Here is a 55,621-nt window from a genome sequence, read left to right as displayed (position 1 = left end):
GATCGACGACCCGCGCGAAGCCGACAGCGCGTTCGACCTCGGGCTGCCGCTGCTCGCGGTCGGCGCGGCCGAGGCCGATGTTCCCGGCGTCCCCACCGTCGCCGGCGCGCATTGCTCGCTCGATTCGCTCGAACTCGCGGTCGGGCTGGCGCGATCGGGCTCGGCGTCGGCGGTGGTCACCGGCCCGGTCAGCAAGCAGCAGCTCTACGCGATCGGGTTCAGCCACGCCGGCCAGACCGAGTTCGTCGCCGAACGCTGCGGGATCGCCGCGTCGAACGTGGCGATGATGCTCGCCGGGCCGAGCCTCCGCGCGGTGCCGGTGACGACCCACATCGCGCTCGCCGAGGTCGCGCCGCGGCTGTCGCCGCAGCTCATCGAAGCGCGCGGGCGGACCGTGCTTCGCGGGCTGCAAAAGAGCTTCGGGATCGCCGAGCCGCGCCTCGCGGTCGCCGGGCTCAACCCCCACGCGGGCGAAGGCGGGGCGCTCGGCCGCGAGGAAATCGAGATCATCGTCCCCGCGATCGAGGCGCTGCGGGCCGACGGCTGGGACGTCACCGGCCCGCATTCGGCCGACACCATGTTCCACGCGGCGGCGCGCGCGCGCTACGACGCGGCGCTGTGCATGTACCATGACCAGGCGCTGATCCCGCTAAAGGCGCTCCACTTCGACGAGGGGGTCAACATAACGCTCGGGCTGCCGATCGTCCGCACCGCCCCCGACCATGGCACCGCGTTCGACATCGCCGGGCTCGACCGCGCCGATCCGCTGGCGATGGCCTCGGCGATCCGGCTCGCCGCGAGCTGCGCCGCGCGCCGCCAGCCCGCCACGGCATGAGCGACACGCCCGAGCCGCTTCGCCAGCTGATCGCCCGCCACGGCCTGTCCGCCAGCAAGGCGCTCGGCCAGAATTTCATCCTCGATCGCCAGCTGCTCGCGCGGATCGCCGCCATCCCCGGCATCGGGCCCGGCGACCGCGTATTCGAAGTCGGCCCCGGCCCCGGCGGGCTGACCCGCGCGCTGCTCGACACCGGCGCCTCGGTGGTCGCGGTCGAACGCGATTCGCGCTGCCTCCCTGCGCTCGCCGAACTCGAGGTCGACCATCCCGGCAAGCTTCGCCTGATCGAGGGCGACGCGCTTGCCATCGACGCGGCGGCCGAGGTCGGCGAAGGCGCGCACATCGTCGCCAACCTGCCCTACAATGTCGGCACCGCGCTGCTGCTCGGCTGGCTCGGCGGCGAGGCGTGGCCGCCGTGGTGGCGCTCGCTCACTTTGATGTTCCAGAAGGAGGTGGCCGAGCGGATCGTGGCGCGGCCCGACACCTCGGCCTACGGCCGGCTCGCGGTCGCCGCCCAGTGGCGCTCGGCTCCCCGGATCGCGATGCCGGTCCACCGCTCGTCGTTCGTTCCCCCGCCCAAGGTCGCCTCGGCGGTAGTCCACATCGTCCCCGCCGATCAACCCGAGGGGGTCGATCCGGCAGTGCTCGAACGGCTCACCGCCGCCGCCTTCGGCCAGCGCCGCAAGATGCTTCGCCAGTCGCTAAAAGGGGTGCCGGGCGCGATCGTGGCGCTCGCGACGCTCGGCATCGATCCGCAGCGCCGCGCCGAGACGCTCAGTGTTGGCGACTATGTCGCGCTGGCGCGGGCGCTCAGTCCTTTTTCGAGGTAGCCGGGGCGGGCATCGCCGCCGGACCGCGCGCGATCGCCGCGTTCAGCGAGGCGACCTGCGGACAGCCCGATACGCACAGTTTCTGCAGCTTGGCGAGCGTCTCGCGCGCCCGCGGAAGCGCGCCCATCGCGACCATCGCCTCGCCCTGCACCCCGAGCGCGTCGCGGTCGGTCGGGTCGATCTCGAGCGCCTTGTTGGTCAGCCGGATGGCGTTGCCGTACAGCCGTTCCTTGACCGACACTCGGGCCAGCGCGACGAACGCCGCGCGGTTCTTCGGGTCGACCGCGAGCGCGGTCTCCAGCTGGTCCTCGGCCGCCTGATACTTCCCCGCCGCCAGCAGCGCATTGCCCGCCGCGGTCAGTTCGACCGATCGGGGCGCGATCTGGTCGTCGGGCTTCTGCCCCGATACCACGCCCGACATCGTCGAGGCGGCCAGTCCGAAAGCAAGCAGAAGCGGCGAAAAACGCATGATTTTCTCCAGATATCGAGCCCGACCTAGCACGGGCTGACGAAGCGCGCGACGAAAAAGCCGTCCGTCCCGTCATGCCCCGGGGTCAGCAGCCGCCCGGGACCGTCGACCCGTCCGACCGCAAGCGCATCCTGCGCCTGCCAAGCTGAATGGCGTCCTAAGAATTCGTCCGCCTGTCCCGCGCCCTCGCGCGCGAGGATCGAACAGGTCGCGTAGACCAGCGCGCCGCCGGGCTTCACCAGCGGCGCGGCGAGGTCGAGCACGTGGCGCTGGAGCTCGACCAGTTTCGCCAGCCGGTCGGGAGTCAGCCGCCAGCGCCCCTCGGGATTGCGCCGCCACGTCCCCGACCCGCTGCACGGCGCGTCGACGAGCACCGTGTCGAACCGGCCTTCGTGATCGGCGAGTTGCCGCGCCTCGCGCCCGCCGTCGAGCAGCAGCGTCTCGATCGCCGCCCCGGCGCGCGTAGCGCGCGGCGCGAGCTTCGAAAGCCGCGCGCGGTTAGTGTCGCTGGCGACGATCGTCGCGCCCGGCGCCGCCGCCGCAAGCGCAAGCGCCTTGCCCCCCGCCCCCGCGCACAGATCGAGGATCGTCTGCCCGTCGGCAGGCGCGCAGGCGAGCGCGATGAGCTGGCTTCCCTCGTCCTGCACCTCGATCCGCCCGTCGAGATAGGCCGGCTCCTGGTCTATCCGCCGGTCGGGCGGCAGGCGCAGGCCCCACGGGCTGAGCCGGGTCGGCGCGGCGTCGAGCTCGCGCGCCAGCGTCTCGCGCTCGCCCCGCGCGGCATTAACCCGCAGGTCGAGCGGCGCGCGTTCGAGCAGCGCCGGCCACTCGTCGCGCCCGATGAGCGGCGAAAGCTCGGGCTCGATCCAGCCGGGCAGCAGCCCCGGCATCGCGCGCGCTTCGCCGTCGGCGATCGGCGCCGGGCCATGCGCCGAGCCGTCGAACAGCGCCTCGACCTCGTCATCGCCTAACGCCAGCATCGCCGCCCGGCCGCTCGCGGGAGTCTCGGCCGCCGCGCGGATCGCGCGATAGACAAGTTCGCGAACGGCGCGCCGGTCCTTCGACCCGGCGTAACGGCGCGCCTTGAAATAGGTGGTGACCAGCCCGTCGGCGGGCGGGCCGTCGTCGCGCGCCGACGCGATGACCGAATCGAGGATTTCGATCGCGGCCTGGACTCGCGCGGCAGGAGTCATGGGGTGGGGTCGGAAGACGAAGGGCCGACGCGGAGCAAATCCGCGCCGTCGGTCCTGTCCGCTTTCGCGGCAGGCCGTCCGGAGCTCGCCGTCTCTCGACTAGCGCTCATTCGCTTTGCTCCATTCGCGCTAGTCTCGGCGGCTCATCTTGTCGGATAATTCGGGGCTTCGCGGGTAATCGACACGTCGTGGACATGGCTTTCGCTAAGCCCCGCGTTGGTGATCCGCACGAACCGCGCGCGCTGCTGGAGCTCGGCGATGGTCGCGCTGCCGGTGTAGCCCATGGCCGCGCGGACTCCGCCGACCAGCTGGTGGATGATGTCCTTGGCCGGTCCCTTGAACGGCACCCGACCCTCGATCCCCTCGGGCACGAGCTTGAGGCTGTCCTTGACCTCCTGCTGGAAGTAGCGGTCGGCCGACCCGCGCGCCATCGCCCCGACGCTGCCCATGCCGCGATACGACTTGTAGGCGCGGCCCTGGTAGAGAAAGGTCTCGCCAGGCGCTTCCTCGGTTCCTGCCAAGAGCGAGCCGACCATCGCGGTCGAGGCCCCGGCGGCGAGTGCCTTGGCCATGTCGCCCGAGGTGCGCAGCCCGCCGTCGGCGATGATCGGCACCCCGCTCGCCGCCGCCGCCTCGGCCGCGGCCATGATCGCCGACAGCTGGGGCACTCCGACCCCGGCGACGATCCGCGTGGTGCAGATCGAGCCCGGCCCGATCCCGACCTTGACCGCGTCGGCCCCGGCATCGATCAGCGCGCGCGTCGCCTCGGCGGTGGCGACGTTGCCCGCGACCACCTGCACCGCGTTCGACAGCGCCTTGACCCGCCCGACCGCCTTGCCGACGTCGCGATTGTGGCCGTGCGCGGTGTCGATCACGATACAGTCGCAGCCCGCCTCGATCAGCGCCTCGGCGCGCTCGAATCCGGCATCGCCGACGGTCGAGGCCGCCGCGACCCGAAGCCGCCCCTGCTCGTCCTTGGTCGCGTGCGGGCTGGCGACCGCCTTCTCGATGTCCTTGACCGTGATCAGCCCGACGCAGCGCCCCTCGCCGTCGACCACCAGCAGCTTCTCGATCCGCCGCTGGTGAAGGATCCGCCGCGCCTCGTCCTGCCCGACGCCCTCGCGCACCGTCGCCAAATTGTCGGCGGTCATCAGCTCGCGCACCGGCTGGCGCGCATGTTCGGCGAAGCGGACGTCGCGGTTGGTGAGGATTCCGGCAAGCTTGCCCGACGCCTCGACCACCGGGATGCCGCTGATCCGGTGGACCCGCATCAGCTCGAGCGCCTCGGCCAGCGTCTGGTCTGGGGTCATGGTGATCGGGTTGACCACCATCCCGCTTTCGAACCGCTTGACCGCGCGCACCGCCGCCGCCTGCTGGTCGGTATCGAGATTGCGGTGAAGCACCCCGATCCCGCCGAGCTGCGCCATCGCGATCGCCATGTCGGCCTCGGTCACCGTGTCCATCGCCGAGGAGAGGATCGGGATCTTGAGCGGAATCGCCCGGGTCAGAAGGGTGGAGGTGTCGGTCCCGGTCGGAAGCACGCTCGATTCGAGCGGCTGGAGCAGGACGTCGTCGAAGGTGAGCCCGAGGGGGATATCGTCGTGGAGATGCGCGGCCATAGCGGCCTTTATGCAGACCGCGCCGATTCGCCAACCCCGGCGCGATCGAGCAGCGCGCGCGCCGCCGCGACGTGCATCGCCTCGACCATCGCGCCCTCGAACCGCTCGGCCCCGCCCTCGAACGCCGCGACCAGCCGCCGCGCGCGCTCGACCTCGGCGGAGCTGGGCGCCCAGGCGACGCGGCACGGCGCGATCTGGGAAGGATGGACCAGCGACTTGCCGTCGAAGCCCAGCGACCGCCCCTCGCCCGCCTCGCGCGCGAACCCCTCGGCATCGTCGATCCGGTTGTAGACCCCGTCCCACGCCGGAATAGCCGCCGCCCGCGCGGCGAGCAGCGTCAACTGCAAGGCGACCTGGAGCGCGCTTCGCCCCGTCCCTTCGGGCACGCCAAGGTCGGCGCGCAGGTCGTTGGTGCCGACGATCAGCCCCGCCGCCGAGGCCGCGAGCTTGCGCGCTTCGAGCACCCCGAGCGCGCTTTCGACCATCGCCAGCAACGGCTTGCCCACCGCCGCGCCGACCGAGGCGAGCGTCGTGGCCCGCTCGGCGACGGGCACGACGACGAAGTTCGCCGCGCTTCGCCCGACCGCCGCGACATCGTCGGCGTGCCACGGCGTCCCTTCCCCGTTGACCCGGATCCCGACCGGGCAGCGCCAGCGCGTCGCGACCGCCGCCACCGCCGCGTCGCGCGCCGCGGCCTTGTCGGCGTCGCGCACCGCGTCCTCTAGGTCGAGGATGACCATGTCGGGATCGAGCGCGCCCTGTGCCTTGTCGATCGCACGGTCGTTGCTGGCGGGCAGGAACAACAGCGCGGGGCGATTGGTGAATGCGCCAGTCACGCCGATTTTCCTTTTGCGGCGGCCCGACCCTTGTCATCATGGCGCCCAATAAGGGGGGATTTCATGCTGCCACTATTCCTGCTCGTGCTGGTCGTGCTCGTCGCCATCTACATCATGATGGGGGTCAAGATCGTCCGCCAGGGCTATCGCTACACGATCGAGCATTTCGGTCGCTACGTCCGCACCGCCGAGCCCGGCTTCCACTTCATCGCGCCCTTCTTTTATCGCGTCGGCCAGAAGGTCAACATGATGGAGCAGGTGCTCGACATCCCGGGGCAGGAGATCATCACCAAGGACAATGCGATGGTCGCGGTCGACGGGGTGGTGTTCTTCCAGACGCTCGACGCGGCCAAGGCGGCCTACGAAGTGTTCGACCTCTATTCTTCGATCATGGCACTCTCGACCACCAACCTGCGCACGGTGATGGGGTCGATGGACCTCGACGAGACGCTGTCGAAGCGCGACGAGATCAACGCCCGGCTGCTCGCGGTGGTCGACCAGGCGACCGAGTCCTGGGGGGTCAAGATCACGCGCGTCGAGTTGAAGGACATTCGTCCGCCGGCCGACATCGTCACCGCCATGACCCGCCAGATGAAGGCCGAACGCGAGAAGCGCGCCGCAATCCTCGAGAGCGAGGGCATGCGGCAGTCGGAAATTCTTCGCGCGGAGGGGGAGAAGCAGGCCAATATCCTCCAGGCCGAAGGCCTCAAGGAAGCCGCCTTCCGCGCCGCGGAGGCGCGCGAGCGCTCGGCCGAGGCCGAGGCCAATGCAACCAAGGCGGTCAGCGACGCGATCGAGGGCGGATCGAGCCAGGCGATCAACTATTTCATCGCGCAGAAATATGTCGAGGCGATCGGCGCCTTCGCCACTTCGCCCAACGCCAAGACGATCCTGTTCCCGGTCGAGGCGACCCAGCTGATCGGGACGCTCGGCGGCATCGGCGAACTGGCCCGCGATGCCCTCGGCCGCGATGGCTCGCCGCCTACGGCACCGGCGCCGACACGCAGCGTTCCGAGGAGATAAGCGATGTTCGGACTTGATTATGGATGGGCTTGGGCGATCGGCGGGCTGGTGCTGCTGATCGCCGAGGTTATCGCGCCGGGCTTTTTCCTGTTCTTCATCGGCGTCGCCGCGGTCGCGACCGGACTCGCCGCGCTGACGATGGGTTTCGGGCTCACCGCGCAGGTCGTGCTCTTCGCGATCCTCGCGGCGCTGGCGGTGCTGGTCGGCAAGCGCTTCTACGCCAGGCCGAACACGCCCAACACGGACCCGTTCCTCAACGAGCGCGCCCAGCGCATGGTCGGCCGCAGCGTGAAAGTGGTCGACCCGGTCGATGCCAATGGCGGCCGGGTCAAGGTCGGCGACGGCGAATGGAGCGCACGCGGCGGACCCGCCGCGGCGGGCGAGACAGTGGTCATCACCGGCGTCGACGGCAACTGCCTGACGGTCGAGGCGCCGCCGCGCGTCTGACCGCTCAGCCCGCCGCGCGCTCGAGCTCGGCGTTGAGCAGGGCGCCCGCCAGCAGCGCGTAGGCGCTGAGGTAGAGCCACATCAGGATGACGACGACCGCGGCGAGCGAGCCGTAGGTCGCGCTGTAATTGCCGACATGCGCGACGTAGAGGCCGAACCCGACCGTCGCGAGCAGCCACACCAGCGTCGCGGCGAGCGCGCCCGGCCAGATGAAGCGCCACGGCGCGGGCGCGCGGTCGGGCCCGTAGCGCATGATCAGCGCGAACCCGCCCGCGCCGAGCGCCACCGCGAGGAGCGGCGATCCGAGCGCGAGCAGCGGCGCGGAGATGCCCCCGAGAATGCGGCTCGCCGCCCCGCCGAGCCATGTCAGGCCGATTCCGCTCAGCACCCCGGTCAGGCCAATGCCGACCCCCGCAAGGGTCAGCAGCACGGCTCGGAATGTAAGCGCGACGAAGCCGCGCCGCTCGATCTGCGAATAGATCCGGTTGAGCGCCGACATCAGGCCGCTGGCGGCGCGCATCGCGCCGTAGACAGCGAAGCCGATCGCCAGCACCAGCCCGAATCCCGTCGCCGTCTTGCTCGCGCTCACCACCTGCAGGAGCTGCTGCTCGATCAGCGACGCGGCCTGCGGCGGGACGACCGTGAGCAGCCCGGCGACGTGCCGCTCGACGGTCGAGACGTCGGCAACCAGCCCGTAGACCAGCACCGTCGCCGCGATCATCGGGGCCAGTGCGAGGAAGCCGAAAAAGGCGACCCCGCCGCTCAGCAGCGGGAGGTCGTGGATGCCCCACTTGCGCCACACCTGCTTGAGCACCGACAGCCATTCGGCGCGGCTCAGGTCGGTCGCGCCGCGACTGGCCTTCGGCGCGCGCTTGCCGCCCTCCTTCGTTTTCGCGCCCTTGCCCGACGCGGCTCGCCTTACGCCGCCCTTCGCGCGATAGGCGGTCTCGGCGCGGCGTGCAGGCGGCGCGGGCGAACGGGGAGAGCGAGCCATCGATCGCCCAACCGTTCAGCCGGGCGAAGGATGCGTCGCCTCAGGCAGCGATCGGCCCCGCCTCGCGAACGCCCTGGTCGACGTGGGTTTCGAACTGGCCGAAGTTGGCGACGAACAGGTCGACCAGCTTCTTCGCCGTCCGGTCGTAGTCGTCCTGGTCGGCCCAGGTCGAGCGCGGGTCGAGGATGGCGGTGTCGACCCCCGGGACCGCGACCGGCACGTCGAACCCGAAATTGGGGTCGCGGCGGAACTCGACGTTGGCGAGGCTCCCGTCGAGCGCGGCGTTGAGCAGCGCGCGGGTCGCCTTTATCGGCATCCGCTTGCCGGTACCGTACTGCCCGCCGGTCCAGCCGGTGTTGACCAACCAGCACTGCGCCCCGCCCTTGGCGATCCGCTCCTTGAGCAAATTGCCGTAGACGCTCGGATGACGCGGCATGAAGGCGGCGCCGAAACAGGTCGAGAAGGTCGCCTCGGGCTCGGTCACGCCGATCTCGGTGCCCGCGACCTTGGCCGTGTAGCCCGACAGGAAATAATACATCGCCTGGTCGGCGGTCAGCCGCGCGATCGGCGGAAGCACGCCGAACGCGTCGGCGGTGAGCATGATGACGTTCGACGGCGCCGGGCCGAGGTTGTCGTCCGAGTGGTTGGGGATGAATTCGATCGGGTAGGCACCGCGGGTATTCTCGGTCTTGCTCGCGTCGGTGAAGTCGAGCTCGCGCGTCGTCTCGTCCATCGCGACATTCTCGAGGATCGTGCCGAACATCCGCGTGGTCGCGTAGATCTCGGGCTCGCCCTCGGCCGACAGGTTGATCATCTTCGCGTAGCAACCGCCCTCGAAGTTGAACACCGCCTGGTCCGACCAGCCATGCTCGTCGTCGCCGATCAGTGTCCGGCTGGCGTCGGCCGACAGGGTCGTCTTGCCGGTCCCCGACAGACCGAAAAAGATCGCGCTCTTGCCGTCGGGACCGATGTTGGCGCTGCAGTGCATCGGCATCACGCCCTTGGCGGGCAGCAGGTAGTTGAGCAGCCCGAACACCCCCTTCTTCATCTCACCCGAATATTCGGTGTTGCCGATGAGGATCAGTTTTTCGGTGAAGTTGACCGCGATCACCGTGTCGCTGCGGCAGCCGTGGCGTTCGGGATCGGCCTTGAAGCTCGGCAGGTTGATGATCGTGTAGTCGGGAACGAAGCCCGCCAGTTCGTCCGCCTCGGGTCGAACCAGCAGCGTGCGGATGAACAGATTGTGCCACGCCATCTGGTTGATGACCCGGACGTTGACCCGATATTCGGGCTGCGACCCACCGTAGAGGTCGGCGACGTAGAGCTCGCCCTGCTCGGCAAGCCCGGCCAGAAAGTCGGCCTTCAGCGCCGCCCAATGATCGGGCGCCATCGGCTGGTTGATCGCGCCCCAATTGATCGTCGCCTCGGTTTCGGCATCGCGGACGATATATTTGTCCTTGACGCTCCGCCCGGTGAATTTGCCGGTGTCGACCAGCAGCGCGCCGTGCGCGGTCAGCTCGCCCTCGCCGCGCGCCACCGCCGCCTCGACCAGCGGCGCGGTCGTGAGGTTCCAGTGCAGTGCCGCGGCGGTGGAAAACCCTTGGCGATCAAGACCATAGGCCGGAACGCGTGCCATAACCATCGACTCCCGTAAGTTTTTGATAACGCTACCAAAAAGCGTCTTCGCATACGTATGCAGCGGCCTATATAGGCGCCATCGTGACGGGTCAAAGGCCACGGCGCGAGCGCATCGCTTGCCACGCCCGCCGCGACTGTTAAACGCGGTTCGCGATGGGACGCAGTCGATGAAGCGCGGGCGATGAACAGCGTGATCGCGCTGGTCGACGACGACCGCAACATCCTGACCTCGGTGTCGATCGCGCTCCAGTCCGAAGGATTCGTCACCCGCGTGTTCACCGACGGGGCGGCGGCGCTCAAGTCTTTCTCCGACAGCGCGCCCGACCTCGGCGTATTCGACATCAAGATGCCGCAGATGGACGGAATGGAGCTGCTTCGCCGGGTGCGCGAGGCGGGCGGCGCGCTCGGGGCGATGCCGGTGATCTTCCTCACCTCGAAGGACGACGAGCTCGACGAGGCGCTCGGGCTGGCGATGGGCGCCGACGACTATATCGCCAAGCCGTTCAGCCAGCGGCTGCTGATCGCGCGGATTCGCGCAATCCTGCGCCGGCAGGAGCTGGCGCGCGGCGGTCCCGCGCAGGCCGAGGCCGCCGCCGCCGACGCCCCGCCGATCGAGCGCGGGCGGCTGATGATGGACCCCGCCCGGCACAAGGTCCGCTGGGACGGCAGGGACGTCGTCCTGACCGTCACCGAATTCCTGCTGCTCGAAGCGCTCGCCCAGCGTCCGGGTGTGGTCAAGAGCCGCAACCAGCTGCTCGACATCGCGTACCAAGACGACGTGTTCGTCGACGACCGCACCATCGACAGCCACATCAAGCGCATCCGCCGCAAGTTCCGCGCGGTCGACGGCGACTTCGAATCGATCGAGACCCTCTATGGCGTCGGCTACCGCTTCGGCGAAGAATGAGGCGCGCACGGCGCTGCCGCCGTTCCGCGCGGGGCGCACGCTCGCCACGCGGCTGCTCGCGACCAACCTCATCACCCTGCTGTTCGTCGCCTTCGGGATCGGCACGCTCGACCAGTTCCGCGACCGGCTTCTCGACGAGCGAATGGCGCGGATCGCCGGGCAGGCCAGCTTCGCCTCGGAAGCGCTGAGCGACGTCGACCGCGCCGCGAAGATCGAGACAATGGCGCGGATCGGGCGGATCACGGGCAACCGGATCAGGCTCTACGCCCCCGACGGCCGACTGCTGATCGACAGCTGGGCCACCACCGGTCCGACCTTCACCCTGCGCGATCCCAAGAGCCAGCCGTGGACCAAGGAGGCCGCACGCCTGCTCGATCGCGGGTTCAACGCGCTCACCCGCGACGGCTATCTCAAGCCCTACGCTCCGGCCGCGACCGATGTCCTCGGCAACTGGAGCGAGGGCGTCGCCGCCGCGCGGACCGGGCAGCCCCAGCACATGGTCCGCGAAGCGCCCGATCTCACGCCGATCCTGACCAGCGCGGCGCGGCTCCAGGACGGGTCGGTAGTGCTGATCATGGCCAACGATCGCGATTTCACCCGCCTGATCCGCGCCGAGCGCGCGTCGCTCGGCTATGTCATGCTGGTCGCCGCCGCGCTGTCGATCGGCCTGTCGCTGTGGCTGGCGCGGACGATCGTCGGCCCGCTGCGGATGATCGCGCGCGCCGCGCACCGGGTCCGGCTCGGCCGGGCGCGCGAGGTGCGGGTTCCCCGGCTCCCCTCGCGCCGCGACGAGATCGGGCTGCTCGCCCGCTCGATCAGCGACATGAGCCAGTCCTTGCGCCAGCGGATCGACAATATCGAGGCGTTCGCCGCCGACGTCACCCACGAGCTAAAGAACCCGCTCGCGTCGCTCCGAAGCGCGGTCGACAGCCTCGAAAAGGTCGACGATCCCGCGCTCCGCCAGCGGCTGCTCGACGTCGTCCGGCAGGACGTGCTCCGGCTCGACCGGCTGATCGGCGACGTCGGCGAGGCTGCGCGGACCGACGCCGAGCTCGCCCGCGCCAGGTTCGAGCCGATCGACGTCGGCGAACTGGTGGAGCGGCTGGTCAAGGCGTGGGAAGCCAATCGCACCACCGGCGACGTCCGCCTCGCCTTCGCCCGTCCGCGCAAGGGCAGCGCCGAAGTGCTCGGCGAACCGTCGCGGCTGGCCCGCGCGATCGACAATATCGTCGACAATGCGATCAGCTTCTCGCCTGCCGGCGGGCTGGTCGAGATCGTCGTCAGCCGGGTCGGCGAGCAGGTCAAGCTGCGCATCGACGACGAGGGCCCCGGGGTCCCGCCCGAGCAACGGGAAGCGATTTTTAACCGGTTTCACTCAGTAAGACCCGAAACGGAGGATTTCGGACGCCACTCGGGGCTTGGCCTTGCCATCGCCCGGGCGATCGTCGAAGGCCATGACGGGGAGATTGACGTGACCGACCGAGACGACGCGCCTTCCGGGGCCCGCTTCACCATCACCCTTCCGGCGGCGGACCCGCGATGAACCTGCGGCTCAGCTCGGAAACGCTCCACGCCTCGTGCGTCGTCGGCGAGGACGGCCGCGCGGTGCTGATCAGCGGGCCGTCGGGGTCGGGCAAGTCCGACCTAGCGCTCCGCCTGCTCGATCGCGGCTTCACCCTCGTCAGCGACGACCAGACGATCGTCCGCAAGACCGGCGAGCGGCTGGTCGCCAGCGCCCCGCCGACGATCAGGGGCAAGCTCGAGATCCGCGGCATTGGCATCGTCGACATGCCGACCGTCGACGAAGCCCCGGTCGCGCTGTTCGTCGAACTGACCAGCGACATCCGCCGCCTGCCCGACGACAGCCGCGAACGCCCGGTGCTCGGGATCGGGGTGCCGCTGATCAGCGTCGACGCGCTGACCGCCTCGGCCCCCTCCAAGGTGGCCTTGGCACTCGACCGTCTTGGCACCAAATCCGGCGGGTGAGCCCGACCCCGCCGCCTCTCCCTCGCCTCCTCGTCGTCACCGGCATGTCGGGGGCGGGAAAATCGACCGTCCTCGACATCCTCGAGGACATGGGCTGGGACTGCGTCGACAATCTCCCCACCGCGCTGCTCGACGGCTTCGTCCATGGCGAGCCCGGGCGCACGGCCCCGGTCGCGGTCGGGATGGACATGCGCAGCCGGGGCTTCGATCCCGCCGCGCTGCCCGCACTGGTCCGCTCGATCGAGGGGGTAACTCCCGAGATCCTCTACCTCGACGCGTCGGGCGCCGAGCTCAGCCGTCGCTATGACGAGACTCGCCGCCGCCACCCGATGGCCGAGGATCGCCCCGCCGAGGATGGGATCGCGCGCGAACGCGGCGCGACCGCTGGCCTCCGGCGGATCGCCGATACCGTGCTTGATACCACCGACCTCAGCCCGGTCGAGCTTCGCGACGAGCTCGTCACCCGCTACGGCGGCGAGCTCGACAAGCCCGTCATCACCATCGCCTCGTTCGGCTTCGCGCGCGGGATCAGTCGCACCGCCGACCTGGTGTTCGACATGCGCTTCCTCGACAATCCGCACTGGGACGAGACGCTCCGCCCGCTGACCGGCGAGGATCCGCGGGTGCGCGCCCATGTCGCCGCCGATCCCGGCTGGGCGCCGACGATCGAGCGGATCGAGGCCCTCGTGCGCGATCTGGTCCCGCGCTACTGGGCGGCGGGCAAGAGCTATCTCACCGTCGCATTCGGCTGCACCGGCGGCCGCCACCGCTCGGTCGCAGCGGCGGTCGAGATCGCGGAACGGTTGCGCCGCGCGGGATTTTCGCCGAATGTCCGCCACCGCGACCTCGCTTCGCCTCCGAGCGATACGGTCGAGAGGCAGTCGGCGGCTCGAAAAACCGCGCGAAAGTGACAAAAGCGAGTGGTTGAATGATCGGATTGGTGCTGGTGACTCACGGCCGACTCGCGGCCGAGTTCATCACGGCGTTGGAACATGTCGTCGGTCCCCAGCAGGCGATCGAGGGGATCTGCATCGGCGCCGACGACGACATGGAAGGCCGCCGCCGCGACATCGCCGAGGCGATCGCCAAGGTCGACCAGGGCAAGGGCGTGATCATCCTCACCGACCTGTTCGGCGGTACCCCGTCGAACCTCGCGATCAGCCTGATGAAGAGCGAGGACATCGAGGTCATCGCCGGGGTCAACCTGCCGATGCTGATCCGGCTCGAGGGCGCGCGCAAGGCGATGGGCGTCCGCGCCGCGGTCGCCGCCGCGCGCGAGGCGGGGCGCAAATATATCTCGGTCGCGTCCGAAATCCTCGGCGAGGCCGCCGCTTGAGCGGCTGTTCGCGCACATTGCTGATCACCAACGCGCGCGGCCTCCATGCCCGCGCCAGCGCGAAGTTCGTCGGCCTCGCGGCGACACTCCCCGCCGAGGTCCATGTCGAAAAGGACGGCCATTCGGTGGTCGGCACCTCGATCATGGGACTGATGATGCTCGGCGCGGCCAAGGGCGATTCGATCGTCATTCGCTGCGCGGGCGAGGGCTGCGAGGATTCGCTCGACCAGCTCGCGGCGATGGTCGAAAACAAGTTCGGCGAAGAGTGATGGGCGAAGGCAGGCCGGGGGCTTGCCGACGCCAACGCCGGCGCCGCAGGGACCCGTAACCGATGCCCCGCCAGATCACCGGCTTTTCCAACGACACCGTCAAGCGGCTGCGCGCGCTGCGCGACAAGAAGGCGCGCCGCGCCGAGGGGCTGTTCCTCGCCGAGGGACTTCGGATCCTCGCCGAGGCGCGCGATGTCGGCCGCCTGCCCGAGATCGTCGCCTATGCCGCGGGCCCCGGTCTCCACCCGCTCGCCGCCGAGATCGCCGCCGAGGCCGAGGCGGCGGGCGCCGACGTGATCGAGACGACCGTCGAGATCCTCGCCAAGATGAGCGGCAAGGACAATCCGCAGGCGATTCTCGGCGCCTATCGCCAGCCCGACACCGCGCTTTCGGCGATCGACCGCGCCGTCGCCCCGCTGTGGCTGGTCGGCGAGCGGCTGCGCGACCCGGGCAACATCGGCACCATGCTGCGCACCGGCGACGCAGTCGCCGCGGGCGGGCTGATCCTGATCGACGACTGCGCCGACCCATTCAGCGTCGAGGCGGTGCGCGCGTCGATGGGCGCGATCTTCACTCAGAAGGTCGCGCTGGCGAGCTGGGACGAATTCATCGCCTGGCTCCGCGCCGGCCCCGGCCAGCTGGTCGGGACCAGCCTTCAGACCGACCACGACTATCTCGACCCGAGCTACGCGGCGCCCTGCTTCCTCCTCGTCGGCAACGAGAGCCAGGGCCTGCCCGAGGCCTATGAGGCGCAATGCGACCTGTTGGTGAAAATGCCGATGCTCGGCCGCGCCGACAGCCTCAACGCCGCTGTCGCCGCCGCGGTGATGGCCTTCCACATCAGGGCAAGCTGGCGGAACCGGTGAAAGCGGCGGCGGGTTGAACCGCCATGCGCCGACTGCTCCTCCTTGCCCCGCTCCTTCTCGGCGCCTGCGCCTACGACAACCAGCCGATCCCGGGCGGCCCCTTCCCCAACGGCCCCTATGGCAACGGCGCCTATCCGGCAGGCAGCGTCACCTATCCGCCCGCGCCGCCGGCGATGCCGCCCTATGACAGCGACGTGTTCGGGCAAGAACCCTATCGCGCGACGCCCTACCCCCCGGTCGCGCCGACCAATCCCTATGTCCCCTACCCGGTCCCCGACGCCGATTCGCCTTACGGTCAGCAGGCGCCGGTCGCGGCGGGCCCGACCATCTATTCGGGTCAGGGCCCGTATCGCGCAGCCGGTACCGAGCCCTTCTGGGATCTGACGATCGGCGGCGATATGACGTTCACCGATCGCGGGCGGAACATCGTGGTGAGCGCGCCAACCCCGGCGCCGCGAACTGGCACCGACAGCGAAATCTGGCAGACCCCGCGGCTCGTCGTCTCGGTCACCCACCAGTCGTGCAGCGACGGCATGAGCGACAAGCGTTATCCCGACACGGTCCGGGTGTCGGCCGACGGTCGTCTCTACAAGGGCTGCGGCGGGGTCCCGGCCACCGGTTACGTCAGCTACTGATCCCGCCCATCACGCGGCGGCATCGTCCTCGTTCGACGCCGAGGGCAGCGCCGGCCGATCGTCGCCGTAGCGCGCGAGGACCTCGACCGGCCCGACTTCTTCGATCTCGCGCGCCCCCGGCTCGATGTTGAGGTCGCGGAACTTGCGCGCGGTGACTAGCGACCGCCCCTCGAAGCTGGCAACGAAGCTGTTGTAATTATTGACCGCGCTGGTCAGCCCGGACCCGACCTTGCGCAGATCGCCCGCCGCTTTCGCCAGCCGTTCGTACAGTTCCTTGCCAAGCTCGCCGATCTGCCGCGCTTCCTTCGCCAGCCGCTCCTGCCGCCACACCGCCGCCACCGTCCGAGCGATCGCGATCAGGTTGGTCGGGGTCGCCAGCAGCACCCGCTGGCGGAAGGCGAAGTCCCACAACGTGCCGTCCTGCTCGAGCGCCGCCGACAGGAAATGTTCGCCCGGGATGAACATCACGACATAGTCGGGGGCGTCGGCGAACTGCGCCCAATAGGCCTTGTTGCCGAGCGCGTTGACGTGTGCCTTGATCGCCGCGGCATGGAGCGCGAGGTGCCGCTCGCGCTCGGCCTCGTCGACCGCGCCGAACGCATCCTGGTAGCTGTTGAGGCTGACCTTGGCGTCGATCACGAGGTTCTGCCCGCCCGGCACCCGTACGATCACGTCGGGGCGGAGCCGCCCGCCCTCGCCGTCGTCGCGGCTGACCTCGGTCTGGAAATCGCAATGCTCGCTGAGCCCGCACGATTCGAGCACGTTGCGAAGCTGCTGCTCGCCCCACCGGCCGCGCGCCTTGGGCGCGTTGCGAAGCGCGTTGACCAGCTTCGCCGCTTCGGCAGACACCCGCTCGGTGCCGCTTTTCATCGCCTCGATATGCCCGGTGAGCAGCCCGAAATCCTTGCGCCGCTCCTCCTCGACCTTGCCGACGGCTTCTTCATATCGTTGCAACCGGTCGTGAACCGGCTGGAGCAACGCCTTGATCTTGTTGCCAGACGTCGCCTCGGACTCGCGAAATCGCTGGTCCGCGCGGTCGAGGAACTGCTTCTGCGCATTTTCGAGCAGCTTGCCGCTGACCTCGGCGAACTGGGCACGAAGCCCGTCCTGGATCGCCACCAGTTGCGCCACCTGCTCGGCATGCTTTTCGGCGCGAACGCCCTCGGCGGCCTTGAGCGCCGCAAGCTCGCCGCCGACCGCCGCCAGCTCGGCGCGCACCGCCCCGGTCTCCGCGCGGGCCGACTCGCGCTCGGAGGTCACCGCGTCGAGCTGCATCCTCAGCGACTCGGCGACCGCCTTGCCCTGCTCGCCCCCGCGCTGCCCGACCAGCCAGCCGATCGCCGCCCCGACGAGGAGCGCGACGAGAACCAGTCCGATCACCGCGACGCTGCTCACCATCATCTCCCTCTGGCTTCTCCCGCCGGAACGAAACGCGAACCTACCCGCGCCGTCGGTCACCCGCAAGCGGAACCTTTGACGCCAGGACGCCGTTCGCCCACCATCGGTGGCAAAAGGAGAGACCATGTCCATTCGCAAGATGATCGCGCTTCACCCGGCGTCGAAAGCCCATACCAACCAGGCGCTCGGCGACGCGGTCCACCACCTGATGTATTGCGCGAAAATGTGCGCGAGCTGCGCCGACGCCTGCCTTGCCGAAGACATGGACATGACCCAGTGCGTCCGGCTCTGCCTCGACTGTTCGGACATTTGCGACGCGACCGCGCGGCTCGGGCTGCGGCGGACCGGCGACGACAACCAGGTGCTCCGCGAGCTGCTCGAGCTGTGCGCGCGGATGTGCGAGCAGTGCGCCGCCGAGTGCGAGAGCCACGACCACGAGCATTGCAAGCTGTGCGCGCAGATCTGCCGCGAGTGCGCCGCCGACTGCCGCAACGCCGCGCAATCGCTCGGCTAAGCGGGGATCGTCGTCCCGTCCCACGCGACATGGTCGCCGCTGCGCTCGGGCCCGGCGGCGGCGATGACGTCGAGCAGCGCCGCCGCGCTATGGTCGGGCGTGAACAGCCGGTCGGGCGCGACCCCGCGCTGGAACGGCGCCGACAGCGCCGAATCGACCGTTCCCGGGTGGAGCAACAGCGCCGTCGCGAGCGGCCGCGTCCGTCGCCACTCGAGGCTCAGCGTCCGCACGAACTGCGCCGCCCCCGCCTTGGCCATCCGATAGCCGACCCAGCCGCCGAGCCGGTTGTCCGAAATCGACCCGACCCGCGCCCCCATCATCGCGAAACAGGCGGGCACATCGCGCGGAATCAGCGGTTCGGCGTGGCGCGCGACCAGCGCCGGCCCGATCGCGTTGACCGCGTAAAGCCGCGCAAGCGCCGCCGCGTCGATCTCGCGCAGCGCCCGTTCGGGGTTTACCTCCGCGTCATGCAGCAGGCCGCCGGTCACCAGCACGAGATGAAGCGGCCCTTCCAGCCGCGCGAACAGCGCCGCGATCGTCTCGGGCCGCTCGAAATCGACGAAGAGCGCCTCGCGCCGTCCGGCGACGATCAGCTCGCCACAACGAGGGTCCCCCGAAATCCCCGCCGCCATCGCCCGCCCTATCGCGCCCGGCGCTACCACCAGCGCGCGATAGCCGTCGGGCAGCGTCACGCCTCGAGCGACGCCTGCATCAGCGCGACGTCGAGCGTCTGCCCGAACTTTTGGCCGACCCCCCTGAACGTCCCGACCGGGACGAAGCCGCACGCCGCGTGGAGCGCGACCGAGGCGGGTGAGCCGCCGCCGATCAGCGCGAGCATCTGGCGAAATCCCGCCGCCCGCGCCGCCTCCATCAACGCCCGCATCAGCGCCTTGCCAATCCCGCGGCCCTCACGTCCCGGGGCGACATAGACGCTGTCCTCGCAAGTCCAGTCGTACGCCCGCCGGTCGCGGAAGAAACTGGCGTAGGCGAAACCGGCCAGCGCGCCGTCCTCCTCGATCGCGAGGAACGGCCAGCCGCGCTGCTGGATCATCGCCATCTTCTCGCCCCACGCGACGACGCTCGGCCCCTCGGTATCGAAGGTCGCGATGCCGTTCCTGGCATGATGATCGTAAATCGCGGCGATCGCGGGCAGATCGTCCGCCGTCGCGGTGCGGATCACGCCGCCAACCCCGTCAAGCCGCCTTGGCCCCGCGCTCGCGCCGAACCTTGGCAAGCTTCTTGAGCACCATGTCGCGCTTCAGTTTCGACAAATGGTCGATGAACAGCACGCCTTCGAGATGGTCCATCTCGTGCTGCAGGCACACCGCCAGCAACCCGTCGAGTTCCTCCTCGTGATGCTCGCCATTCTCGTCGAGCCAGCGCGCGGTCACCCGGTCGGGGCGCATCACCTCGGCATATTGGTCGGGGACCGACAGGCAGCCCTCGCTGTACGGCACCTTGCGGTCCGACGCCCCGACGATCTCGGGATTGATGAACACCCGCGGCTCCTTGACCGGCGGGCTTTCGGGATCGTCGGGGTCGGCCGGCTCCTGCAGGTCCATCACCAGCAGCCGCTTGGGCACCCCGACCTGCACCGCCGCCAGCCCGATCCCCGGCGCGTCGTACATCGTGTCGAACATGTCGCGGATCAGCGTCCGCAACTCGTCGTCGACATTTTCGACCGGGGTCGAAATCTGCCGGAGCATCGGGTCGGGGGTCTCGTAAATCGGAAGCAGCGCCATGACCGGCGATCTAGTCGCTTCCGCCCGCCGCTTCAACTCACCGGGCGATCCGCCTAGCTCACGGGTCGTCGCGCCCGCAGCGCCTGCGCCAGCGTCCCCTCGTCGAGATAGTCGAGCTCGCCCCCGACCGGAAGACCGTGCGCCAACTGGGTGATCCGAATGGGAAACGTCTCGAGCCGCTCGGCGAGGTAGTGCGCCGTCGTCTGCCCCTCGAGAGTCGCGTTCATCGCCAGCACCAGCTCGTCAACCGCGCCGTCCCCGACCCGCGCCATCAGCTTGTCGATGCTCAGATCCTCGGGCCGCACCCCTTCGAGCGCGCTCAGCCGCCCGCCGAGGACATGGTAGCGCCCGGGAAACAGCCGCGCCCGGTCGAGCGCCCACAGGTCGGCGACCTCCTCGACCACGCACAGCATCCGCTCGTCTCGGCGCGGGTCCCGGCAGATCGCGCACGGGTCGCTGGTGTCGACATTGCCGCACACCGAGCAGGTCGAAAGAGTCTCCTCGACTGCCTGCAACGCGGCGAGCAGCGGCACCAGCGCCGCCTCGCGCTTTTTCATCAGGTGAAGCACCGCGCGCCTGGCCGAGCGCGGCCCGAGCCCCGGAAGCCGGGCGAGCGCCTGCGTCAGCGCCTCGATCTGGTGCGATGCCATGCAGCGGAGGTAGGCATTTCCGCCGCTTTCCGCCATAGCGCGCGCATCATGCGGATCATCTTCATGGGGTCGCCGGCCTTCGCGGTGCCGACGCTCGACGCGCTGGTCGATGCCGGGCACGAGATCGCGGCGGTCTATACTCAACCGCCGCGCCCCGCCGGGCGCGGCAAGGCGTTCCAGCCGACCGCGGTCGATCGTCGCGCCCGCGCGCTGGGACTCGAGGTGCGCTCGCCGCGCTCGCTAAAGGGCGACGACGAGCAGGCCGCCTTCGCCGCGCTCGGCGCCGACATCGCGGTCGTCGCCGCCTACGGGCTGATCCTGCCGCAGCCGATCCTCGATGCGCCGGCCCACGGCTGCCTCAACGTGCACGGCTCGCTGCTCCCCCGCTGGCGCGGCGCCGCCCCGGTCCAGCGCGCGATCATGGCCGGGGACGACGAGACCGGAGTCACCATCATGCAAATGGAGGCCGGGCTCGACACCGGTCCGATGCGGCTCGCCCAATCGCTCCCGATCGGCGAGAGCAACGCGGCGCAACTCACGGAAAGACTGGCCGAACTTGGCGCCGAGCTGATGATCCGAGTTCTTGCCGACTTGAGGTCCTATCCCCCCGTGCTGCAGCCCGAAGAAGGCATCACCTACGCCGCCAAGATTTCCAAGGACGAGGCGCGGATCGACTGGACGCGCTCTGCCACCGAGATCCAGCGCCACGTGCAGGGCCTAGCGCCCTTCCCCGGCGCCTGGTTCGAAGCCGGCGGCGAACGGGTCAAGCTGCTCGACGCCGAGGTCGTCGACGGAAGCGGAGCGCCCGGCACCGTCGTCGGCGAACCGCTCGTCATCGCGTGCGGCGAGGATGCGCTCCACGCGCGCACGCTCCAGCGCGCGGGCAAGGGGCCGCTCCCGGTCGCCGATTTCCTCCGTGGTTATCCGCTCGCGCCGGGTACCCGCGTCGAATGACCCGCTGGCGCCTCACGATCGAATATGACGGCGCGCCGTTCATGGGGTGGCAGCGGCAGGACCACGGCCCCTCGGTCCAGCAGGCGCTCGAGGAAGCGATCGAGCAGATGACGGGTGAGCCGGTGCGCCTCCACGCCGCCGGACGCACCGATGCCGGCGTCCACGCGCTCGGAATGGCCGCGCACGTCGATATCGACCGTCCGCTTACCGCGCACCGCCTGCGCGAGGGCGTGAATGCGCTCGCCCGTCCCGCCCCGGTCGCGATCCTCGCCGCCGAGCCGGTCGCCGATGACTGGCACGCGCGGTTCAGCTGCACCGGCCGCCGCTACCTCTACCGCCTGCTCGCCCGGCGCGCCCCGCCAGCGCTCGATCGCGGCCGCGTCTGGCATCTCGCGCTTCCGCTCGACGATGAGGCGATGCGCGAGGCCGCCGCGCACCTCGTCGGCCTCCACGACTTCACCACCTTCCGCTCAGTCAACTGCCAGTCGGCCAGCCCCATCAAGACGCTCGATTCGCTCGACATCACGCGCGAAGGTGACGAGCTTCACGTCCGCGCCGCCGCGCGCAGTTTCCTCCATCACCAGGTCCGCTCGATGGTCGGTTGCCTCGCGCTGGTCGGACAGGGCCGCTGGACGCCCGGCGACATGAAGGCCGCGCTCGACGCGAAGGATCGCCAAGCCCTCGGCTTCAACGCCCCGCCGCATGGCCTCTATTTCGTCGAGGCGGCTTACTAGACCAGCCGCTCGCGCGCCGCCGGCTGGCCGAGGAAGGCCTGCGGGCTCGCACTCAACCCATAGGCCCCCGCGCAAAAGATGGCGACGAGGTCGCCGACCCGCGTTTCGGGCAGCATCACGGCATCGCCGAGCAGATCGATCGGCGTGCAAAGACAACCAGTTACGGTCACTTCCTCACTCGCCACCTGACTGAACCGCGAGGCATTGGCGATCGGGTAATTGCGCCGCAGCGTCTGCCCGAAATTGCCCGTCGCGGCGAGCATGTGGTGTAGGCCGCCGTCGGTCACCGCGAAGGTCGTGCCCCCGCTTTCCTTCACGTCGACCACCCGTGCAAGGTAAACTCCCGCTTCGCCCACCAGCCACCGCCCGAGCTCGATCGCATATGCCGTTTCCGCCAGCACGTCAGGCGCCGCTCGAATCGTCTCATCCAGCCCCGCGCCGACGGCGGCAAGGTCGAGCGGCTCGTCGACGGCCGCATAGGGAATCCCGAACCCGCCGCCCAGGTTCAGATCGCGCACCGGCATTCCGACTGCCGCGGCGACCTCGCCCGCCAGCGCAACGGTCGCGCGCTGCGCCTCGACCAGCACCTCGGCGCGCAGGATCTGGCTTCCCGCGTAGACATGGAGCCCGCGCCAGTCTGCGCCCCGCTCGACCAGCCAGCGGATCAGCGCGGGCACCCGCGCCGCGTCGATCCCGAAGGGCGAGGCACGCCCGCCCATCGTCATCCCCGCGCCTTTCAGCGCGAACGGCGGATTGACCCGCACCGCGACCCGAGGGGTCGTCCCGCACGCTTCGGCAAGCGCGACCAGCCGCGCCGCCTCGCCCTCGCTTTCGAGGTTCACCGTGACCCCCGCCGCCAAGGCGCGCGAAAGGTCGTCGTCGCTCTTGCCCGGCCCCGCCATGCTTACCGGGCGCGCCAGCCCGCCGGCGGCCTCGACTCGCGCCAGTTCGCCCGCCGAGGCAAGGTCGAAGCCGTCGACGCGGTTTTCTAGCCATGACAGCAAGTCGTCATAAGGATTTGCCTTCACGGCATAATGTAGCGCGACGCGGTCGGGCATGGCGGCGCGGAAGGCGGCGATCTTCGCCGCCATCGCCTCGCGGTCATAGAGGAACAGCGGCGTCCCGCCCGCCTCGGCGACCCACGCCTCGACCGGGCGCCCAGCTATCGCCAGCGACCCGTCATCGGCCGCGACGAAACCTGGCGGGATCGGCCCCATCGGCTTCACGACAGCATCGCCTTCATCGCCACCCGGTCGAGCTTGCCGGTCGCCCCGACCGGCAGCGCGTCGAGCCAGACCACCCGCCTGGGGCGCATATAGGCCGGGGCTTCGCGCGCGAACCACGCCATCAGCTTTGCTTCCGCCTCGTCGCCCACGCCCACCGCGACCAGCGCCACCGCCTGCCCCAGCGCCGTGTCTGCGATGCCGAACGCCGCCGCCTCGCGGACCGCCCCGCTCGCCATCGCGATTTCCTCGATTTCGTTCGGACTCAAACGGTTACCCGACACCTTGATCATCGCGTCGTCGCGCCCACGAAACCGCAGCAAGCCGTCGGCGCCGCGCACCATCCGGTCGCCCGACCAGACTTCGCGCCCGTCGGCACCGGGACGAAACCGCGCCGCCGTTCGCTCCGGATCGCGCCAATAGCCCTGCGCCACCAGCGGCCCCGAGTGGACCAACTCGCCTTCTTCGCCGACACCCGCCTCGCGCCCGTCCGCTCGCACCAGTCGCAGTTCGGCGAACGGAATCGGCCCGCCGACCGCGTCGGGGTGCGTGTCGACCAGCGCCGGATCGAGGCTCGCCGAGCGGAACGCCTCGGTCAGCCCGTACATCAGGTGCAGCCGCGCCGCCGGAAACAGCACACGCAGCCGCCGCACGACCGGCTCGGCGAGATGCCCGCCGCTGTTCGTCAGCGTGCAAAGCGTCGTCCCCTCGCCCTTGCTCCAGTCGAGCGCGACGAGTTGCTGCCACAGCGGCGGCACCCCGGCGAGCACGGTGACGTCATGCCGCCGGACCGCCTTTTTCACATCGTTCGCAAGCAGATAGTCGAACGGCACTACACACCCACCGGCATACCAGGTCGAGAGCAGCTGGTTCTGGCCATAGTCGAACGCCAGCGGCAGCACCGCCAGCGTCCGGTCGCGTCGCTCGAGCTCAAGATAATGCGCGACGCTTATCGCCCCGAGCCAAAGGTTGGCATGGCTCAGCATCACCCCCTTGGGCCGCCCAGTCGATCCCGAGGTGTAGAGCAGCGCGACCAGTTCGTCCGGATCGCAGGGCGACGGCGGCAGCGCCTCGTCCCCGTCGCGCCACTCCTCCAGCGCAACCGCCGGCAACGCGGTCTCAAGCCCGTCGAGCCGCGCCGCGTTTGCGACCAGCAGCCGCGCCCCGCTGTCCTCGAGGATATGCCGCGCCTGCGCTGCCTTGAGCACCGGGTTGATGGGCACGTGAACCAGCCCCGCCCGCGCCGCAGCCAGCGGCATCAGGCAGGCCAGCCGCGTCTTGCCCATCCATGTCGCGACCCGGTCGCCGGGCGACAATCCACGCGCGGCGAGCGCCGCCGCAATTCGCCCGACCGCCTCGTCGAGCGCGGCGTAGGTCATCGCCTCGCCGCCAACCTCGATCGCGACGTCGCCCGCCGCGCCGTGCCGCGCGAGATGGTCGATCGGATAAGGCGTCGGGTCGGGTGTCACGCCCCTTTCCCTAGGCATCCGGCGTCCGCTTATCCAGCTTGCCACCCGCCGCCCCCTCCCCTAGGCCCCCGCGCATGGCTTCAGGGGTTCGCCGCATCGAAGGGGAAAAGATGGTCGACGCGACGCTTCGCGCGATCCTCGCCGACACGCTCGGCCTCGCCCCCGCGACCGTCGCGACCTTCACCGACCAGACCGCGCTGTTCGGCGCGCTGCCCGAACTCGATTCGATGGCGGTCGCGACCCTGCTCACCGCGATCGAGGAACGGTTCGGGGTGCTGATCGAGGACGACGACGTCGAGGCCGACGATTTCGCCACTTACGGAAACCTGCTGTCGTTCGCCGAGCGCCTGACGCTGCGCTGAACTACTCCGCGGCCTCGAGCGCCTCGAACTCGACCTCGGCAAGGAACCGCTCGGCATCGAGCGCGGCCATGCACCCCGTTCCCGCCGCGGTGACCGCCTGGCGGTAGATCTTGTCCATCACGTCGCCGCACGCGAATACGCCGGGCACGCTGGTCCGGGTCGATCCGGTCTCGACCTTCAGATAGCCGTCCTCGTCGAGCGCGAGCTTGCCCGCGAACAGCTCGGTCGCCGGGTGATGGCCGATCGCGACGAACGCGCCCTCGACCTCGAGCCGGCTGACCTCGCCGGTCTTCACGTTGCGGACGTCGAGCCCGACCAGCGCCTCGGGCTGCCCCCCGCCGACAAATTCGACGACCTCGCTGTCCCACATCAGCGTGATGCCGGGATGCGCGAACAGCCGCTCCTGCAGGATCTTCTCGGCGCGCAGCGAGTCGCGGCGGTGGATCAGCGTGACGTCATGGCTGTGGTTGGTGAGGTAGAGCGCTTCCTCGACCGCGGTATTGCCGCCGCCGATCACCGCGACCTTTTTCCCGCGATAGAAGAAGCCGTCGCAGGTCGCGCAGGCCGAAGCGCCGCGCCCCTTCATATGCTCTTCGCTCGGCAAGCCCAGCCACTTCGCCTGCGCCCCGGTCGCGATGACGAGCGCGTCGGCGTGGTATTCACCCGAATCGCCCTTAAGCACGAACGGGCGGCGCGACACGTCGACCTCGTTGATATGGTCCCACACCATCTTGGTGCCGACATGTTCGGCCTGCGCCTGCATTTCCTCAACCAGCCACGGGCCCTGGATGACCTCGCGGAAGCCGGGGTAGTTCTCGACGTCGGTGGTGGTGGTCAGCTGCCCGCCGGGCTGAATACCCTGGATGACGACCGGGCTGAGGCCCGCTCGCGCGGCGTAGATGGCGGCGGTAAGGCCGGCGGGACCCGACCCGAGGATGATCAGGCGCGAGGAGAGGATGTTGGACATGGCCGCCACTTAAGGCGCGCCATGTCCAATCGCAATCGTCCTAGAGCGCGCGGCGACCGCGCACGAAGTGGAGCACCAGCACGATCAGGCCGATCACCAGCAGGATGTGGATCAGGCCGGTGGTGACGTGGAAGGCGAACGCACCGAGCAGCCACAGGACGATGAGGATGATGGCGATGGTCAGCAGCACGGATATTCTCCTCAGGGGGGAAGGTGCGGCTGCAATCGTCGGCGAACGCCTTTGGTTCCGCCTAGAGGATGAACACCGGGGTCGGGTCGACCACTTCGGGATAGGCGGGCGCCTGTCGGCATTCGGGGCGCTCGCCCGGCCGGTAGCGGCGGGGGTCTGGCTGGCCGGTCCGCGGTCCCTTGAGCGGAATCGGCCGGAGGCACATCGTCTCGCGCCGCTGCGGCTGGTCGGGTTCGCGCGACGCGGCAGCCGCCCCCGCGACCGCCGGGGTCGCGACAAGCAGCATGGCAGTCAGGCAGGCGATGCGCATCGCGTCCCTGTAAGGCGTCGCGCCGACGACTGCAAATCGAACGCATCCGAAACGGTCTGACCCGCCGATAAACCCTTTCCGGCCATTCCCCGGACGGTCAGACCAACCTCGACTGCTTCACCGCCGCGCCGATGAAGCTGGCGAACAGCGGGTGCGGCTCGAACGGGCGGCTCTTGAGTTCGGGATGGAACTGGACCCCGATGAACCACGGATGGTCGGGGCGCTCGACGATCTCGGGCAACTCGCCGTCGGGCGACAGGCCCGAAAAGACCAGCCCGCCCTTTTCGAGGGCCCCGCGATAATGGTTGTTGACCTCGTAGCGATGACGGTGCCGCTCGCTGATCGCGGTGGTCCCGTAGACCGAGGCGACATGGCTGTTGGCGCCCAGCGTCGCCGGATAGGCACCGAGTCGCATCGTGCCGCCCATGTCGGTCTCGGCGCTGCGCTTCTGCAGCCCTTCCTCGCTCATCCACTCGGTAATCAGCCCGACCACCGGTTCGCTCGTCTCGCCGAACTCGGTGGTCGAAGCGGCGGCGATTCCGGCGGTGTTCCGCGCGCCTTCGATGCACGCCATCTGCATGCCGAGACAGATGCCGAAGAACGGCACCTCGCGCTCGCGGGCAAAACGGACCGAGGAGATCTTGCCCTCGCTGCCGCGCTCTCCGAACCCGCCGGGGACGAGGATTCCGTGCAGCGGCTCAAGCTCGGCGGCGAGGTCGACGTCGGCCTTTTCGAACAGTTCGGCGTCGATCCAGCGGATGTTGACCTTGACCCGGTTGGCGAAGCCGCCGTGGACCAGCGCCTCGCGCAACGACTTGTACGCGTCGGGCAGCCCGACATATTTGCCGACCACGCCGATCGTCACCTCGCCCTCGGGATGGTCGATACGGTCCATGATGTCGGTCCAGCGGGCGACGTCGGGGTCGGGCGCGTCGCTGATTCCGAACACGCTCAGCACCGCCGAGTCGAGCCCCTCGCGGTGATACTGGATCGGCACGTCGTAGATCGAGCGCGCGTCGAGCGCCTGGATGACGTGGCTCGGCGGCACGTTGCAGAACAGCGCGATCTTGGCCCGCTCGGCCTCGGGGATCTCGCGGTCGGCACGGCACAGCAGCACGTCGGGCTGGATGCCGTAACTGGTGAGTTCGCGCACGCTATGCTGGGTCGGCTTGGTCTTCAGCTCGCCCGCCGCGGCGATGTAGGGGACCAGCGTGGTGTGGACGAAGCAGCAGCTGTCGCGGCCGAGGTCGTTGCGAAGCTGGCGGATCGCCTCGACGAACGGCAGCGACTCGATGTCGCCGACCGTCCCGCCGATCTCGCAGATGACGAAGTCGAGCCCCGCCGTGTCGGCCTGCGCGAACTCCTTGATCGCGTTGGTGACATGGGGGACGACCTGCACCGTCGCGCCGAGATAGTCGCCGCGCCGCTCGCGCGCGATGATGTCGCGGTAGATCCGGCCCGAGGTGATGTTGTCGCTCTGGTGCGCGCTGACCCCCGTGAACCGCTCGTAATGGCCGAGGTCGAGGTCGGTCTCGGCCCCGTCGTCGGTGACGTAGACCTCACCGTGCTGATAGGGGCTCATCGTCCCCGGATCGACGTTCAGATAGGGGTCGAATTTGCGAATGCGCACGGCATAGCCGCGCGCCTGAAGAAGCGCCCCGAGGGACGCCGCGAGAAGACCTTTGCCGAGGCTCGAGACCACGCCGCCGGTGACAAATACATACCGCGCCATGGGAGTCGGGCCTTAGGGACCAGCCCCCCGTCCACGCAAGCGCGGAATCGGCCGGGCCGCAAAAAAACTGGGGTTACTGGAGGGGGACCGCCGGCGAGGGAGTGGTCGGCGCGGGCGTTCCCGGCGCCGGCGTCGCGGGCAGCTTCTGGCCCGTCTGCGGCTTCACCAGCGACGAATCGAACTTCGGCGTCTCACGCGCGCCGGCGATCGCCGCGAGCAGGATGCACAGCGCGATGAACAGCCCGCCGAGGATCGCGGTCGCCCGGGTCAGGAAGTCGGCCGCGCCGCGCGCGGTCATGAACCCGCCCGACGAGCTGGCGACGCCGAGCCCGCCACCTTCCGAGCGCTGCATCAAGATGACCCAGACGAGCAGGGCGGCGACGATCGTCTGGACGATCAGCAGGAAGGTGAACATCGGGCGACTTTCAAAAACGGGAAAACGGGTCGGCGCGCGATCTAGCGGGTGCGGCGCGCTTTTTCAATTCGCGGCGGCGACGATCGGCAGGAAGTCGGCCGCGGTGAGGCTCGCCCCGCCGACCAGCGCGCCGTCGACGTCGGGCACCGCAAAAATCTCGGCCGCGTTCGATCCCTTGACCGAACCGCCATAGAGTAGGCGCACCGCGCCCCCCGCCTCGCCATAGGCCGCGACTAGCCGCTCGCGCAGCGCGGCGTGCATCGCGGCGATGTCGTCCATCGTCGGGATCCGCCCGGTCCCGATCGCCCAGATCGGCTCGTAGGCGACCGCGGTGACCGGCCGGTCGGGAAGCGAGGCGTCGAGCTGCGCCGAGACGGTCGCGACCGCCGCCCCCGCCTCGCGCACGGCGAGGCTCTCGCCGACGCACAGGATCACCTCGAGCCCGGCATCGAGCGCGGCGCTCGCCTTGGCGCGGACATCGGCGTCACTCTCGTGCTGCGCCTCGCGCCGCTCGCTGTGCCCGACGATCGTCAACCGCGCCCCCGCGTCTTGCAACATCGCCGCCGACACGCAGCCGGTATGCGCGCCGCTGGCGCTGGCATGGACGTCCTGTCCGCCAACCGCGAAATTCGGCGCGGCGCGGCTGGCGCGCTCGATCAACGTGGCGGGAAGGCACAGGGCGACGTCGCATTCGGCCGGCGCGCGCGCGATCTCGACCAGCTGGCCGAGGTCGGCGGCCAGCCCGTTCATCTTCCAATTGCCCGCAACCAGCTTCTTCAGCGCCATATCGACTGCCTTTCCTTTGCCCGTCACCGCCCCTAAAGCGGCCGCCACACATTTCCAAACATCGAGATTTCCTCGCCTTATGCTCAATGCGCTCCGCAAGTCCGCCAATTCGACGGCCGGCAAGATCGTCTTCGTCGCCATCGGTCTCGCCATCCTCGCAGGTTTCGCGCTCGGCGACATCCAGAGCCTGCGCAGCGGCAGCGGGTTCGGCGACAATAGCGGCACGCTGGCGAGCGCGGGCGGCAACGACCTGACCGAGCGCGACCTCACCGAAGCCGAGAAAACCGCGCTGACACAGATGCGCCAGCAGAACCCGGCCGCGAGCTATGCCGACCTCGTCCCGCAGTTCGACAGCTTCGTCAACGACCTCATCAACGAGCGGGTGATGACCGCCTTCGCCGCCGACCAGAAGCTGATCATCTCGAAGGCGATGATCGATGCCGAGATCGCTAACATTCCCGGCGTTCGCGGGCTCGACGGGCGGCTCAGCGAAGCCTCGTACAACCGATGGCTCCAGCAGCAGCAGCTGACCGACGCCGGGGTGCGGCGGATCATCATGGGCGACATCGCCCGCAAGCTGACCATCGCTCCCGCCGGCGCGGTGCCGCAGGTGCCGGTCGGGGTCGCCTCGCAATATGCCTCGCTGCTGCTCGAACAGCGTGACGGACAGGTGGCGATGGTCGCGGTCGAGCCGTTCAAGGCCGGGCTCAACCCGAGCGCGGGCGACCTCCAGGCCTATTATGCGCAGAACAGGGCGCGCTACACCGTTCCCGAACAGCGGGTGCTGCGGATTGCCCCGATCAACCCGGCCTCGCTGCCGGTCCCGGCGCCGACCGACGCCGAAATCGCCGCCTATTACGACGCCAACAAGGCGACCTATGGCGGCACCGAGACGCGGAACCTCAGCCAGGCGGTGGTCGCCGATCCCAAGGTTGCCGCGGCGATCGCCGCCAAGGTGCGCGGCGGGGCGAGCTTCGCCGACGCCGCCAAGCCCGCCGGACTCGCCGCCGCCGACGTCGCGCTCGGCAGCAAGAACCGCACCGATTACGAGGCGCTGGTCGGCAAGCCCGCATCGGACCAGGTGTTCGCCGCCGCCAAGGGCAGCGTGGTCGGCCCGGTCAAGACCGCGCTCGGCTGGCTGGTCGCCAAGGTCGAGGGCAGTGGCGGCACGCCCGCCCGCCCGCTCGCCGCGGTACGTGGGGAGATCGTCACCAAGATCACCGACGCCAAGCGCCAGCAGGCGATGGCCGACATCGCCGGCAAGATCGAGGACAAGTTGGCCGACGGCGCGAGCCTCGCCGACACCGCCAAGGCGTTCGGCCTGACGCTCACCGATACCCCGCCGATCACGGCCAGCGGCGCGTCGCGCGCCGACCCGGCCTACAAGTTCCCCGCCGACCTCCAGCCGGTTCTAAAGGACGGATTCGACCTCGCCGCGAACGACGAGCCGATCGTCAAGGATCTTGGCGGGGGCAAGGGGCTGGCGCTGGTCGGGGTCGGGCAGATCATCGCCCCCGCCCCCGCCCCGCTCGCCTCGATCCTGCCGCAGGTCAAGGCCGACTGGATCCAGAAAAAGGCGTCCGACCTCGCCCGCGCGACCGCCGCTCAGGTCGCCGCGAAGGTCGCCGGCGGTGCCTCGGTCGCCGACGCGATCAAGGGCGCGGGAAGCGGCGTCATCGCCCGCCCGATCAGCGCGCGCCGGATCCAGATCGCGCAGATGCCCCCGGCGCTGCAGGCCCCGGTCAAGATGCTCTTCTCGCTCGGCCAGGGCAAAAGCCGGATGACCGCCGGCCCGCAGGGGCAGGCCTTTTTCATCGTCAAGCTCGACAAGATCACTCCGGGCAACGCGACGCTCCAGCCCGCGCTGGTCGCGCAGACCCGCAACGAGTTCCAGCGCCCGACCGGCGACGAGGTCTCGCGCCAGTTCCTCGCGGCGATGGCGAAGCAAGTCGGCGTCAAGCGCAACGAGTCGGCGATCGCGGCGGCCAAGGCCCGGCTGAGCCAGAGCGCCGAATAAGCGTTAAGGTGCGCCGCCCGCGGCTGCTGCTGGTCGACAATGTCGACAGCTTCACCTTCATGCTCGCCGATTCACTTCGCCAGGCGGGTGCCGAAGTCGAAGTCGTCCGCAACAACGCGCTCGACCCGGCGAAGGACTTTTCGCGCGGGGTGGACGGCGTCGTCACCTCCCCCGGCCCGGGCGCGCCCGAAGACGCGGGCGTCTCGTGCGAAGTCGCCCGGATCTGCGTCGATCGCGCGATCCCGCTGCTGGGGATCTGTTTCGGGCACCAGGCGCTCGCGCTCGCCTGCGGGTCGGCGGTCGAGCGAGTGGCCCCAATGCACGGCAAGGTCGCGCGGCTTGGTCATGACGGCTCGGGCCTGTTCGGCCACCTGCCGCAAGGGTTGGCGGTGACGCGCTACCACTCGCTCGCCGTTCCCTCGCCCCGGCCGCCGCTGGTCGCCAATGCGTGGAGCGAGGACGGCCTTGTCATGGGAATTCGTCATTGCGAATCGCCGGCGCACGGCTTCCAGTTCCACCCCGAAAGCATCGCCACCGAGCAGGGAATCGCGTTGCTGGGCGCCTTTGTGTCGATTTGCCGACAGACTTGACGCTTCCGCGAATGTTTCCTAAAGGTTCTTTGTTCGTTCCCGACGACGGAGATTGATGTGCTTACCGCCAAACAGCATGAGCTGCTCCATTTCATCAATCAGCGCCTCGGCGCGACCGGCGTCAGCCCGAGCTTCGACGAGATGCGCGAGGCGCTCGACCTCAAGTCGAAGTCGGGCGTCCACCGGCTGATTTCGGCGCTCGAGGAACGCCAGTTCATCCGCCGCCTGCCCAACCGCGCCCGCGCGCTCGAGATCGTGCGCATGCCCGACGCCGCAATCCCTGCCGCTCCCGCCCCTTCGCCCGCCCCGCGCCCGGTGGTCCCCGCCGCCGCCAACGACACGATCGAGATCCCGCTTCACGGGCGGATCGCCGCGGGCACGCCGATCGAGGCGCTCCAAGGGACCGAGGGCTTCGCGGTTCCCGCCGCGCTGCTCGGCCCGGGCGAACATTATGCGCTCGAAGTGTCGGGCGATTCGATGGTCGAGGAAGGCATACTGGACGGCGACTATGCGCTGATCCGCAAGGCCGACACCGCGCGCGAAGGCGAGATCGTGGTCGCACTGATCGACAATGAGCAGGCAACGCTCAAGACCTTCCGCCGCGAAGGACAGATGATCCGGCTCGACCCCGCCAACCGCCACTACGAGGCGCAGCGCTATCGCCCCGACCAGGTCGCGATTCAGGGGAAGCTGGCGGGCCTCATACGGCGCTACTGATGGCGCGGATCGATTATGTCGAATTGCCGAGCGTCACCGCGCACGAGGTGACTCGCGGCTTCTACGCCAAGGCGTTCGGCTGGACGTTCACCGACTACGGCCCCGACTATGCGTCGACCACCAGCGGCGACGTCGACCTCGGGCTCAACGGTCAGCCGGGCGACGCGCTCGCCGCGCCGCTGCCGGTGATCCGGGTCGACGACCTCGACGCGGCGCTCGGCGCAGTCGACTCGGCGGGCGGAACCATCTCGCGGCCGATCTTCTCCTTCCCCGGTGGACGGCGATTCCATTTCATCGACCCGTCGGGCAGCGAGCTCGCCGTCTGGGAATCGTCGGACGCCGCGACAAGCTGAGACCAGGGGTCGCGGCCGACCCGGTCGGCGACCGTGTCGAGACGCGGCGTATCGCCAAGCGTGACCGCGACTCCGCCGGTGCGGCGAAGCGCCGCGCCATCGAGTTTCAGCCAGCGCGGGGCGCAGGCGCTCGGCAGGCGCCTCGGCGACGACGATGTCGGCATCGCGGCAGGCGGCGACCAGCCCGGGCCAGTCGATCAGGTTCTTCGTGCGAATCGCCAGCAGCCGCCACGCCCGTCCGTCCCTGACGAGATCGGCGATGCAGGTGTCGGGGCCGCAGCGCGCGAAGGGCTGCTCGTCGAGCGCCTGCGGCTTGCCGTCGAACGCCGACACTTCGGCAAGCAGGTCACGGACATAGGCGCCGGCCCGCGGACGGAGGATCGCCGGGATCCCGTCGCCACGAACCACCGCGAGATGACGCCCGTCACCGGTGACCAGCAGGTCGGGCACCGGGGTCGCCGCGGCGGCCACCGCGCCGAACGCCACCGGCACCAGGCCAAACCAGCGCAGCCGGGTCGACCAGAGCGCGAACCACAGGCCGCCGATCATCATCGCCGCGAAGGTCACGCGCGGAAAGCCGGGGAGCATCGCCACCGCGCCATGCGGGTCGCCGACCCGGTGGGCGAGCGCGAGCAGGACATGGATCGACCACCCTGCCGCGCGCCACAGCGGCACGCCGAGCCCGAGTGGGTCGGCCACCAGCGCCAGCGCTTCCAGCGGCATGATCACGAAGGTCGTCCAGGGTATCGCGAACAGGTTGGCGATCACGCCGTAGAAGCCCGACCGGTGGAAATGGAAAAAGGCGATCGGCATCAGCGCGAGCTCGACCGCCAGCCCGGTCAGCACCAGCCCCGCCCCCGACCGGGCGAGCCGCGCCGCCCAGCCTTCTTCGCGCGGCACGAGGAAACGGCGAACCGGCGCGAACGAATGGAACACGACGATCGCGATCACCGCGGCGAAGCTCAGCTGGAAACTCGGCCCCGCGACCGCCTCGGGCCGGACGATCATCACCGCCAGCGCGGCCACCGCGATCAGCCGCAGGCTGATCGATTCGCGCCCGATCACGATCCCGAGGAGGACCAGTAGCGCGGCCAGGCAGCTTCGCACCGTCGGCACCTGGAAACCGGTCAGCACCGTATAGCCGATCCCCGCCAGCGCACCGGCCAGCGCGGCGACTACCACCAGGTTGACCCGCAGCGCGATCGCCGGGAACAGCGCGAGCAGCCGCAACGTCAGGAACATCGCCGCCGCGACCGCCGCGGCGATGTGAAGCCCGCTGACCGACAGCAGGTGAGTGAGCCCGGCGCGGCGCATCGCCTCGGCATCGGGTTCGGCGACCCCGGCCTGGTCGCCATTGGCGAGCGCGACCGCGATCTCGCCCTCCGACCCGCCGAGCCGCTCGCGGATATGCGCCCCGAGCTGGCGCCGCGTCGCGTCGAGCCCGGTTTCGGGCTCGCGGACGATGATCGCCGGCGGATCGAGCGCCCGCCCGACCGCGCCGATCCCCGCGAACCACAGGTCGCGCGCGAAATCGTGCGTTCCGGGCAGCGTCATCGTCGGCGGCGGCTGGAGCCGCGCGCGCACCGCCACGATCGACCCGGTACCGAGCGCGGGATCGACCTGGCCCTCGCGAACCGACACGCGCACGCGCGGCGGCACGCCCGGCGCGCCGACCGGGTCGAGCAGCAGCCGGACCTGGCCGAGCGCGGGGCGAAGCTCGACCGCCTCGACCGAGGCGCGAAAGGTGGCGACCGTCGGCCGGTCAAGCCGCGGCGCGGCGAGGCTTTCGGCGCGCCACCAGCTCCACCCGCACCCCGCCGCCAGCGCGACCCCGACGACCAGCATCGCGCGCTGCAACCGGCTTCGCGCGGGCACGAGCACGGAGGTCAAGGCGATCCCGACCGCGGCGACCATCCACCCGACCCATGCCGCCATGTCGGGCAGGGCGAACCAGGCCGCGATCCCGATCCCGAGGCAGGCGATCGCCCAAAGAGGGAGCGCCGCGCGCTCGCGCTCGAGAAATGCCTCGACCGGGCCGAAAATGTCGGGAATCGCAGGCAGCACGAACGGGCGCCACGCCGGTGGTTCCGGGGACGCCTCCGCTATGCTAGGGGCGCGCATCCAGTCCATTCGGCCGGACCAGACAAGAGCAAAGCGCGCCTCAGCGCAAGCAGGAAAAGTGACCGTTTCCAACCCCGACCCGCGCGAAGTCGTCACCCGCTTCGCCCCCTCCCCGACCGGCTTCCTGCACATCGGCGGCGCGCGCACCGCGCTGTTCAACTGGCTGTTCGCGCGCCACCACGGCGGCCGGTTCCTGCTGCGGATCGAGGACACCGACAAGGCGCGTTCCACCCCCGAGGCGATTGACGCGATCCTCGACGGGATGCGCTGGCTCGGGCTCGATTGGGACGGCGAGGAATATTACCAGTCGCAGTTCGCCCAGCGCCATGCCGCGGTCGCCAACCAGATGCTCGAAAGCGGTCATGCCTATCGCTGCTGGATGAGCCAGGAGGAACTGGCCGAGCAGCGCGCCGCCGCGCAGGCCGAGCGCCGCCCGTTCCGCATCGACAGCCCGTGGCGTGACCGGACCGATGGCCCCGCCGACCGTCCCCACGTCGTCCGCCTCAAGGCACCGCGCGAGGGCGAGACGGTGATCGACGATCGCGTCCAGGGCCGGGTCACCGTCCGCAATGCCGAGCTCGACGATTTCGTCCTGCTCCGCTCCGACGGCAGCCCGACGTACATGCTCGCAGTGGTGGTCGACGACCATGACATGGGAGTCACTCACGTCATTCGCGGCGACGACCATCTCAACAACGCCTTCCGCCAGCTGGCGATCATCCGCGCGATGGGCTGGCCCGAGCCGGTCTACGCCCACGTCCCGCTGATTCACGGCGCCGACGGCGCGAAACTCAGCAAGCGCCACGGCGCGCTCGGGGTGGACGCCTATCGCGACGAGCTCGGGCTGCTGCCCGAGGCGGTCAACAACTACCTCCTCCGCCTCGGCTGGGGCCACGGCGACGACGAGATCATCGGCCGCGAGCAGGCGATCGCCTGGTTCGACCTCGACCATGTCGGCAAGTCGCCGTCGCGCTTCGACTTCAAGAAGCTCGAGAATCTGAACGGCCACTATGTCCGCGAGGCCGACGACGCGCGGCTTGCCGACCTTGTCCTGCCCAGGCTCGGAGCGAGCGCCGACCGCGACCTGCTGGTCCGCGCGATGCCCGAACTGAAGGCGCGCGCCAACGACCTGAACGCACTCGCCGACGGCGCGGCCTTCCTGTTCGACGCTCGCCCGCTTTCTCTTGACGAAAAGGCGAGCGCCCTGCTCGATCCGCCCGCTCGCGCGCTGCTTGCCGAGGTCCACGCGGCGCTATCCGCCCTGCCCGAATGGAGCCACGACGCTACCGATGCTGCGGTGCGGCAGGTTGCGGAAGAGGGCGGTCTTAAGCTAGGAAAACTTGCCCAGCCGCTTCGCGCGGCGCTCACCGGGCGAACGACGTCCCCGGGCATCTTCGACGTGCTGGTCCTGCTGGGCCGCGACGAGAGCCTCGCCCGGATCGCCGACCAGATGGAGCCGATTCAATGACCGACCACAACGTCACCCTCCATACCGAGGGCAACGACGCCAGCTTCCCGCTGATCGAAGGCTCGGTCGGCCCCGACGTAATCGACATCCGCAAGCTCTATGCGGAAACCGGCAAGTTCACCTACGACCCGGGCTTCACCTCGACCGCCTCGTGCCAGAGCGCGATCACCTTCATCGATGGCGACGAGGGCATCCTCCTCCATCGCGGCTACCCGATCGACCAGCTGGCCGAACAGTCGACCTTCATGGAGGTCGCCTATCTGCTGCTCCACGGCGACCTGCCGAACCGCGCCGAACTCGACGACTTCACCACGACCATCACCCGCCACACGATGGTGCACGAGCAGCTGGCGACCTTTTTCCGCGGTTTCCGCCGCGACGCGCACCCGATGGCGATCATGTGCGGGGTGGTCGGCGCGCTGTCGAGTTTCTACCATGATTCGACCGACATCACCGATCCGCAGCAGCGGCTGATCGCCTCGCACCGGCTGATCGCCAAGATGCCGACGATCGCGGCGATGGCGCACAAATATTCGATCGGCCAGCCGTTCCTCTATCCCGACAATTCGCTCAGCTACACCGGCAACTTCCTGCGGATGACGTTCGGCGTCCCGGCCGAGCCCTATGTCGTCAACCCGATCATCGAAAAGGCGATGCGGCGGATCTTCATCCTCCACGCCGACCATGAGCAGAACGCCTCGACCTCGACGGTCCGGCTCGCCAGCTCGTCGGGCGCCAACCCCTTCGCCTGCATCGCGGCGGGGATCGCCTGCCTGTGGGGCCCGGCCCACGGGGGCGCCAACGAGGCGGCGCTCAACATGCTGCGCGAAATCGGCGACGTGAAGAACATCCCCGCCTACATCGCCCGCGCCAAGGACAAGGACGATCCGTTCCGGCTGATGGGCTTCGGCCACCGGGTTTACAAGAATTTCGACCCGCGCGCGAAGGTGATGAAGGCCACCGCCGACGAAGTGCTCAAGGAACTCGGCAAGAGCGACCCGGTCCTCGACGTCGCCAAGGAGCTCGAACATATCGCGCTCAACGACAGCTATTTCATCGACAAGAAGCTCTATCCGAACGTCGATTTCTATTCGGGCGTGATCCTCAACGCGATCGGCTTCCCGACCGAGATGTTCACCGCGCTGTTCGCGCTCGCCCGCACCGTCGGCTGGGTCGCGCAGTGGAACGAGATGATCGCCGATCCCGAGCAGAAGATCGGGCGTCCGCGGCAGCTCTACGTCGGGGCGACCCGCCGCGACTACGTCCCGGTCGACCAGCGCTAGGCGTCAGTCGCGCGCCAGCGGCAGGACGAGCGTGAAGCGGGCACCCTCCCCCTTCGCGCTTTCCAGCCGGATGTCGCCCCCCATCGACCGCGCGAGGCGGCGCGAGATGACGAGGCCGAGCCCGGCGCCGCCGTCGGTCTGGCCGAGCCGTTCGTAGCGCTCGAACAGGCGCTGCTGGTCGGCGCGGTCGATCCCCGGCCCCTGGTCGGCGACCGTGACCTCGATCGTTCCGCCCGCCTTTTCGAAAACCATCGCGACCGTCCCGCCCGGCGGCGAGTGGCGGATCGCATTGCCGAGGATGTTGACCAGGATCTGGACGATCGCGCGGGGCTCGCCGCTGACGAGGTGGCGAAGCTCGGGCCGGTCGATCTCGATCTCGACCTGCCGCGCCAGTGCCGAGGATTCGACCAGTCCGACCGCCTCCGCGGCGATCGCAGCAATGTCGACGCGCTGGTCGAAGCCCTCGGGCGCGTCGTTCATCGTCCCGATCACCGACAGCAGGTGCCGCGCGGCCGAGGCGATGTCGCCGGCGTAGCTGGCATAGTCGCTCCTCAGCGGCCCGTCGGCGCGTTCGACGATATGGTCGGCCGAGGCGATGATCCGGTCGAGCGGCGTACGCAGCGCGCGGTCGAGCGTCTCGTCGAGCCCGGCCTCGATCGCCGCCCCCGTCGCGGGACCGGGAGCCAGCTCGATTCCCGACACCCGCCCGTCGAACCCGACGAAGCGGCCCTGCTCGTCGTGCAGCGGCTGGGCGGTGAGCAGCATTTCGCGCGTATCGGCGCCATGGCGCGCGGTCGCCCGCTGCCCGTTTAGGTCGGCCTGCGCCGCCAGCGCCGACAATAGCGGCATCGCTCCGTCGTCCTCTTCGAGCAGGCGGAACAAGCGGGTCAGCGGCTTGCCCACCGGATCCTCGTCGGCGCCCAGCCACTCGGCCAGCCGCGGCGACATATCGGTCAGGTGCAGCCGGGCATCGGTCGCCCATGTCAGCGGGTCGGGCGCCGCCCCGGCGTCGGCCTCCTGCTCGTCGGGCATCGCGCCGAGCGCGAGCCGCGCGGCGGCGGCGGGGCGCGCCGACCAGCGCTCGATCACCAGCGTCACTCCCTCGGCATCGGGCTCGGCCTTGACCCACAGGTCGAGGTCATGACCGTCGTCGGCGGCGAGCACCGCGCGCGAGAGCGGCACGACCAGCGTCTGCGCCGAGCGCGCCAGCGCGGCAAGCTGCGGCACCGCGAGCGGGTGGCCGAGCGCCGATCCCGCGGCGGCCTGAAGCTGCTCGAGGGACGGGTCGGCCGATACCAGCCGTCCGTCGCGGTCGACCCGCCCGGTCACCGGGGCGTCAGGCGCCGCGCTCGCCATTGCCTCTGTTTTCGTCGGCGTCGAGCGCTTTCAGCGCGTCGCGATACTTGCGCGGCAGCTGCATCCAGCGCCGCTCCTGCTCGACATCCTCGTCGGACAGCCGGTCATATTCGCCGATCGCCGCCGCCGGGTCGCGCATCCCGAGCGGCTCGCCCAGCGCGACCACGATCCGCGCCGCGGTCGGCCGGTCGATTCCAGCCAGTCGCGCCAACAGCATGGTGCAATGCGCTCCCTGCTCGACCAGCATCAGCCAGCCGGTGACCGGGCCAACCCCGGCGCGCACGCTGAGCATCGCCGACAGCAAGGCGACCTCGCCCGCTTCGGCCAGCCGCGCGGCAAGCTCGTCGGTGGCGCGCCCGCGCTCGTGAAGTAGCCGGGCGAGCGCGGCGACCCGCGCGTCGAGCCGGTTGTCCTCGTCGTGGCGCGCGATCAGATCGAGCGCGGCGTCGGCCAGCGCCGGGTCCTGATCCGCCCCGTCGTTCCCGAGGCCGAGCCGGAGCGCGGCGGCGATCATCTGCACCAGCAGTTGCGCCTCCTCTCCGGGCAGGTCGTCATATTCGAGCAGCAGCCGTCCGAAGCGGTCCTTGCGCCGCCCGCGCGCGACGGTCAGCGCCATCGCCGATTCGGCGATCGCCTCGTCGGCGTCGCCGACCATCGCCGCGACCGGCCCGCCGGCTCCCGCCGACGACAGCCGTTGCTCGTCGCTCCGGCGAAGCAGCAGCGCGACCAGCTCGGGCCGGTCGAGCACCCGCCGCTCCCACAGGCGGCGGAGAAGTCCGGGACGCGCGACCTCGATCCGCTCGGCAAGCGCGTCGGGGAGCCCGACCATCAGCTCGTCGACGAGCTGGTCGAGCAGTCCGGCGAGCATCCCGCCCATCAGCGCCCGTTCCTGCTCGGTCAGCCGGACATCGTCGTCGAGGAAGAAGTCGGTCCGCACGGCGGACAGCCGGTCGCGCCCCCGCGAACGCGTGGCAGGACCGCTATGGTCGGCCGCCAAGGCGGCAATCGGCCATTCCACCGGTGACATCCGCATCGCGTTAGCGCGATTCGATTAACGCGTAATCAACGCGGTGCGTCGCTGTCCAAATGCTGGACATGCTGAATATAGAAGAACCCCGCAGCGGAACCGAGCGCGAGGAGCGCGAGATAGGCGGGCCATGCCTCCGCCGCCGCGAAGGGCAGCGCGGCGACGATCGCGTTGCGCCGCGACACCAGCCACGGCTTGCCCGGGATGGTCGCCCCGATCGCCTCGATCCGGCTGGCCTCGGCAAAGGCGGCGGCGGCCAGCGCGGCGACGATCGCGCCCCAGCCGCTTCCATGGCGCGCGGCGAACATCCCCGCCGCGAGCAGCGCCAGCCCCGAAGCGGGCCACAGCAGCCGCCGCGCCAGGTCCTTGGCCGGGACCGGCCGCAGCCGGAGCAGCGCCAGGCGCCGCGCGATGAGATCGAGCGGCAGGCTGAGCGACAGCATCACCATCGCCGCGACGACCAGGCTGCGGGTGAAACAAAGCGCGGCGGCCAGCGTCAGCCCGACCGCGCTCCACGACAGCGCCGCCGGGGTCACGCGAGTTTCCATCAGCCGCTCGACCGCGACGTCCTCGATCATCGGCAGCAGGTAGAGCGCGGTGGCATCGTCGCGCCCGCCGCGGCTGGCGAGGATCAGCTGGCGCTCGAACCCCTGGAGCGCCTCGGGCCCCTCGGCGAGCAGCGGACCGGCCGATCCCTCGGCCACCGGGCGCAGCGGAACCCCGGCCTGGATCGCGCGGCGCAGCAGCGTCGATTGCAGGTCCCAGTCGCCAAGCATCGCCGCGGTCGCCCCGACCAGCCCTGATTCGAGCCGCGCCAGCCCGCCCCAGCGGCGCCCGCCGTCGATACGCTCGAACCCGGCATGCAGTTCGTCGTCGGCGACGGTGAGGATCGCCGGTCCGCGATCCCCTGCGATCGCGAGGACGTCGGTCACGTCGGGTGCGACCCCGTCGGCAAGCAGCAAGACGTCGCTCCCCGCCTCGAACCGGCTCGCCGCCTCGGCCGGGTCGCTGACCGCGATGATCGTGATCCCCTCGCCCGCGAGCCGTTCGAAAGCCTCGTTGAGCGCGGGCGGAATGCGTTCGACCAGCGCGACGATCGGCGCCGCGCCGACCCCTGCCAGCACCCGCGCCTGATAGTCGAACAGCGTCCGTCCGGCGAGCGGAAGCAGGGCGCGAAGCCCACCCCGGTCGTCTTCCTGATAGGCGCCGATGAGGGCGGCGAGCGCCATGACCCGTGAAAACTCCCTGCCCGCGGCGAACGAAAGCGCGACCATAGGGCAGGAGCCATCGTAATGACTACCCGCATCGACCGCGCCGCCCGCATTTGTCGGTGGAAAAAACGGTTAAGCGGCGTACACTCGCCGCCATGAGCACCCACCCCTTCCGCCATCTCGAGCCGCAACTGCCCGAGGAGCCGTCGAGCCCGGAAACGGCGTTCCAGCCGGACGCCGATCAGCAGCCGTTCTACGACGCGGAAAATTTCCATGCCTCGGCCAATGCGCCGGCCCGGACCGGCGGCCGACAGCTGCTCGGCGGCGCGCTCGCGCTGCTCGCGGCGTTGTGGATCGGTTATTCCGCGTGGCAGGCGGGGCGCGTGGTCGGCAGCGAGCCGCTGACCAGCCCCGCGCTCGCCCAGTGGATCGCGATCGCGACGGGCCCACTCGCGCTGCTCGGCCTTGTCTGGCTGATGTTCGGCCGCACCCGCCGCAGGGAGGCGGAGAAGTTCACCCGCTCGGTCATCGCGATGCGCGCCGAGGCGCGGGCGCTACAGGACGTGCTCGCCGCGCTCGGCGGGCAGATCGACCGCAACCACGGCGCGCTTGGGCAGGTCGCGGGCGAGCTGATGGGGCTCGGCGACCAGGCCGCGACGCGGCTCGGCGCGATCACCTCCGAGCTCAACGCCGGGTCGAAGACGCTCGCCGACCATGGCGCGGCGCTCGACCGGGCGGCCGAAGCGGCGCGGGTCGATATCGGCGTGCTGCTCGCCGACCTGCCGCGCGCCGAGCAGGTGGCGACGCAAATGGCCGACCGCCTGCGCGAGGCGGGGCGCTCGGCGATCGACCAGTCTGCGGCGTTCGAGGCGCAGGTCGAACGGCTCGCCGCGAGCGCTGGCCATGCCGACACCGCGGTCGGGACCGCCGCCGAACGGCTGGTCGCGCACCTCACCCATATCGAAAGCGCGAGCGCGGCGGCGACCGCCCGGCTGAGCGAGGCCGCGACCTCGAGCAGCGACACCGTCGATGCGCTGCTGATCCGTTCGGCCGAAGCGCTCGACCAGGTCCGCCACGGGATCGACCAGCAGGCGGCGAGCGTCGCCGCGCTGCTGTCGCAATCGGAGGCCGGGATCGGCCGCGCCGGGATCGCCGCCAGCGAGGCGCTGTCCGACCGGCTCGGCGGCGCGGGCAGCGCGCTCGATTCGCTGTCGGCACGCATCGCCGAGCAGGAACGCGCCTCGCAGCGGCTGGTCGCTGACCTCGACAATGGTCTCGGCCTCCTCGACCAGCGCTTCGCCGAATTGGCCTCGAGCGGCGACGAGCGGGTCGGACGGGTCGCGCGGCAGGTTGCCGGGCTTCGCGCCGAGCTCGCCTCGCTCGGCAGCGACGCCGGCGCCAACGACCAGGCGATCCTCGCCATCGCCGACCGCACCCAGGCGCTGCGCGAGGGTGTCGGCCACCTGTCGCAGGCAATCGCCGCCGAGCTGACCGGGGCGATCCACGAGGCCGAGGAAAGCGCCGCCCGGCTCCACGCCGCCAGCAGCGAAGCGCATCCCAAGATCCTCGGCGCGCGCGACGCGGCGGTCGAGGCGAGCGAGCGGATCGCGGCCGGTGGCGCGGCGATCGATGCCCAGCACCAGCGGCTGTCGGCGCTGCTCGCCGCGGTCGACGACGGGGTCGGCGGCGCGCACGACCGGCTCGCCGAGCTCGGCCGGTCGATCGCCGACACCTCGAGCCAGGCCGAGCGGCTGTCGGCCGAGACCGGCCCGGCGCTGGTCGCCGCGCTGGTCCAGGTGCGCGAGGCGGCGAGCCATGCCGCCGAGCGCGCGCAGGCCGCGATCCGCGAGGCGATTCCTGCGAGCGCGAGCCAGCTCGGCGACCAGGCCCGCGCCCAGCTCGAGCGGGCGCTTCGCGACGTGGTCGGAGATCAGCTCGCCGAGATCGACCGGCTCGCGACAAAGGCGGTCGAAAGCGCGCGCGCCGCGTCCGAGACGCTGACCCAGCAGATGCTGTCGATCGGCTCGACCGCCGCCGCGCTCGACGCGCATCTCGAGGAACGGCGCGAGGCCGAGCGCCGCGACGGCGGCGAACATTTCGCCCGCCACGTCGCGCTCCTGATCGATTCGATGCACTCGGCTTCGATCGACGTGCAGAAGATCCTCAGCGACGAGGTCGATGAAAAGGCGTGGGCCGCCTATCTGAAGGGCGACCGGGGCGTGTTCACCCGCCGCGCCGCGCGGCTGATCGGCGCGTCGGAGGCCAAGCCGCTCCAGGCGCATTACGACAGCGACCCCGAATTCCACCAGTCGGTCAATCGCTACGTCGCCGATTTCGAGGCGATGCTGCGCCGGGTGATGGGCGAGCGCGACGGCGGCTCGCTGGCGGTGACGCTGATGGGCTCGGACATGGGCAAGCTCTACGCCGCCCTGTCGCAGGCGATCGAGCGCCGCCGCTAGCGCGCTCCGCCGCGGCGGACGTCAGCCGACGATATTATCGTTCTGCTCGGGAGGGTTGAAGAAATCGAGGTCCTGCACCTTGATCCACCCGTCCATGTAATTGCCGTAGAACAAGGCGAACAGACCGGCAGCGATGGCCGCCGACACGATCATGTGCCGCCTGACGTCGAACCGCGCGGGGGCGCTCTCGGCCTGCCCCGGCACCAGCGGTTCGTCGGTGCGCTTGCCGCGGGCATAGCTGAATGGCAGCAGCATGAACGCCGACAGGCACAGGAACAGGAAGTAGATCGCGATCATCGAGGTGATTTTCATCGCCCGCTGCCCGCCGCCTGCATCTCCACCACCATCACTTCGACCACCGGCTTCTTGCCGGTCCACAGCGTCGCGCAGCGGCGCACCGCCAGCCGCACCGCCTCGCGCCGCTTGTCGAGGTCGCCCGACGGGCTCCACGCCTTCGCCGCCGCGTCGGCCGCGTCGGCGATGAAGTCGTCGCGGTCGGCTTCGATCGGCACGCCCAGCCCGCGTACCACCGGGTCGCCCGCCAGCCGTCCGTCGCGACCGACCGCCAGCGCGACCGAGATCGTCCCGTTGAAGGCGATCTTGCGCCGCTCGTTGAGCGTGCTGCCGTCGGCGGGAAGGATGACGTCGCCGTCGAGCACCAGCCGCCCGGTCCGTACCTGGTCGACCCGCTTCGGCCCGTCAGGGGCGAGCCGGACGACATCGCCGTTGTGCTGGACGATCGCGCGCGGGATGCCGCATTCGAGCCCGAACCGCGCCTGCTCGCGCATATGCCGGCTCTCGCCGTGGACGGGCACGAGGATGTCGGGCCGGATCCATTCGTACATCGCCTTGAGCTCGGGACGGCCGGGGTGGCCCGAGACATGGACGTGCGCCTGCCGCTCGGTGACCATCAGAACCGCCTTGTCGGCCAGCGCGTTCATGATCCGCCCGATCGCCATCTCGTTGCCTGGGATCTGCTTCGACGAGAAGATCACCGTGTCGCCCTCGGCGAGCTTGAGCTCGTGGCTGTCGAACGCGATCCGCCCGAGCGCGGCGCGGGGCTCGCCCTGCCCCCCGGTGGCGATGATCATCAGCTCGTCGCGCGGCAGCAGCATCGCTTCGTCGAACCGCACCGTGTCGGGGAAGTCGGTGAGGTAGCCGGTCGCCTTGGCCACCCGGATGATCCGGTCGAGGCTTCGCCCCGCCACCGCCAACCGCCGCCCGGTCTCGACCGCGATCCGCCCAAGCGTCTCGAGCCGCGCGGCGTTCGAGGCAAAGGTGGTGACGAGCACCCGCCCCCTCGCCTTTTCGACCTCGGCGAGCAGCCCGTCGTGGACCGAGCTCTCACTCCCCGACGGCGTTTCCTGGAACGTGTTGGTCGAATCGCACACCAGCGCGAGCACCCCGGCATCGCCGACGGCGCGAAACGCCTCGGCGCTGGTCGGCACGCCGAGCACCGGCTTTTCGTCGATCTTCCAGTCGCCGGTGTGGAACACATTGCCGAACGGAGTCTCGATCAGCAGCCCGTTCCCCTCGGGAATCGAATGGACGATGGGGTAAAAGGTGATCTTGAACGGATCGAGTTCGATCGACCCGCCGCGATCGATCACGACCAGCTCGACCTGCCCGGTCAGCCCCTCTTCCTCGAGCTTGCCGGCGATCAGCCCGGCGGTAAACGGGGTCGCGTAGAGCGGCACCTTGAGGTCCGCCGCGAGGTAGGGAAGCGCGCCGATATGGTCCTCGTGCCCGTGGGTCAGCACGATCCCGACGAGGTCCTTGCGGCGCTGCTCGATGAACTCGAGGTCGGGGAGGACGAGGTCGATCCCCGGATAGTCGGGGTCGGCGAAGGTCAGCCCGAGGTCGGCCATCAGCCACTTGCCGCGGCAACCGTAGAGATTGACGTTCATCCCGATCTCGCCCGATCCGCCGAGCGCGAGGAACAGCAGCTCTTCGCCCGGGGTCATGCCGCCCGACCCTCGGCGAGCAGCGCGAGGCCGCGGATGGTGAGATCGCCCTCGATCGCGTCGAACGCGTCGGTGTGCCGGTCGAACAACACGGCCAGCCCGCCGGTCGCGATCACCCGCGCGGGGCGCCCTATTTCGGCCTTCAGCCGCGCCACCAGTCCCTCGATCATCGCGACATAACCCCAATAGACTCCGATCAGCATCTGGCGTTCGGTGGTGCGCCCGATCACCGACCGGTCGGCGGGCGCCTCGACCGCGATCCGCGGCAGCTTCGCCGCCGCCGCGACCAGCGCGTCGAGCGACAGGTTGATCCCCGGCGCGATGATCCCGCCCTTGTACGCGCCGTTATAGTCGACCACGTCGAACGTCGTCGCGGTGCCGAAATCGACGATGATGAGGTCGCCCGCATGCGCAGCATGGCCGGCGATCGCGTTGAGCGCGCGGTCGGCGCCGACGGTCGCGGGCTCGGGCACGTCGAGCGTGATCGGCCAGCCGCCCTGTCCGGCGACCAGCGGCGTCACGTGGAAATATTTCTCCGCCAGGACGGTAAGATTATGAAGCGCGCGCGGGACGACGGTGCCGATCACCACCCGCGACATGTCCTCCTTGGCGAACCCTTCGAGCGCGAGCAGCTGGTGAAGCCACACGGCATATTCGTCGGCGGTCCGGCGCGGGTCGGTCGCGATCCGCCAGCGCGCGCGGATCTCGCGCCCTTCGACCAGCGCGAAGACGACATTGGTGTTCCCGGCATCGATCGCGAGCAGCATCGCGTCCCCCTAGCGCCCCGCCGCGCCGATGGCGAGCGTCAGCCGAGCGCGACGTCGCCTACGCGGACGATTTCCTCGCCTCCGTCGTCGCGGCGAAGCCGGAGCGCCCCGTCGGGCTCGATCCCGTCGAACCGCCCCGACACCACTGCGCCCTCGCCGCCGTGGACGGAGAGCGGGGTACCGGGCGGATGCGCCCGCTGCAGCCACGCGCGGGCGAACGCCTCGCCGTCGCTCGCCCGCCACGCGGCAAGCACGCGCGCGAAGCTGGCCGCGAGCAGGGGCGCGAACGCTTGCGGGGTGACGATGCCGCCGATCGAAGCCGTCGCCCGCCCCGCGATGTCGGGCGCGCCGGCCAGGTTTACCCCGAACCCGGCGACGACCCGGTCGCCGCTGCGCTCGAGGAGGATTCCCGCCAGCTTGGCGGTGCCGAGCATCAGGTCGTTGGGCCATTTGAGCGACAGGTCGCGCCCCGGCACGGCGGCGTCGACCGCCTCGACCAGCGCCAGCCCCGCCGCGAGCGCAAGGCTCGGCGCGCCGGGATCGCGCTCGCGCAGCCGCACCAGCGTCGAGCCGAGGAAATTGCCCGGGATCGTCTCCCACCGCCGCCCCTGCCGTCCGCGCCCGGCGTCCTGCCGCGCGGCGACCAGCCAGTCGCCCTCGACCGCGCCAAGGTCGGCGAGCAGGTCGGCATTGGTGGACCCGGTCGCCTCGACGAACCGGAGACGGCTCAGAACAGGCTCCGCACCGCCGTGCGCGTGGCGAGCCCGAGCGGGCCGATCAGCAAATAACCGACCGGGCTGACGACCAGCGCGGCGGCGGCGATCAGCATGCCCTCAATCCCTAGCGGGCGCTTCGCCAGCGGCTCGCCGTGGGGCGCGTCGAAGAACATCACCTTGATGATCTTGAGATAGTAGTAGGCGCCGATCACCGTGCCGAGGATGCCGAGCACCGCGAGCCACATCAGCCCCTGCCCGACCGCGGCGTTGAACACCATCAGCTTGGGCCAGAAGCCGAACAGCGGGGGGATCCCGGCGAGCGAGAACATGAAGATCGCGATCGCCCACGCCAGCGCGGGGCGCGTCTGCGCGAGCCCCGACAGCCGCTCGATCGCCTCGACCGGCTCGCCCGCCTCGTCGCGAAGCGCGAGCACGCACAGGAAGGCGCCGAGCGTCATCACGACATAGACCGCCATGTAGAACAGCACCGCGCTGGTCCCCGCGACTCCGCCCGCGACGAGCCCGATCAGCGCGAAGCCGACATTGTTGATCGACGAATAGGCGAGCAGCCGCTTGAGGTTGGTCTGGCCATAGGCGGCGATCGCGCCGAGGAAGATCGAGGCGAGCGCGGCGAAGATCATGATCTGCCGCCACGCGTCGATCGCCGGGCCGAGCGCCCCGGCGCAGACGCGGACCGCCATCAGCATCCCCGCGACCTTGGGCGCGGAGGCGAAAAAGGCGGTGACCGGGGTCGGCGCGCCCTCGTAGACGTCGGGGGTCCACATGTGGAACGGCACCGCGCTGATCTTGAACGCGATCCCCGCGAGCAGGAAGACCAGCCCGAACAGCAGCCCGATCGAGCCAGTGCCCTCGCGCGCGAAGGCGGCGGCGATGCCGACGAAATCGGTCGTTCCCGTGAAGCCGTAGAGCAGCGAAATGCCGTAGAGCAGGATGCCGCTCGCCAGCCCGCCGAGCACGAAATATTTGAGCCCCGCTTCCGACGAACGGTCGTCGGTCCGGCGATAGGCGGCCAGCACATAGGCGGCGAGGCTCTGGAGCTCGAGCCCGACGTAGAGCGTGATCAGGCTGGTCGCCGACACCATCACCGACATGCCGACGGTCGAAAGCAGGATCAGTACCGGATATTCCGCGCTATGCTCGAAATCGCGCTCGAACCAGTTATGCGCGGCGAGCACCGCGACCGCGGCGGAGAGATAGATCAGGCCCTTGCCGAACGCCCCGAACCCGTCGGCGGCGACCAGCCCGCCGAACAGCGGCCCCGACGTCTGCGGCGCGCCGACCAGCGCGACCGCGGCGCCGACCAGCAGCGCGATCGCGCCCCAGCTGGTCAGCCCGGCGGCGCGTCGCCCGCCGAACGCGGCGACCATCATCAGCACGATCGCGCCGACGGTAAGGATTTCCTCGGGAAGGATGGCGGCGAAATTCATCAGTGGTGGCCTTCCGCCGCGGCCGGCTTGCCGACGACTAGGTGAGAATCGCTGACCGGCGCGCTCGGCGCAAGCCGGACCAGCAGGCGGCCGACATCGGCGCGCATCGGCTTCATGAAGCTTTCGGGGTAGACCCCCATCCAGATCGTCGCCGCCGCGAGCGGCAGCAGCAGCCACAGCTCGCGCGCGTCGAGATCCTTCATCGCCGCCGCGTCGGCGTTGCGCTGGGTGCCGTAGCAGATCCGCCAGTAGAGGTAGAGCATGTAGGCCGCGCCGAGGATGATCCCGGTCGTCGCCACGATCGCCGCCCAGGTCGAGGCGCGATAGGTGCCCATCAGCGACAGGAACTCGCCGACGAAATTGCTCAGCCCCGGCAGGCCGACGCTGGCCATGGTGAACAGCATGAACAGCAGCGCATATTTGGGCATGTTGTCGCTGAGCCCGCCGTAGCGCGCGATCTCGCGGGTGTGCAGCCGGTCGTAGACCACGCCGACACACAGGAACAGCGCGCCCGAGACGAGGCCGTGGCCGAGCATGACCATCAGCCCGCCCTCGATCCCCTGTCGGTTGAACGCGAACAGGCCGAAGGTGACGAAGGCCATGTGCGCGACCGACGAATAGGCGATCAGCTTCTTCATGTCGTTCTGCACCAGCGCGACGAGCGAGGTATAGACCACCGCGATCCCGGACAGGACGAACACGAACGGCATGAAGTCGGCGCTTGCCGCCGGGAACATCGGCAGCGAGAAGCGGACGAATCCGTAGCCGCCCATTTTCAGCAGCACGCCCGCCAGGATCACCGATCCCGCGGTCGGCGCCTGCACGTGCGCGTCGGGAAGCCAGGTATGGACCGGCCACATCGGCATCTTCACCGCGAAGCTGGCGAAAAAGGCGAGCCACAGCCACCATTGCAGCGACGGCGCGAAATTATAGGCCATCAGCGTCGGGATGTCCGACGTCCCTGCCTTGCCGATCATCACCAGCATGGCGATCAGCATCAGCACCGAACCGGCGAGCGTGTAGAGGAAGAATTTGTAGCTCGCCTTGATCCGCTCGACCCCGCCCCAGATGCCGATGATCAAATACATCGGGATCAGGCCGCCTTCGAAGAAGATGTAGAACAGCAGCAGGTCCTGCGCGCTGAAGACGCCGATCATCAGCGCCTCCATGATCAGGAAGGCGCTCATATATTCGGGCACGCGCTTCTCGATCGCGCGCCACGAGGCGCCGATGCAGATCGGCATCAGGAACACGCTGAGCTCGATCAGCATCAGCGCGATCCCGTCGATCCCGAGCGCCCACGACGGCGCGCCCTGGCCGAACGACAGCCGCTCGGTGAACTGCCACTGCGCGCCCGCCGGGTCGTAATTCAGCCACAGCGCCACGCCGATCGCGAACTCGGCGAGCGTGACGACAAGCGCCAGCCAGCGCGCGGCACTGGCGCTGACGAACAGCGTCACGACGCCCGCGATCAGCGGCAACAGGATCAGGATCGAGAGGATGGGGATGCCGCTCATTTCCGCCCGCCCTCATTGCCGCCGACGCGAGTGAATCGCGTCGTCGATCCCGACCGCTTCGCGGCAGGTCGGCCGCGTCGCGCCGTCTCTCGACCAAGCGGCGCTCGCTGCGCTCCGCTATGCTTGCTCTCGGCGGCTTGCATCATCGTCCCGCCCACCACCAGGCCCAGCTTGCCGCGCCGATCAGCCCGAGCAGCATGGTCAGCGCATAGCTGGTGACCAGCCCCGACTGGAGGATCGTCGTCACGCGGTTGCCCTGCCCGACCAGCACCGCCGCGCCGTGCGGGCCGAAGCGGTCGATCGTCTGCTCGTCACCACGCTTCCAGAACAGGCGGCCGAGCGCGAACGCCGGGCGCACGAAGATCGCGTTGTAGAGCTCGTCGAAATACCATTTGTGCATCAGGAAATCGTGAAGCCCCGGGAACATCGCCACGAACGCCGCGGGGGCGCCGGGCTGGCGGATATAGTTGCGATAGGCGATGGCGAGGCCGGTCAGCATCACCACCAGCGGCATCAGCTTGGCCCAGAGCGGAATCGCATGACTGGCGTGGGCGAGATGCTCCGAAAAGGCGATCGCCCCGTTCCAATAATGCGGCGCGCCCTCGGGCGAGACGAAGAAATGCTCGAACGCGAACCCCGCGAACACCGCGCCCAGCGACAGCAGCCCAAGCGGGACGAGGATCGGCCACGGGCTCTCGTGCGGGTGATAGCCCGCCGTCCCGGTCGCGGCAGGCGCGTGGCGATGATCGTGCGCGCTGTCGGTCCCCGCGCCTTCCTCGGCCTCGTCCTCGTGATGGTGATGGACCGCGTGCTGGATATGCTCGCTCCCTGCCCAGCGCGCCTCGCCGAAAAAGGTCAGGAAGATCAGCCGCCACGAATAGAAGCTGGTCAGCAGTGCCGCCGAAATGCCGAGGAACCACGCCACCCCGCCCGCGGTGGTCCCGCTGGCGAAGGCGCTCTCGAGGATCGCGTCCTTCGAATAGAAGCCGGCGAAGCCGAACACGTCCATGATCCCGACCCCGGTAATCGCCAGCGTCCCCGCGACCATCGCCCAGAAGGTGAACGGGATCTGCTTCCGCAGGCCGCCGTAATAACGCATGTCCTGCTCGTGGTGCATCGCGTGGATCACGCTGCCCGCGCCGAGGAACAGCAGCGCCTTGAAAAAGGCGTGGGTGAACAGGTGGAACATCGCCGCCCCGAACGCCCCGACGCCCGCGGCGAAGAACATGTAACCGAGCTGCGAACAGGTCGAATAGGCAATCACCCGCTTGATGTCGTTCTGAACCGTGCCGACCGTCGCCGCGAAGATTGCGGTCGCCGCTCCGACGTAGGTCACGACCGTCATCGCGGTCGGACTGGTCACGAACATCGGCGACAGGCGGCAGACCATGAACACGCCCGCCGTAACCATCGTCGCGGCGTGGATCAGCGCCGACACCGGCGTCGGTCCCTCCATCGCGTCGGGGAGCCAGGTGTGCAGCCCCAATTGCGCCGACTTGCCGCACGCGCCGACGAACAGCAGCAGGCACAGCAGGGTCATCGTGTTGACCGTCATGCCCGCGAAATGGATCGTCGAGCCCGCCATCCCTGGCGCGGCGGCGAGGATCGCCGGGATCGAGACCGTCCCGAACACCAGGAAGGTGCCGAAGATCCCGAGCGAGAAGCCGAAGTCGCCGACCCGGTTGACCACGAACGCCTTGACCGCCGCCGCGTTGGCCGACGGCTTGTGATACCAGAAGCCGATCAGCAGGTAGGAAGCGAGCCCGACCCCTTCCCAGCCGAAGAACATCTGCACCAGGCTGTCGGCGGTCACCAGCATCAGCATCGCGAAGCTGAAAAGCGACAGATAGGCGAAGAAGCGCGGCTGGCTCGGGTCCTCGCTCATGTAGCTCCAGCTGTAGAGGTGGACGAGGCTCGACACGCTCGTCACCACCACCAGCATCACCGCGGTCAGACTGTCGACCCGCAGCGCCCAGTCGACGTTGAGGTCGCCCGACTGGATGAACTTGAGCACCGGCACGACCTCGGGGCCCGCGTGCCCGCCGAGATAGGAGAAGAACAATGGCCAGGCGAGCGCCGCGGCGGCGAACAGCGCGCCGGTGGTCACGACCTTGGCGGCGGTCGCGCCGATCAGGTTGCGGCCGAGGCCGGCGACTAGCGCCGCGACGAGCGGCAGGAAGACGATGAAGAGGACGGGGTGCATATTATCCGCGCATCCGGTCGGCATCGTCGACCGCGATCGAGCCGCGGCGACGGAAGAAGATGACGAGGATCGCGAGGCCGATCGCCGCCTCGGCGGCGGCGACGGTCAGCACGAACATGGCGAAGATCTGCCCGGTGACGTCGCCCAGGTAGGACGAAAAGGCGACCAGGTTGATGTTGACCGCGAGCAGGATCAGCTCGATCGCCATCAGCATCAGGATGATGTTGCGACGGTTGAGGAAGATGCCGAGCACGCCCAGCGTGAACAGGATCGCGGCGACCGCGAGATAATGGACCAGCCCGATCACAGCTTCATTCCTTCGCCGACTCCGGGCTGTAGGTTGCGGATCGCCTCGTCGGGGCGGCGATCGACCTGCCGCGCGACCTTCTGCCCGCGCGCGTCGCCGCGGCTGCGGTGGGTCAGCACGATCGCCCCGATCATCGCCACCAGCAGCACCAGCCCGGCGATTTCGAACGGATAGAGGAAGCGCCCGTAGAGCGCCTGCCCGATCGCCTCGATATTCGGTTGCGCGTTCGCCGCGACCGGCCTGGCCCCCTGCGTCACCGGCCCCGCCTTCCACGCCGCCACCGCGACCACCATCTCGGCCATCAGCACGAAGGCAATCAGCAGCCCGAACGGCAGGTTACGGGTGAAGCCCGAACGGAGCGACGCGAAGTCGATATCGAGCATCATCACCACGAACAGGAACAGCACCGCGACCGCGCCGACGTAGACGATCACCAGCAGCATCGCGATGAACTCGGCCCCCAGCAGCAGCATCAGGCCCGCCGCGTTGAAGAAGGCGACGATCAGCCACAGCACCGAGTGGACCGGGTTGCGCGCGAAGATGACGAACACCGCCGAGGCGATGGTCATCGCGGCGAATAGGTAAAAGGCGATGGCGGCGATCACGGTCTGGTCAGATTCCCTGTTGCGGCGCGCTTATCGGTAGGCCGCGTCGGCGGCAAGGTTCGCCGCGATCGCGGATTCCCACTTGTCGCCGTTGGCCAGCAGCTTGGCCTTGTCGTAAAGCAGTTCCTCGCGCGTTTCGGTCGCGAATTCGAGGTTCGGCCCCTCGACGATCGCATCGACCGGGCACGCCTCGGCGCACAGCCCGCAATAGATGCACTTGACCATGTCGATGTCGTAGCGCGTCGTGCGGCGGCTGCCGTCCTCGCGCGGTTCGGCCTCGATCGTGATCGCCTGCGCCGGGCAGATCGCCTCGCACAGCTTGCACGCGATGCACCGCTCCTCGCCGTTCGGATAACGACGCAGCGCGTGCTCGCCGCGAAAGCGCGGCGACTGCGGCACCTTCTCGTAGGGGTAGTTGATCGTCGCCTTGGGCTTGAAGAAATACTTCAACGTCAGCGCATGCGCCTTGACGAATTCCCACAGCGTGAACGCCTTGATGGTGCGGGAGATCACTTGCCTGCGCTCCGGCGCTGACACACACCCCTAGCGAGCACAGCGAATGGTTCGCGACCGCCTGACTTTTGATCCCGAGTCAACGCTACGGGCGTGACGACGAGGAAAGCCGAACCGTCCCTGGCTCCGACCAAATTGAATTGGGTCAAGCAGGCTTTTTCGGTGAACATGCACGGACCGCCCGAAAAAGATGAAAAGGCATACGAATTTGGCGCGGTCTCAATTGCCGGAAACGTCCCGGCCATCTTCATCGGGTCTTCGGCCCACGTGATGGTCGCTTGCTTCGGATTGCCGTCGGAAATCGTCAAGGCGAACGCTAGTGTTGCAGGTGGCAGTCCAATCGTCGAGGCGGTGACTTTCTCCCCATCAAATCCGATCGCTTTCGGAGCCTCCAATTGGCAATCAAATGACGCCTGAGCGGCCGAAGCCATCAAAATCAAACTAATCATGCCCCACCCCCATACCGCGTCAGCATCAGCCACCCCGAGATCAGAGTGACGAACAGCAGGCTCAGCGGAAGGAAGATCTTCCACCCCAGCCGCATCAGCTGGTCGTAGCGGTAGCGCGGCACGGTCGCCTTGACCCAGCCGAAGCAGAAGAACACCACCAGCATCTTGGCGAACAGCCAGAGGATGCCCGGCACGAGGTAGAGCGGCGCCCACTCGACCGGCGGTAGGAACCCGCCGAGGAACAGGCTCGAGACCAGCGCGCACATCAGGATGACGTTGGCATATTCGCCGAGCCAGAACAGTGCGAAGCTCATCGACGAATATTCGGTCTGGTGCCCCGCGACCAGCTCGCTCTCCGCCTCGACCAGGTCGAACGGGGTGCGGAAGGTCTCGGCCATCGCGCTGATGAAGAACACCACGAACATCGGGAACAGCAGCGGCTTGAACGCGAAGGCGTTGATCACGCCCAGCACCGCGCCCTTCTGCGCCATCACGATGCCGGTGAGGTTGAACGTCCCCGAATACATCACCACGCAGATCAGCACGAACCCGATCGACACTTCGTAGCTGACCATCTGCGCGGCGGCACGAATGGCGGAAAAGAAGGGATATTTCGAGTTCGACGCCCAGCCGGCGAGGATCACGCCATAGACCCCGAGCGAGCTCGCCGCGAGGATGTAGAGCAGCCCGACGTTGATGTCGGTCAGCACCACGCCGACGTCGAAAGGCACCACCGCCCACACGATCAGCGCGACGGTGAAGGTGATGATCGGCGCGATCAGGAACAACCCCTTGTTGGCGCTGGTCGGCAGGATCGTTTCCTGCAGGAACACCTTCAGCCCGTCGGCGAAGCTCTGCAGCAGCCCGAACGGCCCGACCACGTTCGGCCCCTTGCGAAGCGCGAAGGCGGCCCAGATCTTGCGCTCGGCATAGATCACCATCGCCACCGCCAGCATCAGCGGAAAGGCGATGACCAGCACGCCGATCACCGTCGCGAGCAGCCACGCCGCGTCGAAATTCATCCCGTGGCGGACGAAAAAGTCGGTCACGCCTTCCGCTCCAAAAGAATGTCCAGACGATAGAGGATCGCTGAAAGTCCGAACGGGATCGCCGAAGCCGACAGCGCAGCAATGATGAGGTGAGCAATCATCACCGGACCCGTGCCGCCGGTGCGCAACGGGTAGTCATTACTCATCGAGGA

At 69.4% G+C, this 55,621-nt stretch carries 58 protein-coding genes and 1 pseudogene (2 of these 59 running past the window's edge); 23 read left to right on the top strand and 36 right to left on the bottom strand.

Annotated features, from left to right (window positions below):
- Together pdxA and rsmA are read left to right on the top strand one after the other, a co-directional pair.
- Positions 1-835, top strand: the 3' portion of a protein-coding gene (pdxA, locus tag ABDK56_RS01205) for a 4-hydroxythreonine-4-phosphate dehydrogenase PdxA (protein ID WP_349806245.1). It extends 185 nt beyond the left edge of the window; the window shows 835 of its 1,020 coding nt (coding positions 186-1,020); the start codon falls outside the window, past its left edge; its stop codon occupies positions 833-835.
- Positions 832-1,665 carry a 16S rRNA (adenine(1518)-N(6)/adenine(1519)-N(6))-dimethyltransferase RsmA gene (gene rsmA, locus ABDK56_RS01200; RefSeq protein WP_349806244.1) on the top strand — a complete coding sequence of 278 codons (834 nt, stop codon included), beginning with the start codon at positions 832-834 and terminating at the stop codon, positions 1,663-1,665. Before pdxA ends, rsmA begins: the two co-directional genes overlap by 4 nt.
- Here the strand turns inward: rsmA and ABDK56_RS01195 are convergent.
- From ABDK56_RS01195 to ABDK56_RS01180, 4 genes are all read right to left on the bottom strand, one after another.
- Positions 1,646-2,134, bottom strand: coding sequence for a tetratricopeptide repeat protein (locus tag ABDK56_RS01195; protein ID WP_349806243.1), 489 nt, complete (start codon positions 2,132-2,134; stop codon positions 1,646-1,648). The genes rsmA and ABDK56_RS01195 overlap by 20 nt on opposite strands.
- A gap of 26 nt (positions 2,135-2,160) precedes the next feature.
- Complete coding sequence (locus tag ABDK56_RS01190; RefSeq protein ID WP_349806242.1) at positions 2,161-3,327, bottom strand: RsmB/NOP family class I SAM-dependent RNA methyltransferase; 1,167 nt, start codon at positions 3,325-3,327, stop codon at positions 2,161-2,163.
- Positions 3,328-3,470: 143 nt separating this feature from the next.
- Positions 3,471-4,946 carry an IMP dehydrogenase gene (gene guaB, locus ABDK56_RS01185; protein ID WP_349806241.1) on the bottom strand — a complete coding sequence of 492 codons (1,476 nt, stop codon included), beginning with the start codon at positions 4,944-4,946 and terminating at the stop codon, positions 3,471-3,473.
- Between the two features lie 8 nt (positions 4,947-4,954).
- Positions 4,955-5,782, bottom strand: a complete 828-nt coding sequence (locus tag ABDK56_RS01180; RefSeq protein WP_349806240.1) for an HpcH/HpaI aldolase/citrate lyase family protein — start codon at positions 5,780-5,782, stop codon at positions 4,955-4,957.
- Between the two features lie 63 nt (positions 5,783-5,845).
- Here ABDK56_RS01180 and ABDK56_RS01175 point away from each other — a divergent pair, with 63 nt between their 5' ends.
- Together ABDK56_RS01175 and ABDK56_RS01170 are read left to right on the top strand one after the other, a co-directional pair.
- Positions 5,846-6,805 (top strand): SPFH domain-containing protein, encoded by a 960-nt coding sequence (locus ABDK56_RS01175; protein ID WP_349806239.1) that lies wholly within the window; start codon positions 5,846-5,848, stop codon positions 6,803-6,805.
- A gap of 3 nt (positions 6,806-6,808) precedes the next feature.
- Entirely contained in the window at positions 6,809-7,252 is a 444-nt protein-coding gene (locus ABDK56_RS01170; RefSeq protein ID WP_349806238.1) for an NfeD family protein, read from the top strand.
- 4 nt (positions 7,253-7,256) lie between these two features.
- Here the strand turns inward: ABDK56_RS01170 and ABDK56_RS01165 are convergent, their stop codons facing one another.
- Entirely contained in the window at positions 7,257-8,246 is a 990-nt protein-coding gene (locus ABDK56_RS01165) for a YihY/virulence factor BrkB family protein (protein ID WP_349806237.1), read from the bottom strand.
- 40 nt (positions 8,247-8,286) lie between these two features.
- The gene (locus ABDK56_RS01160; RefSeq protein ID WP_349806236.1) at positions 8,287-9,882 is read right to left on the bottom strand and encodes a phosphoenolpyruvate carboxykinase; all 1,596 of its coding nucleotides are present in this window, start codon (positions 9,880-9,882) and stop codon (positions 8,287-8,289) included.
- Positions 9,883-10,065: 183 nt separating this feature from the next.
- Between ABDK56_RS01160 and ABDK56_RS01155 the strand changes: the two genes are divergently transcribed.
- From ABDK56_RS01155 to ABDK56_RS01120, 8 genes are all read left to right on the top strand, one after another.
- Complete coding sequence (locus ABDK56_RS01155; protein WP_349806235.1) at positions 10,066-10,791, top strand: response regulator transcription factor; 726 nt, start codon at positions 10,066-10,068, stop codon at positions 10,789-10,791.
- On the top strand, positions 10,760-12,334 hold the full coding sequence (locus tag ABDK56_RS01150; RefSeq protein ID WP_349806234.1) for a sensor histidine kinase: 1,575 nt from the start codon (positions 10,760-10,762) through the stop codon (positions 12,332-12,334). The genes ABDK56_RS01155 and ABDK56_RS01150 overlap by 32 nt, the downstream gene beginning before the upstream one ends.
- On the top strand, positions 12,331-12,777 hold the full coding sequence (locus tag ABDK56_RS01145; protein WP_349806233.1) for an HPr kinase/phosphorylase: 447 nt from the start codon (positions 12,331-12,333) through the stop codon (positions 12,775-12,777). Before ABDK56_RS01150 ends, ABDK56_RS01145 begins: the two co-directional genes overlap by 4 nt.
- Positions 12,774-13,688 carry an RNase adapter RapZ gene (gene rapZ, locus ABDK56_RS01140; RefSeq protein ID WP_349806232.1) on the top strand — a complete coding sequence of 305 codons (915 nt, stop codon included), beginning with the start codon at positions 12,774-12,776 and terminating at the stop codon, positions 13,686-13,688. The genes ABDK56_RS01145 and rapZ overlap by 4 nt, the downstream gene beginning before the upstream one ends.
- Positions 13,689-13,705: 17 nt before the next feature.
- Complete coding sequence (locus tag ABDK56_RS01135) at positions 13,706-14,113, top strand: PTS sugar transporter subunit IIA (protein WP_349806231.1); 408 nt, start codon at positions 13,706-13,708, stop codon at positions 14,111-14,113.
- The gene (locus ABDK56_RS01130) at positions 14,110-14,382 is read left to right on the top strand and encodes an HPr family phosphocarrier protein (protein ID WP_349806230.1); all 273 of its coding nucleotides are present in this window, start codon (positions 14,110-14,112) and stop codon (positions 14,380-14,382) included. The genes ABDK56_RS01135 and ABDK56_RS01130 overlap by 4 nt, the downstream gene beginning before the upstream one ends.
- Before the next feature lie 62 nt (positions 14,383-14,444).
- A complete protein-coding gene (locus ABDK56_RS01125; protein WP_349806229.1) occupies positions 14,445-15,248 on the top strand; it encodes a TrmH family RNA methyltransferase in 804 nt (267 codons plus the stop codon).
- Between the two features lie 23 nt (positions 15,249-15,271).
- Positions 15,272-15,883, top strand: a complete 612-nt coding sequence (locus ABDK56_RS01120) for a COG3650 family protein (RefSeq protein ID WP_349806228.1) — start codon at positions 15,272-15,274, stop codon at positions 15,881-15,883.
- A 9-nt stretch (positions 15,884-15,892) separates the two neighbouring features.
- Here ABDK56_RS01120 and ABDK56_RS01115 read toward each other — a convergent pair whose 3' ends face one another.
- Positions 15,893-17,278 carry a DNA recombination protein RmuC gene (locus tag ABDK56_RS01115; protein ID WP_502959241.1) on the bottom strand — a complete coding sequence of 462 codons (1,386 nt, stop codon included), beginning with the start codon at positions 17,276-17,278 and terminating at the stop codon, positions 15,893-15,895.
- A gap of 127 nt (positions 17,279-17,405) precedes the next feature.
- Between ABDK56_RS01115 and ABDK56_RS01110 the strand changes: the two genes are divergently transcribed.
- Positions 17,406-17,795, top strand: a complete 390-nt coding sequence (locus ABDK56_RS01110; RefSeq protein WP_349806226.1) for a four-helix bundle copper-binding protein — start codon at positions 17,406-17,408, stop codon at positions 17,793-17,795.
- Here ABDK56_RS01110 and ABDK56_RS01105 read toward each other — a convergent pair.
- From ABDK56_RS01105 to recR, 4 genes are read right to left on the bottom strand one after another with little or no spacing between them, the layout of a single operon-like run.
- Entirely contained in the window at positions 17,792-18,487 is a 696-nt protein-coding gene (locus tag ABDK56_RS01105) for a Rossmann-fold NAD(P)-binding domain-containing protein (RefSeq protein ID WP_349806225.1), read from the bottom strand. The genes ABDK56_RS01110 and ABDK56_RS01105 overlap by 4 nt on opposite strands.
- Positions 18,484-18,975, bottom strand: coding sequence for a GNAT family N-acetyltransferase (locus ABDK56_RS01100; RefSeq protein ID WP_349806224.1), 492 nt, complete (start codon positions 18,973-18,975; stop codon positions 18,484-18,486). The genes ABDK56_RS01105 and ABDK56_RS01100 overlap by 4 nt, the downstream gene beginning before the upstream one ends.
- Positions 18,976-18,988: 13 nt before the next feature.
- Positions 18,989-19,537: a peptide deformylase gene (gene def, locus ABDK56_RS01095; RefSeq protein ID WP_349806223.1), complete on the bottom strand. Its 549-nt coding sequence runs from the start codon at positions 19,535-19,537 to the stop codon at positions 18,989-18,991.
- Between the two features lie 53 nt (positions 19,538-19,590).
- Positions 19,591-20,187, bottom strand: coding sequence for a recombination mediator RecR (gene recR / locus ABDK56_RS01090; protein WP_349806222.1), 597 nt, complete (start codon positions 20,185-20,187; stop codon positions 19,591-19,593).
- Between the two features lie 48 nt (positions 20,188-20,235).
- On the opposite strand from recR, the gene fmt reads away from it, so the two are divergent.
- Together fmt and truA are read left to right on the top strand one after the other, a co-directional pair.
- Entirely contained in the window at positions 20,236-21,141 is a 906-nt protein-coding gene (gene fmt / locus ABDK56_RS01085) for a methionyl-tRNA formyltransferase (RefSeq protein ID WP_349806221.1), read from the top strand.
- Positions 21,138-21,875 carry a tRNA pseudouridine(38-40) synthase TruA gene (gene truA, locus ABDK56_RS01080; RefSeq protein ID WP_349806220.1) on the top strand — a complete coding sequence of 246 codons (738 nt, stop codon included), beginning with the start codon at positions 21,138-21,140 and terminating at the stop codon, positions 21,873-21,875. Before fmt ends, truA begins: the two co-directional genes overlap by 4 nt.
- Here truA and ABDK56_RS01075 read toward each other — a convergent pair.
- Positions 21,872-23,101 carry a pyridoxal-dependent decarboxylase, exosortase A system-associated gene (locus ABDK56_RS01075; protein ID WP_349806219.1) on the bottom strand — a complete coding sequence of 410 codons (1,230 nt, stop codon included), beginning with the start codon at positions 23,099-23,101 and terminating at the stop codon, positions 21,872-21,874. The two genes, truA and ABDK56_RS01075, sit on opposite strands and share 4 nt — an antisense overlap.
- Positions 23,098-24,585, bottom strand: a complete 1,488-nt coding sequence (locus ABDK56_RS01070) for an AMP-binding protein (RefSeq protein WP_502959240.1) — start codon at positions 24,583-24,585, stop codon at positions 23,098-23,100. The genes ABDK56_RS01075 and ABDK56_RS01070 overlap by 4 nt, the downstream gene beginning before the upstream one ends.
- A 56-nt stretch (positions 24,586-24,641) precedes the next feature.
- Between ABDK56_RS01070 and ABDK56_RS01065 the strand changes: the two genes are divergently transcribed.
- On the top strand, positions 24,642-24,929 hold the full coding sequence (locus ABDK56_RS01065) for an acyl carrier protein (protein WP_349806217.1): 288 nt from the start codon (positions 24,642-24,644) through the stop codon (positions 24,927-24,929).
- Position 24,930: 1 nt separating this feature from the next.
- Here ABDK56_RS01065 and trxB read toward each other — a convergent pair whose 3' ends face one another.
- The 6 genes from trxB to tpiA form a co-directional block, all read right to left on the bottom strand.
- Complete coding sequence (trxB, locus tag ABDK56_RS01060; protein WP_349806216.1) at positions 24,931-25,896, bottom strand: thioredoxin-disulfide reductase; 966 nt, start codon at positions 25,894-25,896, stop codon at positions 24,931-24,933.
- A gap of 40 nt (positions 25,897-25,936) precedes the next feature.
- Entirely contained in the window at positions 25,937-26,086 is a 150-nt protein-coding gene (locus ABDK56_RS01055) for a lmo0937 family membrane protein (RefSeq protein WP_349806215.1), read from the bottom strand.
- 61 nt (positions 26,087-26,147) lie between these two features.
- The gene (locus ABDK56_RS01050; RefSeq protein ID WP_349806214.1) at positions 26,148-26,396 is read right to left on the bottom strand and encodes a hypothetical protein; all 249 of its coding nucleotides are present in this window, start codon (positions 26,394-26,396) and stop codon (positions 26,148-26,150) included.
- A 97-nt stretch (positions 26,397-26,493) separates the two neighbouring features.
- Positions 26,494-28,128 carry a CTP synthase gene (pyrG, locus tag ABDK56_RS01045; protein WP_349806213.1) on the bottom strand — a complete coding sequence of 545 codons (1,635 nt, stop codon included), beginning with the start codon at positions 28,126-28,128 and terminating at the stop codon, positions 26,494-26,496.
- A 73-nt stretch (positions 28,129-28,201) separates the two neighbouring features.
- The gene (secG, locus tag ABDK56_RS01040) at positions 28,202-28,543 is read right to left on the bottom strand and encodes a preprotein translocase subunit SecG (protein ID WP_349806212.1); all 342 of its coding nucleotides are present in this window, start codon (positions 28,541-28,543) and stop codon (positions 28,202-28,204) included.
- A 63-nt stretch (positions 28,544-28,606) separates the two neighbouring features.
- Entirely contained in the window at positions 28,607-29,329 is a 723-nt protein-coding gene (gene tpiA, locus ABDK56_RS01035; RefSeq protein WP_349806211.1) for a triose-phosphate isomerase, read from the bottom strand.
- 79 nt (positions 29,330-29,408) lie between these two features.
- Between tpiA and ABDK56_RS01030 the strand changes: the two genes are divergently transcribed.
- From ABDK56_RS01030 to ABDK56_RS01015, 4 genes are read left to right on the top strand one after another with little or no spacing between them, the layout of a single operon-like run.
- Positions 29,409-31,346: a peptidylprolyl isomerase gene (locus ABDK56_RS01030; RefSeq protein WP_349806210.1), complete on the top strand. Its 1,938-nt coding sequence runs from the start codon at positions 29,409-29,411 to the stop codon at positions 31,344-31,346.
- Positions 31,347-31,354: 8 nt separating this feature from the next.
- On the top strand, positions 31,355-31,936 hold the full coding sequence (locus ABDK56_RS01025; protein WP_349806209.1) for an anthranilate synthase component II: 582 nt from the start codon (positions 31,355-31,357) through the stop codon (positions 31,934-31,936).
- 57 nt (positions 31,937-31,993) lie between these two features.
- On the top strand, positions 31,994-32,653 hold the full coding sequence (gene lexA, locus ABDK56_RS01020) for a transcriptional repressor LexA (RefSeq protein WP_349806208.1): 660 nt from the start codon (positions 31,994-31,996) through the stop codon (positions 32,651-32,653).
- Positions 32,653-33,006 (top strand): VOC family protein, encoded by a 354-nt coding sequence (locus ABDK56_RS01015; protein WP_349806798.1) that lies wholly within the window; start codon positions 32,653-32,655, stop codon positions 33,004-33,006. The genes lexA and ABDK56_RS01015 overlap by 1 nt, the downstream gene beginning before the upstream one ends.
- Before the next feature lie 573 nt (positions 33,007-33,579).
- Here ABDK56_RS01015 and ABDK56_RS01010 read toward each other — a convergent pair.
- Positions 33,580-34,920 (bottom strand): annotated as a pseudogene (locus tag ABDK56_RS01010) (ComEC/Rec2 family competence protein); the annotation flags it as partial.
- A 265-nt stretch (positions 34,921-35,185) separates the two neighbouring features.
- On the opposite strand from ABDK56_RS01010, the gene gltX reads away from it, so the two are divergent.
- Positions 35,186-36,595 carry a glutamate--tRNA ligase gene (gene gltX / locus ABDK56_RS01005; RefSeq protein WP_349806207.1) on the top strand — a complete coding sequence of 470 codons (1,410 nt, stop codon included), beginning with the start codon at positions 35,186-35,188 and terminating at the stop codon, positions 36,593-36,595.
- Positions 36,592-37,878 carry a citrate synthase gene (locus ABDK56_RS01000; RefSeq protein WP_349806206.1) on the top strand — a complete coding sequence of 429 codons (1,287 nt, stop codon included), beginning with the start codon at positions 36,592-36,594 and terminating at the stop codon, positions 37,876-37,878. Before gltX ends, ABDK56_RS01000 begins: the two co-directional genes overlap by 4 nt.
- A gap of 3 nt (positions 37,879-37,881) precedes the next feature.
- Here the strand turns inward: ABDK56_RS01000 and ABDK56_RS00995 are convergent, their stop codons facing one another.
- From ABDK56_RS00995 to ABDK56_RS00985, 3 genes are read right to left on the bottom strand one after another with little or no spacing between them, the layout of a single operon-like run.
- On the bottom strand, positions 37,882-39,234 hold the full coding sequence (locus tag ABDK56_RS00995) for a sensor histidine kinase (protein ID WP_349806205.1): 1,353 nt from the start codon (positions 39,232-39,234) through the stop codon (positions 37,882-37,884).
- Positions 39,215-40,261: a DUF2336 domain-containing protein gene (locus ABDK56_RS00990; protein ID WP_349806204.1), complete on the bottom strand. Its 1,047-nt coding sequence runs from the start codon at positions 40,259-40,261 to the stop codon at positions 39,215-39,217. The genes ABDK56_RS00995 and ABDK56_RS00990 overlap by 20 nt, the downstream gene beginning before the upstream one ends.
- 35 nt (positions 40,262-40,296) lie before the next feature.
- Positions 40,297-41,490 (bottom strand): hypothetical protein, encoded by a 1,194-nt coding sequence (locus ABDK56_RS00985; protein WP_349806203.1) that lies wholly within the window; start codon positions 41,488-41,490, stop codon positions 40,297-40,299.
- A 137-nt stretch (positions 41,491-41,627) separates the two neighbouring features.
- On the opposite strand from ABDK56_RS00985, the gene ABDK56_RS00980 reads away from it, so the two are divergent.
- A complete protein-coding gene (locus ABDK56_RS00980; protein ID WP_349806202.1) occupies positions 41,628-43,931 on the top strand; it encodes a hypothetical protein in 2,304 nt (767 codons plus the stop codon).
- A gap of 21 nt (positions 43,932-43,952) precedes the next feature.
- Here ABDK56_RS00980 and ABDK56_RS00975 read toward each other — a convergent pair whose 3' ends face one another.
- From ABDK56_RS00975 to ABDK56_RS00915, 13 genes are all read right to left on the bottom strand, one after another.
- Entirely contained in the window at positions 43,953-44,243 is a 291-nt protein-coding gene (locus ABDK56_RS00975) for a DUF1467 family protein (protein ID WP_349806201.1), read from the bottom strand.
- The gene (locus tag ABDK56_RS00970) at positions 44,240-45,895 is read right to left on the bottom strand and encodes a ribonuclease J (RefSeq protein WP_349806200.1); all 1,656 of its coding nucleotides are present in this window, start codon (positions 45,893-45,895) and stop codon (positions 44,240-44,242) included. Before ABDK56_RS00970 ends, ABDK56_RS00975 begins: the two co-directional genes overlap by 4 nt.
- Entirely contained in the window at positions 45,892-46,662 is a 771-nt protein-coding gene (locus tag ABDK56_RS00965) for a type III pantothenate kinase (RefSeq protein ID WP_349806199.1), read from the bottom strand. The genes ABDK56_RS00970 and ABDK56_RS00965 overlap by 4 nt, the downstream gene beginning before the upstream one ends.
- A gap of 38 nt (positions 46,663-46,700) precedes the next feature.
- Positions 46,701-47,393: a biotin--[acetyl-CoA-carboxylase] ligase gene (locus tag ABDK56_RS00960; protein ID WP_502959257.1), complete on the bottom strand. Its 693-nt coding sequence runs from the start codon at positions 47,391-47,393 to the stop codon at positions 46,701-46,703.
- A complete protein-coding gene (nuoN, locus tag ABDK56_RS00955; protein WP_349806198.1) occupies positions 47,390-48,826 on the bottom strand; it encodes an NADH-quinone oxidoreductase subunit NuoN in 1,437 nt (478 codons plus the stop codon). The genes ABDK56_RS00960 and nuoN overlap by 4 nt, the downstream gene beginning before the upstream one ends.
- A complete protein-coding gene (locus ABDK56_RS00950; protein ID WP_349806197.1) occupies positions 48,826-50,343 on the bottom strand; it encodes an NADH-quinone oxidoreductase subunit M in 1,518 nt (505 codons plus the stop codon). The genes nuoN and ABDK56_RS00950 overlap by 1 nt, the downstream gene beginning before the upstream one ends.
- Positions 50,344-50,485: 142 nt before the next feature.
- Entirely contained in the window at positions 50,486-52,546 is a 2,061-nt protein-coding gene (gene nuoL, locus ABDK56_RS00945) for an NADH-quinone oxidoreductase subunit L (RefSeq protein WP_349806196.1), read from the bottom strand.
- Position 52,547: 1 nt separating this feature from the next.
- Positions 52,548-52,853 (bottom strand): NADH-quinone oxidoreductase subunit NuoK, encoded by a 306-nt coding sequence (gene nuoK / locus ABDK56_RS00940; protein WP_349806195.1) that lies wholly within the window; start codon positions 52,851-52,853, stop codon positions 52,548-52,550.
- Complete coding sequence (locus ABDK56_RS00935) at positions 52,850-53,458, bottom strand: NADH-quinone oxidoreductase subunit J (protein ID WP_349806194.1); 609 nt, start codon at positions 53,456-53,458, stop codon at positions 52,850-52,852. The genes nuoK and ABDK56_RS00935 overlap by 4 nt, the downstream gene beginning before the upstream one ends.
- 30 nt (positions 53,459-53,488) lie before the next feature.
- Positions 53,489-53,971, bottom strand: coding sequence for an NADH-quinone oxidoreductase subunit NuoI (gene nuoI, locus ABDK56_RS00930; RefSeq protein ID WP_349806193.1), 483 nt, complete (start codon positions 53,969-53,971; stop codon positions 53,489-53,491).
- Positions 53,968-54,420, bottom strand: coding sequence for a hypothetical protein (locus ABDK56_RS00925; protein WP_349806192.1), 453 nt, complete (start codon positions 54,418-54,420; stop codon positions 53,968-53,970). Before ABDK56_RS00925 ends, nuoI begins: the two co-directional genes overlap by 4 nt.
- Entirely contained in the window at positions 54,417-55,442 is a 1,026-nt protein-coding gene (nuoH, locus tag ABDK56_RS00920; RefSeq protein ID WP_349806796.1) for an NADH-quinone oxidoreductase subunit NuoH, read from the bottom strand. The genes ABDK56_RS00925 and nuoH overlap by 4 nt, the downstream gene beginning before the upstream one ends.
- A gap of 23 nt (positions 55,443-55,465) precedes the next feature.
- Positions 55,466-55,621, bottom strand: the 3' portion of a protein-coding gene (locus ABDK56_RS00915; protein WP_349806191.1) for a hypothetical protein. 81 nt of this gene lie beyond the right edge of the window; only the last 156 of its 237 coding nucleotides appear in the window; its start codon lies off the right edge, out of view — the gene reads right to left on this strand; its stop codon occupies positions 55,466-55,468.

It is taken from the genome of Sphingomonas sp. ASV193, from assembly GCF_040203355.1.
Taxonomy (GTDB): domain Bacteria; phylum Pseudomonadota; class Alphaproteobacteria; order Sphingomonadales; family Sphingomonadaceae; genus Sphingomicrobium.
Note: the sequence above shows the minus strand (reverse complement) of the source record. Positions and strands in the feature narration are given on the sequence as shown.

Bases quoted from the DNA above. Each gene is read 5' to 3' on its own strand.
- ABDK56_RS01110 (WP_349806226.1), top strand. From the start codon at position 17,406: ATGTCCATTCGCAAGATGATCGCGCTTCACCCGGCGTCGAAAGCCCAT.
- secG (WP_349806212.1), bottom strand. From the start codon at position 28,543: ATGTTCACCTTCCTGCTGATCGTCCAGACGATCGTCGCCGCCCTGCTC.
- fmt (WP_349806221.1), top strand. From the start codon at position 20,236: ATGCGGATCATCTTCATGGGGTCGCCGGCCTTCGCGGTGCCGACGCTC.
- ABDK56_RS01190 (WP_349806242.1), bottom strand. From the start codon at position 3,327: ATGACTCCTGCCGCGCGAGTCCAGGCCGCGATCGAAATCCTCGATTCG.
- ABDK56_RS01170 (WP_349806238.1), top strand. From the start codon at position 6,809: ATGTTCGGACTTGATTATGGATGGGCTTGGGCGATCGGCGGGCTGGTG.
- ABDK56_RS01160 (WP_349806236.1), bottom strand. From the start codon at position 9,882: ATGGCACGCGTTCCGGCCTATGGTCTTGATCGCCAAGGGTTTTCCACC.
- ABDK56_RS01030 (WP_349806210.1), top strand. From the start codon at position 29,409: ATGCTCAATGCGCTCCGCAAGTCCGCCAATTCGACGGCCGGCAAGATC.
- ABDK56_RS00980 (WP_349806202.1), top strand. From the start codon at position 41,628: ATGAGCACCCACCCCTTCCGCCATCTCGAGCCGCAACTGCCCGAGGAG.
- ABDK56_RS01050 (WP_349806214.1), bottom strand. From the start codon at position 26,396: ATGCGCATCGCCTGCCTGACTGCCATGCTGCTTGTCGCGACCCCGGCG.
- nuoL (WP_349806196.1), bottom strand. From the start codon at position 52,546: ATGCACCCCGTCCTCTTCATCGTCTTCCTGCCGCTCGTCGCGGCGCTA.
- ABDK56_RS01120 (WP_349806228.1), top strand. From the start codon at position 15,272: ATGCGCCGACTGCTCCTCCTTGCCCCGCTCCTTCTCGGCGCCTGCGCC.
- recR (WP_349806222.1), bottom strand. From the start codon at position 20,187: ATGGCATCGCACCAGATCGAGGCGCTGACGCAGGCGCTCGCCCGGCTT.
- ABDK56_RS01145 (WP_349806233.1), top strand. From the start codon at position 12,331: ATGAACCTGCGGCTCAGCTCGGAAACGCTCCACGCCTCGTGCGTCGTC.
- ABDK56_RS01015 (WP_349806798.1), top strand. From the start codon at position 32,653: ATGGCGCGGATCGATTATGTCGAATTGCCGAGCGTCACCGCGCACGAG.
- ABDK56_RS01065 (WP_349806217.1), top strand. From the start codon at position 24,642: ATGGCTTCAGGGGTTCGCCGCATCGAAGGGGAAAAGATGGTCGACGCG.
- trxB (WP_349806216.1), bottom strand. From the start codon at position 25,896: ATGTCCAACATCCTCTCCTCGCGCCTGATCATCCTCGGGTCGGGTCCC.
- ABDK56_RS00975 (WP_349806201.1), bottom strand. From the start codon at position 44,243: ATGAAAATCACCTCGATGATCGCGATCTACTTCCTGTTCCTGTGCCTG.
- ABDK56_RS00970 (WP_349806200.1), bottom strand. From the start codon at position 45,895: ATGACCCCGGGCGAAGAGCTGCTGTTCCTCGCGCTCGGCGGATCGGGC.
- rsmA (WP_349806244.1), top strand. From the start codon at position 832: ATGAGCGACACGCCCGAGCCGCTTCGCCAGCTGATCGCCCGCCACGGC.
- ABDK56_RS01125 (WP_349806229.1), top strand. From the start codon at position 14,445: ATGCCCCGCCAGATCACCGGCTTTTCCAACGACACCGTCAAGCGGCTG.
- guaB (WP_349806241.1), bottom strand. From the start codon at position 4,946: ATGGCCGCGCATCTCCACGACGATATCCCCCTCGGGCTCACCTTCGAC.
- ABDK56_RS01195 (WP_349806243.1), bottom strand. From the start codon at position 2,134: ATGCGTTTTTCGCCGCTTCTGCTTGCTTTCGGACTGGCCGCCTCGACG.
- nuoN (WP_349806198.1), bottom strand. From the start codon at position 48,826: ATGAATTTCGCCGCCATCCTTCCCGAGGAAATCCTTACCGTCGGCGCG.
- ABDK56_RS01155 (WP_349806235.1), top strand. From the start codon at position 10,066: ATGAACAGCGTGATCGCGCTGGTCGACGACGACCGCAACATCCTGACC.
- tpiA (WP_349806211.1), bottom strand. From the start codon at position 29,329: ATGGCGCTGAAGAAGCTGGTTGCGGGCAATTGGAAGATGAACGGGCTG.
- ABDK56_RS01135 (WP_349806231.1), top strand. From the start codon at position 13,706: ATGATCGGATTGGTGCTGGTGACTCACGGCCGACTCGCGGCCGAGTTC.
- ABDK56_RS01000 (WP_349806206.1), top strand. From the start codon at position 36,592: ATGACCGACCACAACGTCACCCTCCATACCGAGGGCAACGACGCCAGC.
- ABDK56_RS01175 (WP_349806239.1), top strand. From the start codon at position 5,846: ATGCTGCCACTATTCCTGCTCGTGCTGGTCGTGCTCGTCGCCATCTAC.
- truA (WP_349806220.1), top strand. From the start codon at position 21,138: ATGACCCGCTGGCGCCTCACGATCGAATATGACGGCGCGCCGTTCATG.
- def (WP_349806223.1), bottom strand. From the start codon at position 19,537: ATGGCGCTGCTTCCGATTTACGAGACCCCCGACCCGATGCTCCGGCAG.
- ABDK56_RS00965 (WP_349806199.1), bottom strand. From the start codon at position 46,662: ATGCTGCTCGCGATCGATGCCGGGAACACCAATGTCGTCTTCGCGCTG.
- nuoH (WP_349806796.1), bottom strand. From the start codon at position 55,442: ATGAATTTCGACGCGGCGTGGCTGCTCGCGACGGTGATCGGCGTGCTG.
- ABDK56_RS01150 (WP_349806234.1), top strand. From the start codon at position 10,760: ATGGCGTCGGCTACCGCTTCGGCGAAGAATGAGGCGCGCACGGCGCTG.
- ABDK56_RS01070 (WP_502959240.1), bottom strand. From the start codon at position 24,585: ATGCCTAGGGAAAGGGGCGTGACACCCGACCCGACGCCTTATCCGATC.
- pyrG (WP_349806213.1), bottom strand. From the start codon at position 28,128: ATGGCGCGGTATGTATTTGTCACCGGCGGCGTGGTCTCGAGCCTCGGC.
- ABDK56_RS00985 (WP_349806203.1), bottom strand. From the start codon at position 41,490: ATGGCGCTCGCCGCCCTCATCGGCGCCTATCAGGAAGACGACCGGGGT.
- ABDK56_RS00995 (WP_349806205.1), bottom strand. From the start codon at position 39,234: ATGGCGAGCGCGGCGCCTGACGCCCCGGTGACCGGGCGGGTCGACCGC.
- ABDK56_RS00990 (WP_349806204.1), bottom strand. From the start codon at position 40,261: ATGTCACCGGTGGAATGGCCGATTGCCGCCTTGGCGGCCGACCATAGC.
- ABDK56_RS00925 (WP_349806192.1), bottom strand. From the start codon at position 54,420: ATGATTAGTTTGATTTTGATGGCTTCGGCCGCTCAGGCGTCATTTGAT.
- ABDK56_RS00950 (WP_349806197.1), bottom strand. From the start codon at position 50,343: ATGAGCGGCATCCCCATCCTCTCGATCCTGATCCTGTTGCCGCTGATC.
- ABDK56_RS01165 (WP_349806237.1), bottom strand. From the start codon at position 8,246: ATGGCTCGCTCTCCCCGTTCGCCCGCGCCGCCTGCACGCCGCGCCGAG.